The organism is Actinoplanes sp. 13, from assembly GCF_056134165.1.
On the sequence record NZ_JBVYOQ010000014.1, the window covers coordinates 57,239 to 112,126 of the forward strand.

A 54,888-nucleotide genomic window follows, 5' to 3' on the forward strand; every position below is an offset into this window, starting at 1 on the left:
CGTCGATGGGCCCCAACGGCAACCTGAACGGCACCGGCGGCCTGGGCGCCGCTCCCGTCCGCAACGGCTCGACACCGCTGCCGGCGGACGGCTACACCGCCCGCCCGCCCCGCGCCACCGCAACCCCGGCCACGTCCGCGCCGGTCACGGTCATACCCGCCGGAACCGTGACGACGACCGTGACGGTGGTCGCCACGGTCACCCCACCGACGCCGACCACCACGACGACGTCACCGCCGCTGCTGACGAACCCGCCGGTGCCGACGCCCACCCAGATCGTCGACCCCCCACCGATCCCGACCGCGACGTCCACCTCACCGAGCGAGTCACCGGACCCCTCCACCGACCCGTCCGCACCCGCAGCATCCATGTCGTAGCCGCCAGCCGCGCCCGATCGGCTGCGCCCAGGGCTGTTCCGCCGTCGCCGAACCCGCGCCGGCCGCTGGCCGCGCCCGATCGGCTGCGTCCAGGGCTGGCCCGCCGTCGCCGAACCCGCGCCGGCCGCCAGCCGCGGGAGGCGGGCCGGCTCCCAGATTTGACCGCACCAGCCGTCAGCTACCCGGGACGGGCTGGTCGGTAGCGCTGTTCTGAATGCGTCAGACAGCGCCGGGCGCCGGCCGAAGGCGGACCCTGAATGCGGCGGAAGTGGCGGTCAGGCTCTAAGCTCCCGGAGCGTGAGCGAAGATCAGCGTGGGTCGGTGGCGGTCGCGGCACGGCAGTTCGCCACCGGGGTCGGGCTGCTCGCGCGTGGCCTCGGCCTGGTTCTGCGCCGGCCCCGGCTGCTCCTTCTGGGACTGATTCCCGCGCTGCTCGCCGGCATCGTCTACACAGTCGCCCTCGTCATGCTGCTGCGGTTCCTGCCAGAGATCTCTTCACAGGTCACCTGGTTCGCCGACGGCTGGACCGGCTGGCTGCGCGAGACGACACGTTTCCTCGCCGGCGCCGGCGTGCTCGGGCTCTCGGTACTCCTCGGCGTGCTGACGTTCACCGCCGTGACGTTGCTGATCGGCGACCCGTTCTACGAGAAGATCTCGGAACTGGTCGAGGACCGGTTCGGCGGAGTGCCGGACGAGGTCGAGGTCGGCCTGGTGCGATCGCTGCGGCGCAGCCTGGCGGATTCCCTCCGGTTGATCGGCATCTCCATCCTGATCGCCGTCCCGCTCTTCATGCTCGGCTTCCTGCCGTTCGTCGGGCAGACCGTGATCCCGGTCCTGGGCGGCGCGCTCGGCGGCTATGTGCTGGCCCTCGAACTCACCGGCGTCCCGTTCCAGCGCCGCGGCCAGCGGCTGCGGCATCGCCGGGCCGTCCTCGGCGGGCAGCGCCCGCTGGCGCTCGGCTTCGGCGTGGCGGTCTTCGCCACGTTCCTGATCCCGCTCGGCGCGATCCTGATGATGCCGGCCGCGATCGCCGGCGGGACACTGCTCGCCCGCAAGGCGCTGGGCAAGCCGATCGACGTGGTCGTTACCCCTTCGCTCTGACCCGCCAGAACGCCCGGCAACTCACGGCCCCAGGGTCGCCCCAACCATGCGTGGGGATTTTCGGTGCGGATCGCACCCGAAGTTCACACACTTGTCGGTCGGCTGGTGTGTGGCGCGGGCACGCCGGTGTGGGGATTTTCGGTGCGGATCGCACCCGAAGTTCACACAGTGAATTGCCGTGGCCGAGTTGCAGCGGGCGGCGCTGTCTTCCACGGAGACCTGGTGGGGTCGGCGACGCGGTGGCCTCGGCCGGGGCGGGGAGGCTTTGTGCGTACCGCAGGAGGGGTGAAAGCGGTTGCGGGCGGGGGAGCGTCAGGCGGAGGCGCGGACGACCAGCTCCGTGGGGAGGACCACGGAGGGCGGGACGTCGGGATCGCCGGCGATCAGGCGGAGCATCTGGCGGGCCATGGTACGACCGGACTCGGCGATCGGCTGCCGGACCGTGGTCAGCGGCGGATCGCTGTAGCGGCTGATCTCGAAGTCGTCGAAGCCGATGACGGCCACGTCCTCAGGGACCCGGCGCCCGGAGTCGCGCAGGGCCTGCAACGCGCCGTGCGCCATCAGGTCGGAGGCGGCGAAGACCGCGTCCAGGCCGGGGTCGTGCCGGAGCAGGTCGTGCATCGCGGCGATGCCGGATTCGCGGGTGAAGTCGCCGGAGGCGACCAGGACCGGCAGGCCCGCGTCGGCGAGGGTGGCGTTGTACCCGGCGAGCCGTTCGATGCCGGCGACCATGTCCTGCGGGCCGGCTATCGTCGCGATCCGCCGGCGGCCGGCGGCGACCAGGTGGCGTACCGCGGCGGCGACCCCGCCGGCGTGGTCGACGTCGACGTAGGGGACGGGCGGTTCGGCGGTCATCGGGCGGCCGCTGCACACCACCGGGATGCCGCGCCGGACGAGCAGGCCGGGCAGCGGGTCGGCGCCGTGGATGGAGGCAAACATGACGCCGTCCACGTGGCCGGCGACCGCGTAGCGCTCGACCCGGTGATGACCGGCCTCCGAGCCGGTCATCATCAGGACGAGTTGTTTGTCGGCGGCTTCGAGTTCCATCCCGACGCCGCGGATGATCGCCGGGAAGAACAGGTCGTCGGAGAAGACCCGGTTGGCGGTCTCCGGCAGGATCAGCGCGATCGAGTCGGTGCGCTGGGTGACCAGGCTGCGGGCGGCTTGGTTCGGGACGTAACCGAGCTCTTCGACGGCGCGGTTCACCGCGTCGCGGATGTCGGCCGCGACCGTGGTGGAGCCGTTGACGACGCGGGAGACGGTGGCACGGGAGACCCCGGCCCGCCGGGCAACCGCTTCGAGGGTGGGGCGTTCCCGCGTCGTCACAAGCCGCTCCTCACCCCCGGTGGCTCAGATGACCTGCGCGGAGGCGAACTCGAGGAGAGGCTCACTCCAAGCCGTTACGCCGAATCACCTCTCGGTACCACTTCGCGCTGTCCTTGAGCACACGCTGCTGCGTCGTGTAGTCGACGTGCACGATACCGAAGCGCTTGCGGTACCCCTCAGCCCATTCGAAGTTGTCCATCAGGGACCACGCGAAGTAGCCCCGGAGGTCGACTCCCTGGGCCAGCGCGTCGTGGCAGGCGCGCAGGTGCCCGTCGATGTATTCGATGCGGCGCAGGTCGTGCACCTCGCCCTGGTCGTTGGGGCCCTCCGGGTAGGCCGCGCCGTTCTCGGTGATCAGCAGCGGGGTGCCCGGGTAGTCCCGGTGCAGGCGGGTGAGCAGCCGGGTCAGGGCGGCCGGCTCGATCGGCCAGTTCATGTCGGTGACCGGGCCGGCCGGCGGGCGGAACGCGATGCCGTCGCTGCCCGGGTAGTCCAGGGCGCCGGGGTGGCCGGGCTTGGCCGACACGTACGACGGGTTGTAGAAGTTGATCCCGAGCACGTCGATCGGGGCGTTGATGATCGCCTCGTCGCCGTCGCGGAGGTAAGCCAGGTCGGTGAGCCGGGCGATGTGCGCCAGCACGTCGGCGGGGTAGTGGCCGCGCAGCAGCGGGTCCAGGAAGATCCGGTTGGCCAGGCCGTCGATCAGCCGGGCGGCGTCACGGTCGGCGGCGCTGTCCGGATCGAGCGGGGAGACCTCGCACGGGTTCAGCGTGATGCTGATGTTCTGGGCGCCGGCCGAGCGCAGTGCCCGGGCGGCCAGGCCGTGGCCGAGCAGCAGGTGGTGCACGGCGGACAGGGCGGCGGCCGGGTTCTTGACGCCGGGCGCGTGGATGCCGGAGCCGTACCCCAGGTAGGCCGAGCACCACGGCTCGTTCAGCGTGGTCCAGGTGTTGACCCGGTCGCCGAGACGGGCGTGCACGATCTGGGCGTACTCGGCGAACGCCTCGGCGGTCTCCCGGTTGGTCCAGCCGCCGCGGTCCTCGAGGGTCTGCGGCAGGTCCCAGTGGTAGAGGGTGACGACCGGGTCGATGCCCTTGCCGAGCAGTTCGTCGGTGAGCCGGTCGTAGAAGTCCAGGCCGCGGATGTTGACCGGGCCGGTGCCGTCGGGCTGGATCCGCGGCCAGGCGACCGAGAACCGGTACGAGGCCAGGCCGAGATCCGCCATGATCGCCACGTCGTCCACGTACCGGTGGTAGTGGTCGCAGGCGATGTCACCGGTGTGCCCGGCGTAGACCTTGCCCGGCGTCCGGCTGAACGTGTCCCAGATGGACGGGCCGCGACCGTCCTCCCGCGCCGCGCCCTCGATCTGGTACGAGGCTGTGGCCGCGCCCCAGACGAATCCTTCGGGGAAGGTGATCCCCGCTGGGGCCGGCTGCGCCGACGTGGACGTGACGGTTGCCGTCATGCTGCACCGCTTCCTGCTCTGATCAGGCTCGTTGATCGAGGTCACTTAACCGGTTCATCTTACGGGCTCGGAGACGCGAGACAATCTCACCCATCGTAAGAGTCAGCCGGCACGCAGCGCCTGGACGAGTCGCGGATCACCGGTGAGCGCGAGCTGGTCCGGCCGTTTTCGGCCCATCAGGGCCAGTTGCAGGTCACTTGCCGTGCCGGTGGCCTTCGCCCGGGCATGGTGATCGTCGCTGTCCAGGATCGTGCCGATGTCCAGCAGGGCGATGCCGGCGCCGCGCAGTCTGACGAACCACTCGTGCGCGTCCGTGGCGACCAGGTGCACCACACCGTGCAGGTCGGTCGGGCCCTGCCGGCGGCCGGCCGGCAGCCAGGTGTCCAGCACCTCGCTGATCCCGTCGGCGGCGAGTTTCGTCTCGATCGGGGTGGCCCGCCCGGCGGCGGACTCGGCGTCCCAGCGGCGCACCGAGATCTCGTGGGCCAGCCTGCGGTGCCAGAAACCGGCCCGTTTCGGCTGGGGCGCCCAGTTCCACGCCGGGAAGTCCGGGTCGAGGGCCTCCAGGGTCTCGATCGTGCCGGTGAGCTCCCGGCGCAGATGATCGAGCGTCTCGGACCACTCCGGGCGGTCCGCCGGGGCGATCTCCTGGTGGCTCGGAGGCCGGTCGGTCACACCACGGGTCACCGTGGCCCGGACCCAGTGCAGCAGGCCGGTCACGTCGTGCGCGAGGTCCGCCACGGTCCACCCGTCGACGCCCGGCACCGCGGCGTCCGGGCCGGTCTCGGCGACGGCCTCCCACAGCGCCGGACCGTCGGCCCGCAGCGCAGCAAGCCAGAAGTCCTTTGTCGCGTGCAACCTGTTCATCGCAGTCGCCTCCTGCTCGGCCGGACCGCCGGTGAAGTGTTTCCCCCTTGGAGCTTAGGGTGAACGTCGTGCCCGACGCATACGCCGATCATTCGACTGACACACCTCCGGCTCCGCAGGACTCCCTGGCGGCGTACACGACGCTACGCCTCGGCGGCCCGGCCGGCACGGTGACCACGGCGGTACACGCGGACGAAGCGGTCGCTTCCGTCCGCGAATCCGCCTCGCAGGGGCGCCCGGTGCTCATCCTGGCCGGTGGCAGCAATGTGGTGATCGGGGACGCCGGCTTCCCCGGCGAGGTGCTGCTGTTGCGTACCCGGGGGGTCGAGGTCGTCGCCGAGGACGCCGCGAGCGTGCTGGTCCGGGTCGAGGCCGGCGAGTCGTGGGACGGCTTCGTCGAGCTGGCAGTGTCCAACGGCTGGTCCGGCGTCGAGTGCCTGTCCGGCATCCCGGGCTCGGCCGGCGCCACCCCGATCCAGAACGTCGGGGCGTACGGCCAGGAGGTCGCACACACCATCGAGGCGGTCCGGGCGTACGACCGGTTGGCCGACGAGATCCGGACGATGACCCCGGCGGAGTGCGGCTTCGGGTACAGGTCGAGCGTCTTCAAGCACAGCGACCGGCACCTGGTGCTCTCGGTCGACTTCCGGCTGGCCAGGTCCGGCGAGTCCGCCCCGATCCGGTACGCGGAGCTGGCCCGCGACCTGGGCGCCTCGGCCGGCGACCGGGTGCCGCTGGGCCAGGCCCGGGACACCGTGCTCAAACTGCGCGCGGGCAAGGGCATGGTGCTCGACCCGGAGGACCGGGACACCTGGTCGGTCGGCTCGTTCTTCACCAACCCGGTGGTTCCCGCCGAGTTCCTGGCGACGCTGGACGCGGACGTGCCGAACTGGCCGGGTGCCGACGGCACGGTGAAGCTGCCGGCCGCCTGGCTGATCGAGCGGTCCGGTTTCCCGAAGGGCTTCGCCGGTGACGGCGTGGCGATCTCCAGCAAGCACACCCTGGCGCTGACCAACCGGGGCGACGGAACGTCCGAGGCGCTGCTGGACCTGGCCCGCACCATCCGGGCGGGGGTGCGGGAGCGGTTCGGTGTCGAGCTGCACCCGGAGCCGGTGCTGATCAACTGCGCCATCTGACGCGGCTCCGCGGAAACGCCCACCCCGGCCGTTGACGCGGCTCCGCGGGAACGCCCGCACGCCGGCGAACTGCCCACCGTGATGACTTCAGGTTCGCTGCGCACCCGAAGTCCCCACACCCAGGCTCACCCCGGGTGCGGGTGCGCGGCGCGGCCCGTGGGATCCGGGCTCAGCGCCAGCCGAAGACCTGGGTGTAGTAGGGCGTGCCGTCGGCCGCCCAGGCCACCCCGGTGCCGATCGACTTGGCGCCGCAGTTGAGGATGTTGGCCCGGTGCCCCGGGCTGTCCATCCACGCGTCCATCACGTCGGCGGCGCTGCGGTATCCCCAGGCGATGTTCTCCCCGGCCGGCTGGCGGTAACCGGCCGCCCGGGTCCGGCTGACGAACGTCGAGCCGTTCCGCCAGGTGTGGCTGAACAGCCGGGTCCGCGCCATGTACCCGCTCTGCCGCAGGGAGGCGAGGATCAGGCCGCGGTTCACCGAGAGCGGCGGGCAGCCGGCCTTCGCGCGACGCTGGTTGGTCAGCCGGACGACCTGGGACATCAGCGTGCGCGACCGCAGACGTGCGGTTGCTGTGGGTGCGGACGCCGTCGGGGTGGGCTTGACTCGCGGTGCTCGGGAGGTGGCGTCCGCCCGGTCCGGGGCCGGCATCGGCACGACGGCAGGCGGCGGCACACGCATCGGCCGCGGCGGGACGATCGGACCGTGAGCCACCGCCGGAGCGGACAGGACGAGCAGAACTGGCGTCGCCGCGAGGATGGCGACACGTCGTACCACCAGGTCGAACACGGGGCCTCCCGGATCGGAGAACGGACGCGGATCGTCCATCACGGCTATCGCACCCCGTTGTACGCGGCGTGTCACATCTTTCGCGGAAAGGGCGAAAAGCCGTATCTGAAATGTCAGTCTGAGGGGATTGCCGCGCCGGGGCCGAAGCGGAGTGCTTCCACGCCTTGCTGAAGCGGATCCTCGCGGACCGGCTCTGGTGAGAGGCCTCGGACGCTAAGCTGTCGCTATCCGTAAATAGGCGGTGACATCACGCTATGGTGTTTTTGCGCCTTTGAATTTCTCCCGTCCCACAGTCGTGTGGGCGGTGCCAGGCAGGACGCCGATATCCGGAGCACTTGCGTGCGACCGGGATTCGGCCGTGCCCGAACGGGTGCGAGCGCGGGTAAGGGGCAGGGTGAGCAAACGATGAGTCGCCTTCTCGTGGTCGAGGACGACCCGGACATCGCACTCGCGCTCCGGTTGCTGTTCAGCCGGGCCGGATACGAGGTGGCACACGCCGCCGACGGCCGGTCCGGGCTGAAGGAGGCGTACGCCGAACATCCCGATCTGGTGGTGCTCGACGTCGGCCTGCCGGAGATGGACGGCTGGCAGGTGCTGGAGCGGCTGCGGGACGTCTCGGACGTGCCGGTGCTGGTCCTCACCGCACACGGCCAGGAGGCGGAGAAGGTCCGCGGTCTGCGCGGTGGCGCCGACGACTACCTGACCAAGCCGTTCGCGAACAACGAGTTGCTGGCCCGGGTCGAGGCGCTGCTGCGCCGTTCCTCCAGCGGGCAGAACAGCTGGGCCAGCCAGATCTACGACGACGGCCTCGTCCACCTCGACCCGACCAAGCGCCGGGTCTATGTGAAGAGCGAGGAGAAGCGGCTGACTCCGACCGAGTTCCGCCTGCTCAACGCGCTGGTCCGGCACGCCGGCGCGGTGCTCAGCCCGAACCAGCTGCTGACCCAGGCCTGGGACGATCCGACCGGCATCGGCCAGGAGCGGGTCAAGTTCGCGGTGCTGCGGCTGCGCCGCAAGCTCGGATGGTCCGATCCGGACGAGTCACCGATCGAGTCGGTCCGTGGCTTCGGATACCGCTACCGGCGGCCGGGCGGAGAATCCTGATCTTCTCAGTTGACGCCCGCACTCGTCGATCAGGGCTGTGAAGCCGAGCAGGAGGTAGCAAGTCGTGGAAGACCTTGGCGAGATCGTCGGCGAATTCCTGATGGAGAGCCACGAGAACCTGGACCAGATCGACCGGGACCTCGTGAGCCTCGAGCAGGAACCGGACTCGCGTGACCTGATCTCCCGTATCTTCCGGGCGATCCACACCATCAAGGGAACCAGTGGTTTCCTCGCCTTCTCCCGGTTGGAGAAGCTTGCGCACGCCGGTGAGTCACTGCTCTCCCGGTTGCGCGACGGCGTCCAGCCGGTCACCCCGGAGACCATCACCGTCCTGCTGGTCTGCATCGACGGTGTCCGCTCGCTGCTGGCCTCGATCGAGGAGAAGGGCAGCGAGGACGAGGTCGACATCGACAGCATGATCGTCAAGATCAATGCACAGATGAACGCGCCGGCCGCGGCCGCGCCGGCTGCCGCTCCGGCCGCAGAGCCGGCCGCAGCGCCGGTGGCCGAGGCCGAGACGCCGGTGCCGCTCGCCGAGTCGCCGGCCCGCCCGTCGCCCGACCCGATCGACGAGCAGCGCCAGCCGCTGGGCCAGATCCTGGTGGACAACGGGGCGGCCCAGCCCGCTGACGTGAGTTCCGCGCTGCAGCAGCAGCTCGAGGGCGACGAGCGCAAGCTCGGCACGATCCTGCTGGAGGAGGGGAAGACTCAGCCGGCCGCGGTCAACGAGGCGCTGCAGTCGCAGGCGCCGAAGCGCAGCATCGCGGACAGCGCGATCCGCGTCGACGTCGACCTGCTGGACACCCTGCTCAACATGGTCGGCGAGCTCGTGCTGGCTCGCAACCAGCTGGTCCGCGGTGTGATGGAGATCGGGGACTCCACTCTCGTCCGCAGCGCCCAGCGGCTCGGCATGATCACCAGCGAGCTGCAAGAGGGCATCATGAAGACCCGGATGCAGCCGATCGAGCACATCTGGTCGAAACTTCCCCGCGTCGTCCGGGACCTCAGCAACTCCATGGGCAAGCAGGTCCAGCTCGTCATGCAGGGCAAGGAGACCGAACTCGACCGCAGCCTGTTGGAAGCGGTCAAGGACCCGCTGACCCACCTGGTCCGCAACGCGGTCGACCACGGCATCGAGGACCCGGACCGGCGGATCGCCGCGGGCAAGAGCGCGGAGGGCACGCTCACGCTTCGCGCGTACCACGAGGGTGGTCACGTCGCTGTCGAGGTGGCGGACGACGGCGCCGGCCTGAACGTGGAACGCATCGCGCAGAAGGCGGTCGAGAACGGGCTGCTCCGCCCGGAGCAGATCCCGAACATGGACAAGCGCGACATCATGGCGATGGTCTTCCAGCCCGGCTTCTCCACCGCCGCGAAGGTCACCAACGTCTCCGGCCGTGGCGTCGGCATGGACGTGGTCAAGACCAACATCGAGAACATCGGCGGCGCGGTCAGCGTCGACTCGACACCCGGCGAGGGTACGGTCTGGCGGCTCACCATCCCGCTGACCCTGGCGATCATCCAGGCGCTCACCGTCGACTGCGGCGACCAGCGTTACGTGGTGCCCCAGGTCGCGGTCCTCGAGCTGGTCTTCATCGACGGCACCACCACCAAGGTCGAGTACGCCTCCGGCGCGCCGGTCTACCGGCTGCGCGGCAAGCTGCTCCCGCTGGTCCGCCTGGACCGCGCGCTCGGCCTGGAGGTCGGCGGCGACCAGGGCGTCTACATCATGGTGCTGCAGGCCGACGGCCGGCGGTTCGGCCTGGTCGTGGACCGGGTGCTGAACACCGAAGAGGTCGTGGTGAAGGCCCTGAACACCAGGTTCAAGGACATCGGCCTGTACGCCGGCGCCACCATCCTCGGCGACGGCAAGGTCGGCCTGATCCTGGACGTCTCGTCGCTGGCCCGCCGTTCGCACCTCGCCGTCGACTCGGAACGTGAGAACGTCGTCGAGAAGCGCGGTCAGGGCGGTGGCGGCACCGAGCGCCTGCTGGTCACCGCGGTCGGCGAGCGCCGGGTGGCGATCCCGCTGGACACGGTGACCCGGCTCGAGGAGTTCCCGCGCGACCGGATCGAGCACGCCGGGTCCCGCGAGGTGGTCCAGTACCGCGGTCAGATCCTCCCGCTGGTGCGCCTGTCGCACCTGCTCGGGGCGTACGGCGAGGAGCTCGAGGGCGACACCGTCTCGGTGGTGGTCTACAGCGAGGGCGGCCGCAGCGTCGCGCTGGTGGTGGACCGGATCGTGGACATCGCGGAGAACTCCACGACTGCCCGCCGCGACGCGGAGGAGGACGGCCTGGTCGGTACCGCGGTGATCCAGCAGCGGGTGACCGAGCTGCTCGACGTGCGCCGGGCCATCCTGGCTGCCGACCCGAACTTCTACAGCGACGCGGGCGACGAGATGCTGGTGGAGGCCTGAGAATGGCGAGTCGACAGTTCGCCACCTTCGAGGTGGACGGACAGCTCTTCGGGGTCGAGGTGCACACCGTTCAGGAGGTGCTCTCGTACAACGAGTACACGCCGGTGCCGCTCGCGCCGCCGGCCGTGGGCGGGCTGTTCAACCTTCGTGGCCAGGTGATCGCCGCGGTCGACCTGCGGGTGCAGCTGGGCCTGGCCCGGCAGGCCCTGCAGGGACCGGTGATGAACGTGATCCTGCGCGGCGACGGGGAGCCGGTGAGCCTGCTGGTCGACAAGATCGGTGAGGTGGTCGACCTCGACGACGAGACCTTCGAGCCGCCGCCGGACACGCTGAGCGGGCCGACCAGGGAACTCGTGGTCGGCACGTTCAAGCTGGACGGGCGTCTGATGCTGGCTCTCGACGTCAACCAGGCCGTCGACACGTACCGCGCCACCAACTGATGTACAGCCTGGTCAGCGCCCCGGTCCTGGGCTTCGACCTGACCCGCCTGGAAGGCGGGCCGGCCGCCGCCGAGGTGCTGCTGCGCGCCCTGCGGCTGCAGAAGGGCGACCTGCCGCTCCTGGCCGAGCGGCTGCCGGACGAGGGCGCCCGGGCGCTGCTCTGGGTCGAGGTGGAGAGCGCCGCGCGACGGATGCCGTCGCTCAAGGCGATGTCGAAGGACGATCCGGCCGGGAACCTCGCGCTCGTCGAACGCGCGCCGATCGGCACGGTCGACGCGCTGCTCACCTGCATCCGCTACGACGTGATGTCGTGGACGTGGGAGGGCACCGGGCGTGACGCCCGGCAGAGCGACGACGCGGCCTCGGCGACGGCGCTGCTCTGTGACGCCGCGGTAGCGAGTTATCTGCGCGAGGTGCTGGACGCCGAGACCCGCCGCCGGCTCGGCGCGGGATGGGTGGGTGCGGTCCGCAAATTGCCGGCCACCGCACCGATCGACATGGGCCCGCACCACTACACGGTGTCTGCCCTGCTGGACCGGCTGCGCACGCTCCGGCCGGAGGACCGCCAGCGGGTGGCCTCCGCCGCGGACGACGCACGCCGCAACACCGCGGGATGGTCACCGGCCGTCCACTCGGCTTCCTGGGCCGCCTATCTCTCCGACCGGGTGCGCACCGCGGCTGCAGCGCAGATGCTGCTGGTGCAGGCGGTGGACACGGCGGGAATCCCGCTGGCCGATCGGGCCGGCGGCGTCTGGAACATGCTCAGCGGCGCCGTTCAGGCGCTGGTGGTGCGCGATCTGCTGGACACTGCCACGGCTCATCGGCTGCTCGCACCGGTGGTCGCGGCACTCGGCCCGGCCTGGCTCGGTTGAAGGGAGTGGTCGAATGATCTCGGTACTCGTCGTCGACGATTCCGTGGTGGTGCGTCGGTTGATCGTCGACGCTCTCGGCGAGGCGCCCGGCATTCAGGTCGTCGGCACCGCGGCGAACGGACTGCTCGCGCAGGCGAAGATCGATCAGCTCAAGCCCGACGTGATCACCATGGACATCGAGATGCCGCAGATGGACGGCATCGAGGCAGTTCGCGAGCTGCGCAAGCGGCACGCGAGCACTCCGGTGATCATGTTCAGCACGCTCTCCGCCGCCGGCGCGACCGCCACCCTGGAGGCGCTGGCGGCGGGCGCCACGGACTATGTGACCAAGCCCAGCAACGTGGGTTCGGTGCAGGAGTCCATCGCGGCGGTGCGTGAGCAGCTCGTACCGAAGATTCAGGCGCTCGGTGGACGGCGCCGCCCAGCCGGGCCGCCCGCCCGCCCGGCGTCGCCGGCCGGTGCCCGGCCCGGCGCCGCGCCGCTGCGCCCCGGCCAGCCGCCCGCCACGCCCGGCCGGCCGGGCGCCGCCGGTCCGGCGCCGGTGCGCCCGGCCACCGCCCGCAAGGGTCCGCAGGGCCGGATCGACATCCTCGCCATCGGCTCCTCCACCGGTGGACCGGACGCGCTGACCAAGGTCCTGCTCGGGCTGCCGGCCGATCTGCCGGTGCCGGTCGTGATCACGCAGCACATGCCACCGGTGTTCACCAAGATGTTCGCCGAGCGGCTGGATCGCAGCACGCCGCTGCGGGTGGTGGAGGCCGGCGAGGGCATGGAGCTCGCCGCAGGCACCGTCTACATCGCGCCGGGAGACCGTCACCTGGTCTTCCACCGGCGCGGAACGTCAACGCTGACCCAGCTCAGCACCGCTCCGCAGGAGAACTCGTGCCGGCCGGCCGTGGACGTGATGTTCCGCTCGGTGGCGGCGCTGTACGGCGGTTCGGCTTTCGCGGCCGTACTCACTGGAATGGGACAAGACGGACGGGGTGGTGCGAAGGTGCTACGGGACTCGGGCGCCGAGGTGCTGGCACAGGACGAGGCGACCTCAGTGGTCTGGGGCATGCCCGGCGCGGTGGTCGGCGCGGGACTCGCGGACGAGGTGCTGCCCCTGGACCGGATCGCCGGGGCGCTGCTGAACCGGGTCCGGGTGGGCCGGTCGCCGGTGGTGGCCCGATGACCCTGTCCCAGGCGGAGTTCACCTTCGTCGCCAACCTGGTGCGCCGGGAGGCGTCGATCGTGCTGGCGCCCGGCAAGGAATACCTGGTCGAGGCACGCCTGATCCCGGTGGCGCGTGCGGTCGGCGCGGCCAACGTCAACGAGTTCATCACCGACCTGCAGAAGCGCCCCAACCCGCAGAACCAGCGCAAGATCATCGACGCGCTCACCACCAACGAGACGTCGTTCTTCCGGGACCGCGAGCCGTTCTCCGCGCTCACCGACGTGGTGCTGCCGGAGCTGATCAAGTCCCGCTCGGCGGTGCGCAAGATCCGGATCTGGTCGGCGGCCAGCTCCAGCGGTCAGGAGGCGTACAGCCTGGCCATCACGTTGCAGGAGACGCTGCCGCCCGGCTGGTCGTACGAGATCGTCGGCACCGACATCTCCACAGCGATGGTCGAGCGCGCGCAGAAGGCCGAGTACAGCCAGGTCGAGGTCAACCGCGGTCTGGCCGCCACCCAGCTGGTCCAGTACTTCGAACGGGCCGGCGCGCACTGGCGCGTCATCCCGGCGCTGCGCAGGAACGTCGAGTTCAAGCACATGAGCCTGACCGCGCCGTTCCCGCCGATGCAGCCGTTCGACGTGATCTTCCTGCGCAACGTGCTCATCTACTTCGACGTCGCCACCAAACGGCAGGTGCTCCAGAACGCCGCCCGGATCCTGCGGCCGGACGGGTTGCTGTTCCTCGGTGCCGCCGAGACCACGATCGGGATCGACGACAACTACGAGCGGGTGGCCGCCGGCCGCACCTCCGCCTATCGGACTCGCAATGCGGTGCCTGCCGGTGCCGCGAGAAGGGGATGACGCCGATGCGCGCCATGGTGATCGACGACTCGCGCGCGATGCGCATGATCCTCAAGCGCATCGTCACGAAGCTCAACTTCGAGGCGGTGGAGGCCGGCGACGGCAAGGAGGCCATGGATCTCCTGGCCGACATGACGGAGGTGCCGGAGCTGGCTCTCATCGACTGGAACATGCCCAACATGAACGGGCTCGAGTTCGTCACCAAGGTCCGGGCTGATCCGCGGCTGCGGGAGATGACTCTGGTCATGGTCACGACCGAGAGCGAACAGAGCCAGATCGTCCGGGCGCTCGCCGCGGGCGCGCACGAATACGTCATCAAGCCCTTCACCGAGGGCGCCATGATCGAAAAGCTGGCCCTACTGGGCCTCGTCCCGACCGGAGCGAACTCATGAGTGTCGAAGTCGAGGTCGACGAGAGCGACCTCGCCGAGATGGTGGAACAGGTGTGGGAGGCGTACCTGGATCCGGAGGGCATCAGCCCGCTGATCCCGACGTACGACGAGCACCAGCCGTCCGAGGTGCACTCCTCGGTCTCCATCACCGGCTCCTGGACCGGCTACATCGTCTACGCGTCCTCCCGTGCCGCCGCCCAGCGTGCCGCGGCCGCCTTCCTCGCCATGGAGCTGGACGAGGTGGGCGAGGAGGACATCTCCGACACGCTCGGAGAACTGGCCAACATCGTCGGCGGCAACGTGAAGGCGATGCTGCCGCCGGGGGCGCAGTTGTCGCTCCCGCAGGTGGTCCTGGCGCCGGAGGCCTCGGCCCGGTACCCGAACACCGAGCGCATCAGCGGCGTGTACGGGATCTGGGAGGGAGAACCGGTGTCCATTTCGATGTGGCAGAGCAGCAGCACCGACACCAAGGAGGAGGGTTCATGAAGATCCTCGTTGCCGACGACAGCCGAGTGATGCGGCAGATCGTCGTCCGGACCCTACGGCAGGCCGGCTTCGGCGATCACGAGCTGGTCGAGGCCGCGGACGGCAAGGAAGCATTCGAGATGGCGGCCGCGGAGAAGCCGGATCTGATCATCTCGGACTGGAACATGCCGCACATGACCGGCATCGAGGTGCTTCAGAAGCTCCGTGCGGCCGGTAACAACGTCAAGTTCGGCTTCGTCACCTCGGAGTCGACCCCGGAGATGAAGTCGGCTGCCGAAGCCTCGGGTGCGGACTTCTTCATCATCAAGCCCTTCACCGCTGAGCGATTCGATGAGGTTTTCGCTCCTATTTTGGGATGATTAGGACATGTCAGACGTCTCAGTTCTTCCCGGCTCACTAGCCGTACGCAACCTGTTCGAGGACCTTCTCGGTCGTGAGGTGGTCGTCAGTCCTGGTGACCCGATCGCCGCTCCCGCGGTGCCCACCTCGACGGTCGCCATCTTCACCGACGCCGGTCAGAAGATCTACGCCGTGATGGGCATGGAGCTCAGCCTGGCAGCCAACGCGGGTGCCGCCCTCGGTCTGCTGCCCGCCGGCGCCGCCGAGGACAGCATCGACGAGAAGCAGCTCTTCCCCAACCTGGCGGAGAACGTCTTCGAGCTCTGCAACATCTTCACCAGCCTCCTCAACAAGGAGGGCGCGCCGCACGTCAAGCTCTATCAGGTGATCTACCCGGGCATGGAGCTGCCCGGCGACGCGCGTGCCATCCTGCTCGCCCTGGGCCGGCGGCTCGACCTGACGGTCGAGGTCAGCCGGTACGGAAAGGGCAAGCTCAGCCTGTCGCTCGCTCCCTGACCGAAGGCGCCAAAAATTGAACGAAACCCGTTGCGGGCCCGCCGATCCGGCGGGCCCGCAAATTTGTGGCTAAGCAATCCGGGGCCCGGGCCGAAGCTTAGGTTGAGCTTGTTACGGGACAGGAGAAGTCAATGACCTCGCCGATTTCCGGACCCACCGGTGGCGCCGACGCCGCGAAGGCTGTGGCGGCAGCGAAATCCGCCGAAGCCAAGAGCAAGTCGCTCGGTGACAAGGACACGTTCATGAAGCTCCTGGTCGCCCAGCTCAAGTATCAGGACCCCACCAAACCGGCCGACTCGACCGCGTTCCTGGCACAGACCGCCCAGTTCACCCAGGTCGAGAAGCTCGAAGACATGATCGACATGTTGCAGTCGCAGCGCATGATCGGCGCTAGTTCGCTGGTCGGCAAGACGGTCACGTACATGGACGACACCGGCGCGGCGCAGACCGGCGTGATCACTGCGGCGAAGCTCAACGGAGACAGCGAACCGACGCTCAGGGTCGGGAACACGGATGTGCAGCTGTCCAAGGTCACTGAGATTCAGCAGACCGCCTAGCCATATTCGTCTCCCAACGCCAAAGGAACTTCGTCAATGCTGCGTTCTCTCTACTCCGGCATCAGTGGTCTCAACGCCCACCAGCGAATGATCGACGTCACGGGTAACAACATCGCGAACGTCAACACCACCGGTTACAAGTCGTCGCAGGTGCAGTTCAACGACACGCTGAGCCAGATGATGGGCGCGGGTGGATCCCCGCAGGACGGCATGGCCGGCACCAACCCGGCGCAGATCGGTCTCGGTGTCCGGGTGGCCGGCATCACCGCGAACTTCAGCCAGGGCTCGGCGCAGACCACCGGCAAGTCCGGCGACATGATGATCCAGGGTGACGGTTTCTTCATCACCCGCAGCGGTGGCGAGCAGCTCTACACCCGGGCCGGATCGTTCTTCTTCGACGCGAACGGCGTCCTGGCGACCGCGACCGGTGAACCGGTGCAGGGCTGGACCGCGGTGGACGGCAAGGTGAACTCGGCGGCCAAGCCGGGCGACATCCGGATGCCGCTGGGCGCGACGATCCCACCGAAGGTCACCGAGAACGTGACGCTCAAGGGGAATCTGAGCAGCGATACGACCCCGGACCTCAACGATCCCACCAACACCGGTGACGGCCCCTCGGGCTACAAGACCACGATCCCGGTCAAGGTGTACGACGCGCAGGGCGGCACGCACACGGTGACGGCCACGTTCAACCGGACGATCCATGACAACAGCGCGGACCCGACGACCTCGACGTGGGCGGTCAGCATCGTGGACGAGGACGGCAACCCGATGCCGACCGACCCGACCGCCACCCTGAGCTTCTCCGGCGGCAAGGCGACCGGCGCCGATCCGGTGACCGGGAAAGCAATCATGGACCTCGGCGGCTACAAGGTCGATGTCACCGACCTGACCTCGTACTCCGGCGTCACCGACGCCCGGGTGTTCGACACGGACGGCCAGACGGCGGGCGCGCTCACCTCGCTCTCCTACACGGTGTCCGACAGCGGTGAGATCGTCGGCGTCTACAGCAACGGCCTCAAGCAGACGCTCGGCCAGGTGGCGATGGCGACCTTCAAGAACGTCGCGGGCCTGGAGAAGGTCGGCAACTCGCAGTACCGGACCACTGTCAACTCCGGGTACGCCCAGGTCGGCGAACCAGGCTCAGCCGGCATGGGTCAGGTCATCTCGGGTGCTCTGGAGATGTCGAACGTCGACCTCGCGCAGGAGTTCACCAACCTGGTCGTGGCACAACGCGGGTTCCAGGCGAACTCCCGCATCATCACCACCTCCGACGAGATCCTCCAGGAGCTCGTCAGCATGAAGCGCTGACCCGCGGCACCGTAGTACCGGCGACGGCCGGGATGGGCACACCTGCCCGTCCCGGCCGTTCGCTGTGAGCGCCCGATCGCGGAAGCTCGCACCCGGATAGCCACCACTCGGATCTCATCGGCAACCGGCACTGCGCCGAAGTACCTAGTGAAGGGCCACGGAGGGCCTTCCACCAGCCAAGACAGACGCCCCAAGGACGGAAGTCGTGATACTCGTAACCCGCATCAACGGTGCCGTGTTCGCACTGAACCCGGATCTCGTCGAGCGTGTCGACTGCACGCCCGACACGGTCGTGACCCTGGTGGATGGCACCAAATACATCATCGCCGAGTCCGTGCCCGAATTCATCGACTCGGTGCGCCACTACCGCGCCTCGCTGATCGCCCAGGCGAGCCGGATGGACGCCGGCACAACGGCCCACTCTTCGTCTTCTTCCGATGACGACTTTGACGCTGACAACCTCGACGCCAAGGTGCTCCCGCTGCACCGGAAGGAACGCTGATGGACCTCGCAACCATTATCGGTGTCGCCGCTGGCCTGGCCATCGTCTTCCTCGTCCAGATCGTGGAGGGCGGTTCGCCCGCCTCCATCATGTTGTGGCCGTCGATGCTGCTGGTCTTCGGCGGTGGCTTCGCCGCCGCCATGGCCGGCGGCATCATGAAGGACACCAAGGGCTTCGGAGCGCAGCTCAAGAAGGGCTTCACCAACAAGGTCACGCCGGCGGCCGAGCTGCTCGACAGCGTCGTGAAGCTGGCTGAGCGCGCCCGCCGCGAGGGCCTGCTGGCTCTCGAGGACGCGGTCAAGACCGTCGAGCACCCCTTCCTCAAGCGGGGTCTGCAGCTGGCCATCGACGGCACCGACCCGGACGAGCTGCACGACATCCTGCACGCCGAGGTCGCCGCCAAGAAGAAGGCCGACAAGGCCGGCGTGAAGTTCTTCGAGTCCTGGGGTGGTTACGCCCCGACCATCGGCATCATCGGCACGGTCATGGGCCTGGTGCTCGTGATGGAGAACCTGGACAAGCCCGAGACGCTCGGCCACTCGATCGCCGCGGCCTTCTGCGCCACCCTCTGGGGCGTGCTCAGCGCCAACATGATCCTGCTTCCGATGGGTGCCCGGCTGGCCCGGCTGAGCGCGGTCGAGGCCGAGGAGATGGAGCTCGTGATCGACGGTGTCCTGGCCATCCAGGCCGGCTCGAACCCGCGTCTGGTCGCCCAGAAGCTGCGCAGTCTGCTTCCGCCGGACGAGATGAAGAAGGCCGAGATGGCAGCATCGACGAAGAAGGCGGCCTGATCAGATGAGTTCCGGCGGCGGGGGCGCCAAGCGTAAGCAGAAGCACGAGGAACACGAGGAGCACGTCAACCACGAGCGCTGGCTCGTGTCGTACGCGGACATGATGACCCTGCTGTTCGTCCTGTTCGTGGTGCTCTTCTCGATGAGCGACGTCAACAACAAGAAGTTCGCCCAGCTGGCACAGGGTCTTTCGGCCGGGTTCGGCGCTCCGAGCGCCGCCTTCCAGGGGAACACCGCGCCGCTCGACGGTGCGGCCAACAACGCACAGGTGGTGCAGATCGACCCGGGCTCCAACCCCGGCGACGGCTCCTCCGGCACCGAGGGCCTGAACCAGAAGCAGAAGGACGCGGTCAAGGCGGCGATCCAGGCCGAGGACCGCAAGAAGGCTTCCGCCAACGCCCTGAAGGCGGCGGCGGAGGCCGAGGACCTCAAGGCGATCGAGCGGAAGCTCGCTGACGCGCTCGCCGCGCAGAAGATGCTCAACAGCGCGAAGTTCACCATCGACCAGCGCGGTCTGGTGGTCACCATCGTGACCAACGAGGTGGTCTTCGCCGGCAACCGGGCGGAGCTGCGCGAGGGCGGCAGGAAGATCCTGAACGCGATCTCGCCGACGCTGGCGAAGCTGCCCAACAACATCGAGGTCGACGGGCACACCAACCAGCTCAACGCGAGGACCACGTACTACCCGAGCGGCTGGGAGCTGTCGGCGGCACGGGCGTCGACCACGGTCCGGTTCTTCACCGACCACGACATCCCGAAGAAGCGGCTCAGCGCGGTCGGTTTCTCCGACACCAAGCCGCTGATCGACCCGAAGGACCCGCGGTCGATCAGCATGAACCGCCGCGTCGACGTCGTCATCCTGACCCAGCTCACGGCCGAGCAGGCGGCGCTGCTGCCGTCCGCGGCCGGCTCCGACGGCAAGCTGCACACCGGCCAGACCACGGCCGCTCACCAGGCGGAGATCGCCGCTGAGACGGCCAAGACGGCCGAATCCACCACCAAGACGCACGACTGAACTGAGGGGAGTTCCGATGGCGGACGAGAAGGACACGGCAGCTGAGGCGCCGAAGAAGTCGAAGAAGATGCTGATGATCGTCATCGCCCTCGCAGTGGTGCTGCTGGGCGGTGGCGGGGCCGGGGCGTTCTTCATGCTGAAGGGCGACTCCGCGGAGGCCGCGGCGGAGCCGGTCAAGGGCGACGTGGTGGCGGTCGAGAACACGCTGACGGTGAACCTGGCCGACGGGCACTACCTGAAGTTCGGGTTCGCCCTGCAGCTGACCGAGGACGCCGGCCACGAGGGCGTCGACACCAGCCAGGCGCTCAACCTGGCGATCGAGACCTACACCGGCCGGACCGTCGCCGAGCTCTCGACCGACAAGGGCCGCGACGAGATCAAGGCGGAGCTGCTCGAGAAGATCGAGAAGGCGTACGAGAAGGAGGAGACGCAGATGATTATGGACATCTACTACACCTCCTTCGTCACCCAGTAAGGCATCGCAGCGGGCGGGTCTCCTCACGGAGACCCGCCCATCGCGCTAAGAAGCGCGAAGCAGGACGAAAAAGTGGATGAAAACGGCGCGACGCCTCAGCGGCTCGGTAACTGAGCCGATGAGGACGACGTGACCACCGCTTCGCGTACCCCCGGCCGGATGTCACGTCGCGGCCAGGGCACCGGGCCGGCGCTGTACGACTTCCGCCGTCCCATCAAGCTCTCCCGTGAGCACGTCCGCACTCTGCAGATCGCTTTCGAGACGTACGCGCGCAGCTGCGGCACCCTGCTGACCACCCGGCTCCGGGCGGTCAGCAATGTTTCGTTGATCTCCATCGAGCAGCTCAACTACGACGAGTACGTCGCCTCCCTCGCGAACCCCACGATCATCGGCGTGGTCGTCCTCGACCCGCTGCCCGGCACGGTCCTGATCGAGATAGCGCAGTCGGCCGTGATGACCGCGATCGACCACATGCTCGGCGGGCCCGGCGGCCCCCAGCCGGAACGGCCGCTGACCGAGGTCGAGATGCCGCTGCTGCGGGGATTGCTGGAGCGGATGCTGGGCGAGCTGCGGTACGGGTTCGAGACGCTGGTCGACATCAAGCCGGTGCTCAAGGAAGTCGAGTACAACGCGCAGTTCCTGCGTGCGCACGCCCCCGGCGACGCCGTCGTGGTGGCCTCCCTGGAGACGAAGATCGGCGCCGAGGAGTGCGTGGCCAGCATCTGCCTGCCGTTCAACACGATCCTGCCGGTGCTGTCGAAGACCGAGACGATCGTGCTGAGCGCGGCCGAACGGCAGACGCGCGACCGGGCACTGCGCAACCTCACCGCCGGACTTTCCGCGGCCCCGATCGACGTAGCAGTGCGATTCCACCCCATTCGGATGCGTACCGATGACATCGTGGATCTACGTCCGGGTGACGTCGTGCCGCTGGGACATCCGACCAGCCGGCCGCTCGAGGTGACCGTCAACGACACCGTCTTCGGCCATGCCGTCCCCGGCAACCAAGGCGCCCGCCTCGCCTGTCTCGTCGTGCCGTCACCCCACGAGAACTCGTCCAAGGAGTCTGGCCGCTCATGACCGCCCCCACCATCTCCGCGCCGCAGACGGCGCTCGCCCGGAACGCCGCCGAAGCGGCGCTGGCCGTCCTGCCCACCAGCCGCGCGCTGGTCGCCGCCGAGCCGGTGGCGCCCGACGCCGGCACGGTCATCGTGGGGCAGGCGGTCACCGCCCGGTTCACCGGCGCCGCCTCGGGCGAGGTGGTCGTGGTGGTCGGACAAGACCTGGCGGACGCGCTGCGGGAGAGCCCGCTCGGCGAGCTGGACCTGACCGCGGCCGTCCGGCCGGCGCTCGAGGCGGCCGCCCGGACCTTCGGGCCGGTGGTGCTCGACCCGGGCCAGATGATGGAGCCGGAGGTCGCGCTCAGCGCGCTGGCCACCAAGGACGGCGCGGTGGCCGTTCCGCTGCGTGACGACGAGGGCATCCACGCGGTCGTCGCGATGGCCCTCAGCCAGTGGCCGGGCGACGCGCCCGGCGGCGACCTCACACCGCAGCCCGCCCGCACCGCCGGTGGCGGTCGCCCGCAGCTCGGTGGCCTCGACATGCTGCACGACGTGGAGATGGAGGTCTCCGCCGAACTGGGCCGGACCCGGATGAGTGTCCGGGAACTGCTCTCGCTGACCCCGGGCGCGATCGTCGAGCTCGACCGCGCCGCCGGCAGCCCCGCGGACCTGCTGGTGAACGGCCGGCTGATCGCCCGCGGCGAAGTCGTCGTGGTCGACGAGAACTTCGGCATCCGGATCACCGAGATCGTCTCGCCCGGCGCCGAGTAGGAGTAGTCATCTTGATCGGGCTCGTGGCGCAGGTCATCTTCTCGCTGCTGGTGGTCCTGTTCCTGATGTGGGGGCTGGCCCGGGTGGTGCGCCGGCCGCTGGGCCGGCACGGTCACGGTCCGCTCACCGTGCTCAACAGTCAGCAGCTGACCCGGAGCTCCTCGGTCGCAGTGGTCAAGGTGGCCGACCGGGCACTCGTGCTCGGCGTCACCGACCAGCAGGTCAGCCTGCTCGGCGAGACCGACCTCGACGCGTTCGAGGAGGAACCGCCCGAGCACCGTGACCACCTCCAGGTGGACGCCGTGACGCTGCCGGACTGGCATCCGGTGGAACCGGGCGGCCGGGCGGACGACTCGCTGCTCTCCCCGCGCGCCTGGGCCTCCACCCTGGACGTGCTCCGGGACAGGACGTCACGGCGATGATGCGACGCGTGATCCTGCTGCTCGTGCTGGGGGCCGGACTGGCTCTGGCCGTGCTGCCGGCGGCCGCCTCGGCGCTGCCGGGCGCTCCGGTGGGAAGTGTTCAGGACCACGCGCGTGCTTTGGTCGTACCCCAGGCTGTGCCGCCGGAGGCGCCGATCCGGCAGGCGCCGGACCCGCTGGCGCAACCGGCCCGGGCCCCGGCGCCGCCGACCCCGCCGAGCATCAACATCGACATCAACGGTACGAACCCGGACGGCAGTCGCCCGGCCGCCTCCCTGGTCATCGTGCTCGGCCTGACACTGCTCTCGGTGGCGCCGGCGTTGCTGCTGCTCTGCACGTGTTTCACCAAGGTCTTCATGGTCCTCGGCATCACCCGTAACGCGCTGGGCCTGACCAGCATGCCGCCCAACCAGGTGCTCGCCGGGCTGGCGCTGTTCCTGAGCCTGTTCATCATGGGCCCGACCATCTCCCAGGTGAACGACCAGGGCGTGCAGCCTTACCTGGCCGGCGACAAGACGCAGTCGCAGGCGTTCCAGGACGGTGTGGAGCCGCTGCGCGAGTTCATGGCCGGCGCGACCCGCGAGGACGAGCTGGCCCTGATGATCAGGGTGTCCGGTGCCGAGCGGCCGGCGAACATCGACGCCGTCCCGCTCACCACGCTGGTGCCCGCCTTCATCCTGTCCGAGCTGCGGGCGGCCTTCATCATCGGCTTCGTCATCTTCATCCCGTTCCTGATCATCGACCTGGTGGTGTCCGCGTCGCTGATGTCGCTGGGCATGATGATGCTGCCGCCGGTCACGGTCGCCATGCCGTTCAAACTGCTGTTGTTCGTGCTGGTCAACGGCTGGGGTCTGATCATCACGGCGCTGGTGGGCTCGTACTAGCCATGGACTACGACCTGCCCATCGCGCAGCTGCTGGCGATCATGCTGGGGGCGGTGCGCACCGGCGCCTGGATGATGCTCTGCCCGCCGTTCAACTCGCGGCTCATCCCGGGACCGGTGAAGGCGCTGCTCTCGGTCGGGTTCACCCTGCCGATGGCGCCCTATCTGCAGGCCACCGTGCCGTCGCTGGAGACCGGCGCGCTGATCGCCAGTGCGGCGCTGCAGGTGTTCGTCGGCGCGTCGCTCGGCTTCATCACCGCGATGCTCTTCGCCGCCCTCCAAGCGGCGGGTGACCTGCTCGACCTCTTCGGCGGCTTCACGCTGGCGACGGCGTACGACCCGATGTCGATGGCCCAGAGCTCGGTGTTCGGCCGGTTCTACAACCTGCTCGCGATGACGATGCTGTTCGTCAGCGAGGGGCACCAGCTGATCCTGCGTGGCTTCCTGCAGAGCTTCCAGACGCTGCCGCTGGACACCTCGTTCTCGATGGAGACCCTCAGCCGGCTGCTGCTGCGCGGGATCGGCGAGATGTTCGTGGCCGCGGTGCAGATCGCCGGCCCGCTGATCGCCGTGCTGTTCCTCGCCGACGTGGCGCTCGGCCTGCTGAACCGGGTGGCGCCCGCGCTCAACGCGTTCCAGCTGGGCTTCCCGGTGAAGATCTTCCTGGTGGTGACGCTCTCCGCCATCGCCATCGGGCTGCTCCCGGGGGTGCTGGACACGCTGGTCGACAAGGCGGTCACCGCGGTGGTGCGGCTCAGCGGCGGCTGACCCGGGTCCGGGGAAGGGGGGTGACGGCCGATGTCCGGTGAGAAGACCGAGGAACCGACTCAACAGAAACTCAAGAAGGCCCGCCAGGAGGGCCAGATCGGGCGCAGCCAGGACCTCGGCGCCTGGGTCGGCATGCTGGCCGCCAGCATCATGCTGCCGCGCACGCTGAGCAAGGCCATGGACCACGCCCGCGAGCTGATGGTCAAGGTGCCCGAGACGATCGTCGAGCCGGATCCCGGCAAGACCCTCGCCATCCTCCGGGACGCCCTGATGAGCGCCGCCTGGGCGGTGCTGCCGCTGGCGCTCACCATGATGGCGGTCGGTGTCTTCGCCGCCGGGGCGCAGGGCGGCATCCGGGTGGCGACCAAGCTGTTCATCCCCAAGTTCAACCGGCTGAACCCGTTCTCCGGCCTCAAGCGCATGTTCGGCCCGCAGGCGCTCTGGGAGGGCACCAAGGCGCTGGTCAAGACCGTCGTGCTGGCCACGGTGCTCTACCTGACGATGAAGGACATCGTGCCGGTGCTGATGACGGCCGGGCAGCTGCCCCTCGGCACGCTGCTCGCCACCGTCAAGGACGCCGCCATCCAGCTGATCCGGGCCGCCGCTGTGGCCGGCATCGTGATGGCCGGCGCCGACTACTTCGTGGTCCGCCGCCGCACCCAGAAACAGCTGCGGATGAGCAAGGAGGAGGTCAAGCAGGAGAACAAGAACACCGAGGGCGACCCGCTGATCAAGGCGCAGATCCGGGCCCGGCAGATGGCCATGTCCCGGAACCGGCAGATGGCCGACGTGCCGACCGCCGACGTGGTGGTGGTCAACCCGGTGCACGTCGCGGTCGCTCTGCGGTACGAGCCGGAGAAGGGCGCGCCACGGGTGGTGGCCAAGGGGAAGGGCCCGCTGGCCGCCAAGATCCGCGAGCTGGCCACCGAGAACCGGGTGCCGATGGTGCAGGACGTGCCGCTTGCCCGGGCGCTCAACCAGAACTGTGAGATCGGCCAGGAGATCCCGGCCGAGTTCTTCGGCGCGGTGGCGAAGGTGCTGGCGTTCGTGATGAGCCTGAAGGCGCGCGGGGCGGCCGCCGGTTTCCACCGGAACCCGAACCCCGACCCCGCACTCGCGTGAGCGGACCGGGCCGCCCGCGCGCCGCCATCCGCCACGCCGTGGCATAACCGAATTTTCAGGAGATTTCCTCACATCAGGATGCAAGAGCAGGGAAGATCGGTGCGTGGCGGTGCCACAGCGGCCTCAGTGACGCCCCAGCTCGGAAGGTCCCGTGAAGAAGCAGAGCCTCAGCAGGTTTGCCGTACCCGTCGGGGTCATCGGCATCATCATCATGATGGTCGTCCCGTTGCCGACCTTCCTGCTGGACCTGCTGATCGCCATGAACATCACGGTTGCTCTCCTGGTCCTACTGGTCAGCATGTTCGTGCAGAAGCCGCTCGACTTCGCGGTCTTCCCCGCACTGCTGCTGGTCCTCACGCTCTTCCGGCTCGCCCTCAACATCAGCGCGACCCGGCTGGTGCTGCGCGACGGCGACGCCGGCAAGGTGATCCACGCGTTCGGCAGCTTCGTCATCGGTGGCAGCCTGGTCATCGGCCTGGTGGTCTTCGCGATCCTGGTGATCGTCCAGATGATCGTGGTGACCAAGGGCGCCGAGCGGGTCGCCGAGGTCGGCGCCCGGTTCACCCTCGACGCGATGCCCGGTAAGCAGATGGCGATCGACGCCGACCTCAACGCCGGCCTGATCGACGATGCCGAGGCCAAGAAGCGCCGGGCCGAGGTGGCCGCCGAGGCCGACTTCTACGGCGCCATGGACGGTGGATCGAAGTTCGTCAAGGGCGACGCCATCGCGGCCATCATCATCACGCTGATCAACCTGCTCGGCGGCCTGGCGGTCGGCATCCTCCAGCAGGGCATGGCGCCGGTCGACGCGATGAACCACTTCAGCGTGCTGACCATCGGCGACGGTCTGGTCTCGCAGATTCCCGCCCTGCTGCTCTCGGTCGCCACCGGTCTGATCGTGACCCGCTCGGCCACCTCCGGCGACATGGGCACGAGCGTCACCACCCAGCTGAGCCAGAACAAGCTGGCGCTGCGCATCGGCGGCGGCGCGGCCCTGGCCCTCTGCGTCATCCCGGGCCTGCCGAAGATCCCGTTCCTCCTGGTCGGCGTGGCGGTCCTGGCGATCGCGCAGCGGGTCAAGGACCCGGTACCGGAGTCGATCGAGACGGCCGCCGCGGAAGCCGTCGAGATGCCGGCCCCCGACTCGCCCGAACAGCTCCTCGGCGAGATGCGGATCGACCCGCTGGAACTGGCCCTCGCGCCGGACCTGGTGGACCTGGTCGACGCCAGCAGCGGGGACCTGCTCGACCGGGTGCGTGCCCTGCGCCGCAAGATGGCCATGGAACTCGGCGTGATCATGCCGCCGGTCCGCACCCGGGACGACCTCGACCTGCCGCTCTCGTCGTACGCGATCCGGATCTCCGGTGTCGACGCCGGCGCCGGGCAGGCGCCGCCGGGCACCGTCCTGGCGATCGGCGAAGGGCTCCAGGCGCTGCCCGGCCGGGCCGGCGTCGAGCCGGTGTTCGGGCTCTCCGGCAAGTGGGTCCCGGCCGAGCTGCACTATCAGGCCGAGCTCTCCGGCGCGACGGTGGTCGACCGCGCCTCGGTGATCATCACGCACCTGGCCGAGATCGTCCGGACCAACGCCAGCCGCCTGCTCGGCCGCGAGGACGTGCGTTCGCTGACCGAGATGGTCAAGCGCACCCACCCGGTCGTGGTGGAGGAACTGACCCCGGCCCTGCTCTCGCTCGGCCAGGTGCAGAAGGTGCTGCAGGCCCTGCTCGACGAGGGAGTGCCGATCCGGGACCTGGTGCGGATCTTCGAGGCGCTCTCGTTGCGGGCGAAGCTCTCGACGGACCACGACAGCCTGGTCGAGGCGGCCCGTGCCGCGCTGGGCCCGGCCATCGCCGCGCAGTACACGACGGCCGGCCGGCTCACCGTGATCACTCTCGACCCGATGCTCGAGCAGGGGCTGCTCGAATCTCTGCGACCCAGCGAGACGGGCGCCTTCATGGCGATCGACGGCATGCGCGCCGAAGCGATCGTCAGCGAGGCCAGCCGGCTCGCCGAGGTCGCCGAGCAGCAGGGACTCAACCCGGTCCTGGCCTGCTCACCACAGCTGCGGCTGCCGCTGATGCGACTGCTGCGAGCCGGCTCCCGCCGGGTGCAGGTGCTGTCGTACAGCGAAATCTCTGGTTCCACCGCACAGATCGAGACGATAGGGGTGGTGAACGGTGCCTACGCGGGTGCTGCTTGAGGGACCGGCCATCGAGCCGCTTCTGGAGCAAGTACGTGACGAGTACGGATCGAGCGTGCGGATCGTGTCCGCCGACAAGGTACGAAGCGGTGGTATCGGGGGCTTCTTCGCGAAGCAACACTACGAGCTCTCCGTCGAGGTACCGGATTCAACCGAGGAGAGTGATGACATGGCGCAACAGACCGTGGCCAAGAACGGCAGCAACAGCTTCGAGCGCCTGCTCGAGCAGGCGGAAGCCGCCGACGGGCCGCCACCGGGCGCCGAACGGCGTCCCGCCCGGCCGGACAGCAGGGAAGCCGGCATGGGCGACACCGGCGCAGCATTCGCCGAGCTGATGGCCGGCCTCGACGTCGCCACCCACCTGGGCGAGGGCGGGCAGCACCACCAGCGCTCGGCCGCCCGGACGCGCCCGGCGGAGTCCCGTGAGGAGTCGCCCACCGTGAAGCCGTTCCGGCCCGCCGCTGCCGGCGGAACAGCAGTCAACACCGGACATCGGCCGCTGCCGGCGGCACTGCCCACCGCGCCGGCGTTCCCCGTCCGGGCCACCACGGCGCCGGACCGCGAGCAGCTCGCGGTCGCCCCGCTCCGCGCGACCGGGTCCCCGGTCTCCCGGGCCGCGGCCCCGCTGCGGACGTCCGAGCCGACACCCGCCCCACCGCGTACGCCCACCGCGTTCAGCCCCGCGCCGGCCCGGTCCGCCGCCGACGTCTACGGCCTGGAGGAGGCCGCGCCGCTCTCGCCGGCCGCGCCGATGGCCGTGACAACGGTCCGTGCCGTGACCGCGCCCGGCGACATGGACCCGGTGCAGCGCAACCTCATCTCGGTGGGCATGCCGGAGCCGATGGCGCGCAAGATCACCGGTGGCGACACGTACGCCGGGGTGCTCAGCGTGCTCGCCGCCCGCCCGGCCGCGCCCGGCATCCCGGACGGCCCCGGCGAGATCCTCGTCCTGGCCGGCGAGGTGCACACCGCGGTGCCGATCGCCAAGCAGCTGCTCGAGCAGGTCCACGTGGACCAGACCCACCTGCTGCTCGCCGCGCCCTCGACGGCCGGCACCGGTCTGCACTCGTCCCGGCTCATCTCCAGCCGGGGCGCGGCCGAGTCCCGGGCCGAGAAGATGCAGGGCTCGGAGCACCCGTGGATCGTCGTGATCGACGCGCCGGTCGGCGGCACCGACCCGTTCTGGGTCAACGACATGGCCGACGCGCTCGGCGCCACCGCGCTCTGGGCGGTCGTCGACGCCACTCGCAAGACCGCGGACACGGCCCGCCACCTGCGGCATCTCGGAGAGGTGGAGGCGCTGGTCGTACACAGCGTGGAGCTCACCGCCGACCCGGCCTCGGTGCTCGGGCTGGACGTGCCGATCTTCTCGTTGGACGGCAAGCCGGCCACCCCGCACGCCTGGGCCGCGATGCTCTGCGCCCGGATCGCGGCCGAGGTGATGCCGTCCGCGGCCATGCCGCGCCGGGCCGCCCGCGCCGCCCGGCGATGATCAGACCGTCGGTTCTGCTGTTCGCGCTCCTGATGAGCGCGCCGGCGTGGTACCGGCTGGTGCTCGATCAGGTCGACATCATGCAGGTGCTGATCCGGTTCCTCATCGCGGTGCCGATCGCGGCGGTGCTGCTGGCCGGCCTGCGCTTCATCGTCGGTGGCTATCGCACCACCACGGAGGCCGCGCCGCAGGTGACGCCGGAACGGTACGACTCCGACAACAAGGCCTGACAGCGATCGGCGCCGGCCCGCAGGGCCGGCGCCGATCTCGTGTCTCAGGCGTGGATGTCCAGCCGGCCGTCCGGGACTGCTCGGCGGGTGGCACCGGGCGCCGGCTCGGCCGGGACGTCCCCACCGCCACCGGAGCGTGCGTCGCCACGCCGCCCCAGCGCGCCCGCCTCGGCGAACTGCTGCCGCGCCTGCTGCTGGGCGCCGCCCTGCCGCAGATCCAGGTTGCAGTTGCCGAACCCGGACTCCTCCAGCTCGCGGCGCAGCTCGTCGAGGGACGAGCGCAGCGCCTCGGTGCCCGCCTCGGTGCCGCCGGTGAGCTGCACGGTGATGTCGCCGTTGCGAATCTCCGCGACCACCTGCACCGGGCCGAGGTCGACCGGGTGCAGCTGCACGGTGAGCCGGTGCACGCCGTCGGCGTCCAGCCGCAGCGGAGCGATCCGCATCGCGATCTGGGCCGCCGGCGGGCCGGGTACGGCCGGTGCGGGCGGCGGTGCGGCCTCGCCGGTCGCGGTGGTGGGCGCGGTGGCCTGCGGACCGGACACACCCATCGTGCCCATCGCGGCGGGTGCCCCCGGCGTGACAGGTGCGGCGGTCTCGACCGCGACGGCGCCGGGGAACGCGGCGGGCGCGCCGGCCGGTCCGGTCGCGGTGGTCGTCGGGTCCTCGGCTGTACGGGTCGTGTCCCCGGGCGTAGCGGTGGTTTCCCCGGTCGGGGGTGTGCCGGAGGACCCGGCGCCGTCCTGAGCGGATCCGTCCGGTGAACCACCGGTGCCGGCGCCCGTCCCGGTGCCCGGTGCCGTGCTGCCGGCGGCTACCCCGGCCGGGGCAGCGTCGGCGGTGGCACTTGTCGTGCCGGTCTCGGTGGGCGGCACCGGCGCGGCGGGGTCGGCCGGCGCGGCGTTCGCTACGGCTGCCTCGCCGGTCATGGCGGTGGTCGTCCCGGTCACCGTGGCCGGAGCGATCGCCGCCGGCGTGGTGGGGCCCGCGGCCGGAGCCGGCGTTGCTGAAGTGCCGTCGGCGGTGGTGCCGCCGGCGCCGGTCGCCTGGCCGGTGGCGGCCGGGTCGATGCCGAACGTGGTGGTGCCGGCCTGGCCGGTGGCCGGCTGGGGCCCGCCCGTGGTGGCCCCGGCGGCCGGTGGCACGGCTTCGGCCGGGGCGGCCGTCGGTGTGACGGTCAGCGCTGACGCCGCGCTGTCCTGGGTGCCGGCCGCCTCGGCGGTCTCCTGCACGGCCTGGAATGCGACGGTAGCCGTAGCAGCCACGGCCGCCTCCGCTGCGGTGGTGCTGACCTGCTCCTCCTTCGGCTGCGTCGCCGGCTGAGTCTCGTCGGCTGTCGCGGTCGCTTCCTTCGCGGGGGCTGCCTTCGTGTCGGCCTGCGGCGTCTCGGTGGGGCGGTCCGCCCGGGGGCGGTGCTGCTCCGCGGCCTGCTCGGTCCGTGGGCGCTCCGCGTTCCCGGCATCCTCCGCCCGGTCGCCGGCGATCCGGCTCGCGGTGACCCGGTCAGTCGCGGCTCGGTCGATGGCGGCCCGGTGGTCCGGGCCGCGGCCCGTCGCAGGACGCTCCGCCTGCCGGTCGGCCGCCTTCCGCTCGGCCACCTTCCGGTCGGGCGCCGGCCGCTCGATCGGGCGCCGCTCCGGGGTCCGCTCGGTGGTCGTCCTGCCGATGGCGGCCCGGTCGGCCGCGGCCCGCGCGGCGGCGGACCGGGCCACCGCGGCCCGGTCAGCGGCAGCCCGCTCGGCCGCCGCCTTGCTGACGGCGTTCCGCTCGGCTGCGTGTTCCGCGCGGCCGTCGCCGGGACGGGTCTCCCGGTCACCGCCGGACCGGGTCTCCTCCCGGCCCGGTTTGCCCAGCTCGGCGGAGAGCGCCGAGTTGAAGTCGGAGGAGCCGTCATCACGTCGCGCGGCCGGACGGCGGCTGGTCTCGGCCGGGTGCCGGCGGTCGGGGCCCGACACAGGGCTCGGAGTGGTCATGCGGTCTCCCTCGTCCGGTGGGTTGGGAACAGCGATGGAGCTCCGGGCTCAGCCGCCGAGCGCGGCGAGGGCCTTCTGCACCTTCGGGACGTACGCCTGGGTCTCGGCGAACGGCGGGATGCCGTCGTACTTGTGCACCGCCCCGCCGCCCGCGTTGTAGGCGGCGAGCGCCAGCGGCAGCGACTTGAACTCCTTCAGATGCTGCGAGAGCAGTTTCGCGGCGCCGTTCACGGCCTGCGCCGGGTCGAAGGCGTCGGAGACACCGAGACCGCGGGCGGTGGCCGGCATCAGCTGCATGAGGCCCTGGGCGCCGGCCTTGCTGACCGCCTTCGGGTTGTAGCCCGACTCGACCTTGGCGACCGCCGCCAGCAGCTTCGGGTCCACGCCGTGACGACGACCGGCCTGCACGAACAGGTCCGCGTACGGCACGCCGCTCAGCCCGCCGCCGTCGGGGCGCAGCCCGGCCGGGCGCAGCGACGACATGTCCTGCACCACGGAGGCGGGCATGTCGTCGAGGACGCGGCGGATGGCGGTCGGCTTCTCGTACACCGTCTGGATCTTGACGCGGTCGCCCGGCTTGGGCGCCGCGATCATCTTGTTGTCACCCATGTAGATGGCGACGTGGTCGACCGGCGAGTTGAACGCCAGGATGTCGCCCGGCTTCGCCTCGGCCAGGCTCGACACCGGCCGGCCGGCGCGGGCCTGCTGCCACGAGTTGCGCGGCAGCTCGACACCGTGCTCCTGGTAGGCGCGCTGCACCAGCGCCGAGCAGTCCAGGCCCTTGCCGGGATCGGAGCCGCCGAACACGTACGGGGTGCCGAGGTACTTCTTCGCGGCCGCCACCACGTCGTCGCCGCTGGGCCCGGCGGCGGTGGCGCCGAGCGATCCGCCGCGGGTCGCGTCGGCGAGCGCCGAGGCGAACTTCGTGCCCGACGCGGCGCCGGTCGCCGGGGCCGGGGCGGGGTTCAGGCCGAGCTTCTCCTGCAGCTCGGCGACACGGCCAAGAACTCCGGAGACACCCAGCGTCATGCCTCACTCCCGTTCGTCCGGGCCGGGCTGCCGGCGGCCTGCCGAGCCTTGGCGGTGACCGCGAGCTCATCGAGGTTGGCCTGGTCGACGCGCAGATCGTGGGCCCGGACGGTGGCGGCGTGCCGCTCGGACATCATCTCCACCGCACGCCTCCGCTTGGCCGCGTCGGTCAGCGCGGCGACCCGCTCACGCTCGACCGCCTCGGCGTCGGTCACCATGCGCTGCGCGCTGAACAGGCCGGCCGCCAGCGACTGCCGCGCCACCAGCGCCGCCACCATCGAACGGGCCGTGCCCTCGGTCGGCGCCTGGTTCCCCACGAGATCCAGCTTGCGGCGCCGCAGCAGGGCTTCGGCTTCCCGGATGTCAGCCCGTGACTGGATGACCGCGCCGCGGGCGGCGTCCTCCTGTGCTTTGCGGGCACGAAGCACGGGTCCGAGTCGGAACAGACGATTCACGTTGGCCTCCTTGCGGGCGGGTGAGCCCTCACATGACCGCTTCGGCCCGGCCCGCGCTCCGCTGAGGCCTGCACCCGCCTTGCTACCCGGCGATCCGGGAAACCGCTCAAGTGGCCCGGCTTCCTGCCGCGCCCCAGCCCGCCCGTCGGCTGTGTCCGGTTTGCCGCCATCTTCGCGGCGGCGCACCCTCGCTGCCGCGCCGTCCGCTTCGCCTTCCGACCCACCCCCCGGGCGTACGCGTGAACGCGCTCCCCATCGCCTGATGATCTGCAGCGCAGTGTGATGAGTTCGGGTGCGGAGCGGACCTCAATTCCCCACGCAACCTCTTGCAGTGTGGTGACTTGGGGTGCGGAGCGGACCTCAATTCCCCACGCAACCTCTTGCAGTGTGGTGACTTGGGGTGCGGAGCGGACCTCAACTCCCCACGCAACCTCTTGCAGTGTGGTGACTTGGGGTGCGGAGCGGACCTCAACTCCCCACGGAGGGGGTCAGGTGGTGGCCAGTAAGGCGCGCAGGGCGGCCCAGGCGTCGTCGGCCGTCACACGTTCGTCGAGGTCCTGGCGGAGGAAGGCGCTGATCTGAGGCCAGGCCGCGTTCGCCCGGTCGGCGTCCGGGTTGGTGCCGGGCACGTAAGCGCCGATCTCCACCAGCTCGCGCACCTCGCGGTGGGCGGCCATCAGACGGCGCAGCTCGGTCGCGTCGTCACGCTGCCGGCGGCTGGTGATCTTGTTGGCTACCCGGGAGATCGAGTCGAGGGCCTGGATGCTCGGGAAGTGGCCCGCGGTGGCCAGCTTGCGGTCCAGCACGATGTGGCCGTCGAGGATCGACCGGGCGGCGTCGGCGATCGGCTCGTTGTGGTCGTCGCCCTCGACCAGCACGGTGTAGAGGCCGGTGATGCTGCCACGGGCGCCCGGCCCGGCCCGCTCCAGCAGCGAGGCGAGCATGGCGAAGACGGAGGGTGGATAACCGCGGGTGGCGGGCGGCTCGCCGACGGAGAGGCCGACCTCGCGCTGTGCCATCGCCGCCCGGGTCACGCTGTCCATCATCAGCAGCACGTCGGCGCCCTGGTCGCGGTAGTACTCGGCGATCCGGGTGGCGACCGCGCCGGCGCGGAGGCGGACCAGTGGCGGGGTGTCCGAGGTGGCGATCACCACCACCGAGCGGGCCAGGCCCTCCTCGCCGAGGTCGTGCTCGATGAACTCGCGCACCTCGCGGCCGCGTTCGCCGACCAGGGCGACCACGTTCAGCTCCGCCGACGTGCCGCGGGTGATCATGCTCATCAGCGTGGACTTGCCGACACCGGAGCCGGCGAAGATGCCGATGCGCTGGCCACGGCCGCAGGGGACCAGCGTGTCGAGGACCCGTACGCCCAGGGACATCGGTTTGTCGACCAGCTGGCGCTCCATCGCCGAGGGTGGCGCCGCGTCGATGCCGACCAGTTCGCCGCGCAGGGGCGGGCCGCCGTCCATCGGACGGCCCAGGCCGTCCAGGATGCGCCCGCGCAGGTCCGGGCCGACCGCGATGCGCAGCGGACCGCCGGTGCTGACCGCCGGGGTGCCGGCGCCGAACCCGGTGATCGGGCCCAGCGGAAGGCAGGAGAGCCGTTCCCCGTCCAGGGCCACCACCTCGGCGAAGACCGGGTCCGGGCCGGTGCCGAGGCGCAGCAGGTCGCCGATCTGGGCTTCCAGGCCGCTGACCGTCACCCGCAGGCCGACAGCGCCGGTCACCCGGCCGCTGACCATCGGGCGCGCCGCGGTGAGGGCGCTCTGCAGGCGTTGCTGAAAGACGTCGGTCATACGCGCAGCGCCTCCCGCGCCCGGCTCAGCGCCGCCGCGATGGTCGCGTCCACGGTTGCGGTGCCGGTCTCGGCGACCGCGTCACCGGGCCGCAGGCTGGGATCGGGACGCAGCGTGATCCGGCGGCCCTGATAGTCGAAATCGCCGCCGGCGTCCGCGCCGGTCAGCGTCTGGTGGTCGTCCGGATGCAGCCGCACCACCATCTCGCCCTGTTCGGGTGCGGCGCTCATCGCGCGGCGCAGCGCGTCGGCGCCACGCTCGGGATGGTCGTGCAGGGCGCTCCCGACGATCGCCTCGGCGAGTTCGAAGGCGGTCGCCAGCACGACCTCCTGCAGCTCGGTGAAGGTCGGCATGAGCTGGTTCTCCAGCTCGGTGACGGCTCGCCCCAGCGCGTTCACCGCCTGGGCGAGAGCGGTCATCCGGCGGTGCTCGTACGCCTCCTCGGAGGCCAGTGCGCGTGCCTTGGCGACCTCGGCGGCCTCCGCGGCGTCGCGTTTGCCCTGCGCCCAGCCTTCCGCGTAACCGGTCGTGCGGGCCTGCTGCTTGAGGCGTTCGAGGGCCTCGCTGTCGAGGGTGTCCGGGTTGCGCAGGTCGACGGCGAACCGCGCGGCGGTGGCATTGTCCGCCACCGCCCCGCGGATCACCTGCCGGTCAGGCGATGAGCTCATCGGCTTCGCCACCGCGCTGGATCTCGATCTGGCCGGAGTCCTCGAGGGTCCGGATGACACCGACGATCTTCGCCTGCGCCTCCTCGACCATCTTGACCTTGGTCGGGCCGAGCAGATCGATCTCTTCGAGCAGGTTCTCCCGGCCGCGTTCGGAGAGGTTCCGGGTGACCTTGTCGCGGACCGGCTCCGGCACGCCCTTGAGCGCGGTGGCCAGGTCGGCCGGTTCCACCTGGCGCAGCACCAGCTGCACCGCCCGGTCCTCCAGGTTGACGATGTCCTCGAACATGAACATCCGGCGCCGGATCTCCTCGGCCAGCTCCGGGCTGCGCGCGTCGAGAGCCTCCAGGATGAGCCGCTCGGTGGTGCGGTCGGCACGGTTGATGATGTCGACGAGGGGGCCGAGACCACCGACCGTGGAGAGCTCGTCCGGCTGGAGCACGCTGGAGAGTTTGCGCTGCAACGCGCTCTCCACCTGGCGGATGATGTCCGGCGAGGTACGGTCCATGATCGCGATCCGGTGCGCGACCTCGGTCTGCACCTCGATCGGCAGGCCGGCCAGGATCGAGGAGGCCAGCGCCGACGGGATGTGCGCCAGCACCAGCGCGATCGTCTGCGGGTGCTCGTACTGGACGTACGAAAGCAGTTGCCGTGGATCCGCGTGGCTGAGGAAGTTGAACGGTATGTCGTTCATCGACGCCTCGAGCCGGTCCAGGATCAGCGCCGCCCGCTCCTTGCCGAGCGACGCCTCCAGCAGCTCCCTGGCGTAATCCATGCCGCCCGACCCGGCGTACCGGGTGGTGGCCATGGCGTAGAACTCGTCCATCACGTCGTCGACCTGGACCGGATCGAGCTTGCCCAGCCGAGCCACCTCGGCGGACAGCATCTCGACCTCTTTCTCGGTCATGTTGGCCAGCACCTGCGCGGATTGCTCCTTGCCGAGCTGGACCAGCATTATCGCGGCCTTGCGCACGCCCGTCATCGACAGTGTCGTGAGCCCAGGTGTGGTCAACGGGTACTCCTCGTCCTACTCTTCGGTGGTTCAGCGCGTGGAGTCCGCGGACATCCAGCTGCGGATCAGGGCGGCGGTCTCGTCGGGCTTGTCCCGGACCAGGTCCTCGATCTCGCGGTGCCGCTCCACGCGCGCCTCGTCGTTGCGCGTGACCGCCTCCGGGCTCTCCAGCATGTTCATCGCTCCGGCCGCAGTCACGTCCAGCTCCGCCTGACGCTGCGCCTCCAGCGCGGCCTGCATCTCCTCGAGGTGACGACGCTCCTCCTCGGTGAGCTGCTGGCGCTTCTTGGCGCGCTTGTTCGCCCGCCAGGCCAGGAAGATCAGCGCGAGCACCACGAACAGCAGAGCGGCCGTCTTGATCAGCGTGAGCTGCTTGGCCTCCTTCTCCTGATCGGCCGCGGCGGCGAGCTCCTTCGCGGCGGCATCGGCAGCGCCGGTGTCGAACGGCATGGCCGCGACCGCGATGGTGTCGCCGCGGGTGGCGTCGATGCCGGCCGCGGCGCTGATCAGCTGCTGGACCTGGGCGGGGTCGACGCCGGCGGCCGTGGTGCTGTTCAGCAGGACCGAGACGTTGAGCCGGTCGATGCCGCCCGGCGCGTTCCGGCGGACCTCCTGCACCTCGTTCAGCTGCCGGTTGCGGACCTCGTTCTTGCTGGAGTACTGACCGTTGCCGGCGCCGTTCGGCACCTGGATGTTGTCCGGGCCGAGTACCCCGCCGCTGCCGCTGCCGCTGCCGGTGTAGGTCTCGGTGTTGACGCTCTCCGACTCCGCCGGCACGGCCGGGTCGGCGCTGTAGGTCTTGCTGCGCGTCTCGGTCTGGTCGAAGTCCAGCTCCGCGGTGGTGGTGACCACCGCGTTGCCCGGGCCGACCAGGTTGTCGAGCATCCGCTGCAGCGAGGAGTTCAGCCGGTTCTGGAAGGAGACGGTCTGCTGCTCGGCGCCGTCACCGCCTCCGGACGCGATTGACGCGCCACCGCCGGCGGAGAGCATCCGGCCGTCCGAGCCCGCAACCGTGACCTGGGTCGGGTCGAGGCCCTCGACGCTGGAGGCGACCAGGTGCACGATCGACTGCACCTGCTGCTCCTCGAGCTGGTTGTTCGCCTTCGAGGCGACCAGCACCGACGCGGTCGGCTTGGCCTGGTCCTCGGTGAAGACGTCCTCCTTCGGCATGACGAGGTGCACGGTGGCCGCCTCGACGCCGTCGATCGACTTGATCGTCTTGGCCAGCTCGCCCTCCAGCGCGCGCTGGTAGTTCGCGTGCTGCATGAAGTCGCTGGTGGTGATGCCCTGCTGGTCGAGCAGCGAGTAACCGGTGCCCTCGTCGCCGGGCAGGCCCTCGCCGGACAGCTGGAGCCGGAGGTCGTTCACCTGGTCCCGGGGAACCATGATGGTCTGGCCGTCGTTCGCCAGCTCGTACGAGGTGCCCGACTTCTGCAGCGACTCGACGATCGCGCTGGCGTCCTTGCTCGAGAGGTTGTTGAACAGGATCTGGTAGGACGGCTTGGCCGCCCAGGTGGCGAAGAAGTAGCCGCCGACCATGATGGCGACGACGGCGAAGATGGTGACAGCCTTCTGTCCCGGTGTGAAGGACTTGAAGGCGTCCGTGATACGGCGTACCGGAGCGGGAAGGCGGTCAGTCATGTCAGGCCTGCATCCTCATGATCTCCTGGAAGGCCTCCACGGCCTTGTTGCGAATAGCCATGGTCAGCTGCAGTCCGAGGCCTGCCTCGGTGGCAGCCATCGTGTACTGGGCCGGGTCCTTCAACGTGCCGTCGGCGACCTGGACCGCCAGGTCGCTGGCCTTGGCCTGGGCCTGCTGCACGTTCTCGATGCCCTTGGCGAGCATCCCGGCGAAGTCGGCGTTCGGGCCTGCCGGAGCAGCGGCACCGGTGGTCTCGGCGGTGTCCGAGAACCAGTTGGTGCCGCCGACCCCGGCGATGCCGGAGAAGCCGCCGATCGGGTTGATGGGCGAGGTCAACTGGATCACTTCCCGAGGTTGATGGCTGCGCTGTAGGCGTCTCGGGCCCGGTCCACCACGGCGAGATTGGCCTGGTAGGAACGCTGGGCCATCATCATCTGGGCCATCTGGCTGCCCATGTCGATGTCCGGCCGGCGGACGTATCCCTCGGCGTCGGCGAGCGGGTTGTCCGGCTCGTAGGCCAGGACTCCCTCGGCGTTGCCGAACTGCACGCCGGCCACCTCGGCGCCGTTGCCGTCCTGCGCCGCGCGGGCCTGGACGTAACGCGCCTGGAAGGCGTTCTCCGAGGTACGGGTGGTGGTGTTGACGTTGGCGATGTTGTCGGCCACGGCGTCCAGCCACTTGCGGTAGACGGTGACGCCGGTGCCGGCGGTGCCGATCGCGTTGAAGATGCTCATCAGGCCCCCTTGATGGCTTCGCGCAGCGAGTTGTACTTGCCGTCCAGAGCTCGAATGGTGAGCTGGTAGCGCATCGTGGTGTCGATGTGCTGCAGCGTCTCGTGGTCGAGGTTGACGTTGCTGCCGTTGAGGCGGGTCGGCTCCAGCGAGGTCAGCACGCTCGGGGACACCCCGGCCGGCGATTCGCCGCGGGCGACGGCGCTGTTCAGCGCCTCCTCGAACTTGACCTTACGCGCCCGGTAGCCGGGGGTTTCGATGTTCGCGATGTTGTTGGCGATGGCGTTCTGCCGGGCCGCGAGGCCGGCGACAGCAACGCGCAATGCGGACGACGAGCGGTCGTCGAACAAGGTGATCTCCCTTAGTCGATCCGTCTGGTCGCCATTCCTTTGGCTGCTTCTGCGGAGCAATCCGTTGCTCGTACCCTGCATTTCGGCCTGCCCGCCGATCCGCTGAGTCCCAAGCGGTTGCTGCGAGGTTGCACACGAGAACGTCCCGGCCCTCGAAGTCGAGGGTCGGGACGTTTTGTCTGCTTTTAAAGGACCTACATTGCACAATCCAGATAAACGGGACGTTTCACCGCTTCGCCGGTCTCGATCCGGGACGTCATCGCCGACTGCTGCCGGTTGGCGGTGAGGCGGCGGGCCAGCTCCTCCGCGGCGGCGAGTTGGCGGGTGAGGATCGCGTCCGCCCGCGGCCGCAGCTCCAGCGGCAGGGCGCCCAGCTCGGTCGGCGGTCGCCACAGGTCCGACGGCGGCGTCTCGGCGACGCGGCGCTCGTCGGCCAGCATGGCCTCGACCGTCTCGACGTCCATCTCCAGCTCGTCGAGCGCTGCGGTCCAGGCCTCGCGCCAGTCCACGGTGTTGGTGCTCATCTCCGGTCCTCCCGCCGGGTCACCGCCGGCGTCGGGGTAGTCATGTCCCGGCCGATGCTGCCTCGCGCCACGCGTCACGCAGTGGCTCCATGAGCCGGCGGCACGACGCGACCCGGTCGGGCTCACGCTTGATGTTGGCGCCGATCAGCTCCATCAGCACGAAGCCGTAGAGGTTGGCCAGCCCCGGCGCCCCGTCCCAGGCCTCCATGTCGAGGCTGCAGCGCAGCTCGATCACGATCTCCTGAGCGTGGTTGAGCTTGTCGTTGGCCGCCTCGCGGTTCTCGCTGCGGAGCGCCTCCTCACCCTGCATCAGGTCCAGGATCAGGCGGTCGTAGAGCATGGTCAGCAGCTTCGCCGGCGAGGCGGTATTGATCGAGTCCTGCAGGTAGCGATCACGAAGATTCGGTGCGGTCATCGGTCTCCCTCGTCAGTGCGTCCGGATGGCTGGCGGTTCGGGCTCAGCCGAGGCTGCCCAGCTGCCCGGCGAGCCAGTTGGACTGGTTCTTCAGCTTGCCGAGGGACGATTCCAGGTTGGTGTACTGCCTCTGCAGCGTGAGCTGGCGAGCCTCGAGACGGGTGTCCCAGTTGCTGATCTGCGACTTGAAGTTGTCGATCTCCTGCCGCCGCCCGGTGATGACGTTGGTGACGGAGAGGGACTGCTTGCTCGTCTGGACCTCGAAGTTGTCCGCGAGCCCGATCACCGCCTCCTGGATCTTCACAGGGTCGGCGTTGTAGGCCGCGGTGAACGTGGCCGCGTCGAAGGTCAACTGGCCGCCGCGGTCCAGCTGGATGCCGACCTGCGAGAGGCTGCCGAACGCGATCTTCTTCATGTTGCCCGGCGACTCTTCCGGGAGCCCTGAGCCGTCCGCCGGCTTGACGTACTTCGGGTTGTCGTACGACAGGCCACCGCTGATCGAGCCCAGAATGGTCTGGCTCAGCTGGCGCACCATGAAGTCGCCGGTGAGGGGCGAGCCCTTGTTCGTGGAGGGGTCGAACGCGGTCTGCGTCTTCACCTCGGTCAGCGTGGCGTTGGCCGCGTCGACGAACGCCTGCAACTTCTCCGCGATGCCGGCCACGTCGGTCTGAGCGTTGACGGTCACCCCGGTTTCGGGCTTGGTGACCGTCACCGAGACGCCGTTCAGCAGTCCGGTGAAGGTGTTGCTGCTGCTCTTCACCTCGTAGCTGCCTGGCGTGAGCGTGGGGTTCAACGGGTCGGTCGTGTCCAGCGAGCCCACCCGGATCAGCGCGTCCGCCGCCGGAGCGACGGTGACCGGCGAGGTGGAGAGCCCAGTGACCGTGAAGGCGTTCTCGGTCCCGGTCTTGGTGCTGCTGAGCTGCAGAATCACGTCGCCGGTGCTGGTCGTGACCACGCCGGCGCGGATGGGGAGGCCCTTGGTGCTGTTGATCGCGGCGGCGACGGCGGCCGGTGACTTGTCGGTGCCGAGCTCGACCTTCATCGGCGTTCCCGCGGGCGGGGTGCCGAAGGAGAAGGACAGCTCGGTCGAACCGTCCGTGGCGTCGGTCGTACCGCTCGCAAACTTGGCGGTGCCGACCTGCGCGGAAGCCACCGAGACGACGTCGAAGGTCGTCATCCCCGAGGAGGAGTTCGCGCCACCGGTGGCGGTCGCGGTCACTCCGGTGGAGCTGGAGGTCGCTTTCAGCGACCGCCAGGTGCTCAGCTGGCCGAGCGTGTCGGCCGCGCCCTTCAGCGCGGAGAGCTTGGTGTTCACGGTCTGGTACGACGCCACCGTGTTCTCGGCGGTCTTGACCTTGACCTTGAGGCGGGTCTGGGGAGCAGCCTCCACCTGCATCATCTGAGTGATGATGCTGGAGGTGCTGAGACCGCTGACGAGGCCGTCGACAGAGCTGCTGGACACGGTTGCTCGCTTTCGCTGCGGGAAAAGGTCAGGGGTAGCGGGAGTCTGACTTCCCGCTACCCCTACCTATTCGGTCGTTCGCCGTACGAATTCAGTGGTGCTCGGTGGCAGTTCGGTTAGCTCTGTCGCCCGGATCAGCGGAGCAGCGAGAGCACGTTCTGCGCGGACTGGTTCGCCTGCGACAGCATCGAGGTGCCGGCCTGGGTCAGGATCTGGTTACGGGTGAACGACACCATCTCCTGAGCCATGTCGGTGTCGCGGATCCGAGACTCGGACGCGGAGAGGTTCTCCACCGCGACGTTCAGGTTGTTGATCGTGTGCTCGAAACGGTTCTGGTACGCACCGAGCTGGGCACGCGAGTCGGACACGTTGCGGATCGCCGAGTCGATGGCGGTGATCGCCGCGCTCGGGTCGGTCTTCAGGTTCAGGCCCGCGGTGCCGAGGGTGTTGGAGTTCACCGCACCGATGGAGATGCCGATTCGCTCGTTGGCGTTGGAACCGACCTGGAAGCGACCGGTGTTGCCGCCCTTGACCGCGTTCGTCGTGGTGTCACCGGTCGCGGTGGCACCGCCGGTCAGCGAGTTCAGTGCGCCGCCGGTGCCGTCGGTGATCGAGAAGTTGCCGACACCGGAGGTGCTGAACTTCACCGAGCCGTCCGAGGCGGTGCTCGCCGACATCGAGATCTCGTTGCCCTGGAACTTCGTGCCGGTGTTGGGGTTGGTCTGCTCCTTCAGCGAGCTGGAGATGGCCGAGTTGATCTTCTTGGCCACGTCCTGCGCGCTGTCCGAGGCCGTGAAGGTGCCCTGCGGGATGGTGACGGTGATAGGCGTGGCGGAGACGTCGGCGCCGTCCACCGTGTTGATCGTCAGAGTGGTGGCCGCGCCGGCGTTGGCGGTGACGACGTCACTCAGAGCCTGCTTCGCGGTGCCCGCCCCGCTCCCGGCGTTCAGCTTCGCGCCGTCGACCTTGGCGTTGGCGCCGAACGAGCCGTCCAGCAGCTTCGACTTGCCGAACGCCGTGGTCTCACCGATCCGGTCCAGCTCCGCGTTGAGCTGCAGCATCTCCTTGTTGGCGGCGTCCTTGGCGTCGACGTCCATCGCGCCGCTGTTGGACGTCTGGACCGACAGGTCACGCATGCGCTGCAGGATCGAGGTGACCTCGTTGAGCGCGCCCTCAGCGGTCTGCGCGACGCTCACACCGTCCTGGGTGTTGCGGACGGCGGTCTTGAGACCACCGATCTGGGCCCGCAGGCCCTCGGAGATCGAGAGGCCGGCCGCGTCGTCCGCCGCCCGGTTGATCCGGAAACCGCTGGACAGCTTCTCGAGCGACTTCGACATCTGGTTGTCGGTCACCGAGAGGTTCCGGTAGGCGTTCTGGGCGGCGATGTTCTGGTTGATACGAAGACCCATGGGTGATTCCTCCTTGAGTGGGGTCTTTGTCGGCCCATCCGTGAGCCGTGGTGCTACGCACGTCCCATCGGCGGTTAGCCGAGAGGCCATGAGGATTCTCTGAGATTTCTTCGGGCTTTTAGGGCGAATCCGGAGATGTGCCGATCGGGAGAAACCGCTCAGTGGCACGGCGGATGTGCCGACCTGTCCGAATGAGCGGGTCCGCCGAGGGGGTAGGCCCGACCAGCGATACGACGGAGGACCGGGTGAGCCTGACCGACCTGGCCAGCGTCCTGTGGCGTTCACGTGAGCTGCTCGAGATGCTGCTGTTCAAGCTTGAGGAGGAGCAGTTGCTCCTCGCGCAAAACCGGTCACGCTGGCTCAGCCACGCCACCCGCGAGGTGGAGCTCGTGCTGGACCAGATCCGGCAGACCGAGGTCATCCGGGCGGCGTACGCCCAGGAGGTCGCGGCCGAGCTCGGCCTGTCCCCGGACGCCTCTCTCGGCGAGCTCGCCGACGCGGCGCCGGAACCCTGGTCGGACCTGTTGCACCAGCACCGCAAGGCCTTCCTCATGTTGACGTCGGAGATCCGGGCCCTGGCCGACGTCAACCGCGAGCTGCTCACCGCCGGCCAGCGCGCGGCTCGCGAAACCATGCTCGCGTTCGCCGAGACTGTGGAAACGTACGGACCGCAGGGCCAGACCGTCAGCGGCGCCGTGCGGCGCCCCACCCTGGTTGATGAGGCGATCTGATGGGCAGCACATTCGGTGGACTCAACACGGCGCTCACCTCGCTCTATGCGCAGCGCCGGGGCCTGGACATCACGGGCCAGAACATTGCCAACGCCAGCACCGAGGGGTACACCCGCCAGCGTGTGGTGATGCAGTCGCAGAACGCCAACCTGGTGCCGGGTGTCTACGCCACCACGTCCGCGGTGGGCAACGGTGTGACGGTGTCCTCCGTGGACCGGTTGCGGAATACGGCGCTGGACCAGCGCAGCTACACCGAGCATGCGAACTCGGCGTACCACAACCAGCGGGCCGGCGCGTACAACCTGATCGAGGACGCTTTCGCCGAGCCGAGCGACACCGCGCTCCAGGCCCGCCTGCAGGACATGTGGGACGGCTTCAACACGGTTGCGGCCAACCCGGACAAGGCGCCGCCGAAGGCAGCCTTGATGGAGCAGGCGGTCACGGTGGCCGCGTCGCTCAACGACGCGTCCGGCGCGCTGAACAGCCAGTACGAGTCGACCCGCGCGGGTCTCGACACCTACGTCAACGACGTGAACAACGCGGCGTCCACGATCGCCCGCCTGAACAAGGAGATCGTGGTGGCCACGGGCGCCGGCCTGCAGGCGAACGAGTTGATGGACCAGCGTGGCCAGGCGATGCTCAAGCTGGCCGAGCTGACCGGCGCCACCGCGACCGATCTGCCGAACGGCGCGATGAACGTGTTCGTCGGGAGTGGACCGCTGGTCAGCGAGTTCACCACGCGGCAGATCGAGATCGAGCCGGGCAGCGCACTGCGCCTGGAAGACCTGGCAACGACCGACGTCAACCTGCGGTGGTCGGACACGAAGAGCCCGGTCGCCGCCGGCGGGAGCATGGGCGCCCAGATGGAGCTGCTCGCCAAGGGCGGCACCCTGGACGCCCTGTCCGCCCGCTTGGACACGGTAGCCACCAAGCTCGCCGAGACGGTGAACGACAAGCACCGGCTCGGGTTCAGCATCGACGGGACCACCGGACAGGACTTCTTCGTCTCGAAGAACGCCTTCCCGCTGTCGGCGTCGAACATCTCGGTGAGCATCACCGACCCCGCCAAACTGGCGGTCTCCTCGGGCGACCCCACCGGCACGCCCAAGGTGCTCAACGGCGAGGTGGCCGATGACCTGTCGGAGCTCGCCACGTCCCGGAGCGGTGCCGATGCCGAGTACCAGTCGCTGATCGGCGACCTCGGTGTCTCCGCGCAGTCCTCGATCCGCCGCCGGGACATCCAGAACGCCGTCACCGACCAGGTCGACGCGGCTCGCGACGCGGAGTCCGGGGTGAACCTCGACGAGGAGATGACCAACCTCCTCACGTACCAGCGCGGGTACGAGGCGGCGTCCCGGGTCCTGACCACGATCGACTCGATGCTCGATCAATTGATCAACCGAACCGGTCTGGTCGGTAGGTAAGGAAGGCTCTCATGAGTAGCCCACGAGTGACCGAAAGCAGCGTCCGCACGCGGACGATGGCGAGTCTGCAGCGCAACCTCGCTCGCACCCAGGCCTCGCACGACCAGATCTCCAGTGGCAAGCAGCTGAACCGGCCTTCGGACTCACCGACCGGCACGGTCACGGCACTGCAGCTGCGCGGTGAGATCCGGGCGAACAAGAAGTACTCCGCCAACGCCGACGACGCGATGGGCCGGCTCGGCGCTGTGCAGGACAACCTGCAGAGTTCGGTCGTTCTGATGGCGAAGGTCCGGGACCTGACTCTGGCCGCCTCCAGCATGAGCGGCGGCAGCACCCCGGAGGCGAACAAGGCGCGTGCCGCCGAGATCGAGCAGATCAAGGGCACGCTGGTCCAGTACGCGAACACGAAGTACCTGGACCGGCCGGTGTTCGGTGGGTTCACGCCGGACGCCGAGGCGTACGACGCGACCGGCGGGTACATCGGCGAACAGAGCGGCGAGACGTTACGGGCGATCGGGCCGAACGCCCGGGTTCGTGTGGACGTCCGGGGGCCGGAGGCGTTCGGCACCGATTATCTCGTCGACGACGCCGGTCAGTTCGTCGACGCCGACGGGAACCTGATCCCGCCCGGGGGAACACCCGTACAGAATCCGGCCCAGGTGTTCCGGGTTCTGGACGACCTCGTCAGGGCTATGCGAAACGGTGACGACGCCGCTGTCCAGACAGGTCTCGCGAATATTGATAAAGCCTCTGAAAAGATGAAATCTACTCTTTCGGAGGTTGGCGCCCGATACAATCGGGTTACCCAGATGAAGCAGTCCGCTGAGGATCGCTTGATGTCCGTGTCGTCGCAGCTCTCCGATATCGAGGATGTCGACCTGCCGAAGGCGATCATGGAATTGCAGCTCCAGCAGACCTCGTATCAGGCCGCCCTGGCCGCCACGGCCAAGGTGATCCAGCCCTCGCTCATCGATTTCCTGAGGTGACCATGACTACTCGCACCGCGTCCCGTCCGATCGAGGCCACGATGACCGACCCGTCGCTGGGTTTGCCGACCATCACGATGGCGGTGCCCATGCCCGGTTTCCCGGCACACCGGGAGTTCGTTCTCGTGCGTCTGAACGAGGAGGGTCTGCTCTACGCCTTCACGTCAGTCGACAACCCGGAGCTGCGCTTCCTGGTCGCGCCGCCGGAGCCGTTCTTCCCGGAGTACGCGCCGGAGATCGAGAACGACGTCTTCGCGGCGCTGAACACGAGGGACCCGGACCGTCTGCTGCTGCTCACGGTGATCACCGCCGGCACGGACGAGACCACCGCGAACCTGCTCGCGCCGATCGTGGTGGACCGCGACACCATGCGGGCCGCCCAGGTCGTCCTGAGTGGATCCGGCTACCCGGTCCGGGCGATCATGAACCGGAACTTCTGATCCTCCGCCTAAGGCGCGGCCGTGTTTCTTCGCGGTCGCGCCTTTGCCATGCTGTCCGTTCCATGGATGGAGGAGGGCATCGATGCTGGTGTTGACCCGCCGGGCCGGCGAGAGCGTGATGATCGGCGACGACGTCGTCATCACGGTGCTGGAGGCCCGTGGTGACGTCATCCGACTGGGCATTCAGGCCCCTCGAGACGTCCAGGTGCACCGCGAGGAGGTGTACCGCGAGCTGCAGGAGGCCAACCGGGCGGCCGCCTCGCCCACCGAGGACGAGGTGGATGCGGTGACCAGGATGCTGGGGAAGCCCGAGCCGAGGAGCTGAGACACGGGGAGCGCCCGCGACGGGCGCTCCCCGTTCTCAGGTGAGACTCACTCCTCGCGAGCGCAGGAAGGCGATCGGGTCGACCGCGTTGTCGTGGTTGGCGGGCGCGGCGTTCACGTGCACCTCGAAGTGCAGGTGCGGCCCGGACGAGGAGCCGGAGGTGCCGACGTGCCCGAGGAGCTGTCCCTTCGTGACGGCCTGGCCGACGGTGACGACCGGGCGGCGCACCAGGTGGCAGTACCGGGTGACGATGTCGCCCGCGTGCTGGACCTCCACGTACCACCCGCAGCCGGAGAGTGTGCGGTTGCCGTCGACGTCGCAGGTGCCCGCCGAGACGTTGCACACCACCCGGATCACCGTGCCCGCGGAGGCGGCCAGAATCGGGGTGCCCCGGACGGCGGACAGGTCGATGCCGTCGTGTGCCGGGCGGGCGATCGTCCGGAAACCGCTCACCAGCCCGGCGGCCACCGGAAGCCCCCAGCTCTCGCCCTGGCGGGGCACCGGGACGGCCGGGGTCGTGGGCGCGCAGGCCGGGATCGCGGTGGCCGGGCGCACCACGTACGCGTCCGAGGCGTAGGCGCCGTTGGCCAGCCGGTTCCAGAGGTCCGTGGTCCGCACCGTGCCGGTGATCTGCTGCGCGCGCACCTGGCAGACGATCCACACCGTCGCCCCGTTCGCCACCGAGCCGAACCGCTCGCCGGCGGCCGAGGGGGTGCGGCGCAGGTTGAGGCGCATGCCGTCGGTCTTGGCGGCGCCGGTCACCGTCGGCACCTTGGGGGCGGCCGAGACGGGCACGGGTGCCGGCACCGCGACGCCCACCAGGCTCGCCGCGGCGACGGCGGCTACTTTCTTGATCGCGCGCATGAGGAAAGGCTGACCGCCGCCGGATGCCGGCCCGGTGCTCGCGGAGTGCTGCTCGGTTGCTGCCGGACGCACCTCACCTGCACCGCCGGTTGACCCCGCGGACAACGTCCCGGCCGCACTCTCATCGTCAGGCGGGAGAATCCCGTCTCTTCTCCTCGGGGGTGCGGGCGTGGGCGCAGAGCTCGAATCGGTCATCGTGAGCGGCGCGGTCGGCACCGCGTGCGCGCTGGATCTCAGGGTGGACGCCCATGTGCACACCGGCTTCTCGGCCGGCCGGGACGCGGTCGGCGTGGTGGTCTCGGCCGCCGACCGGGCCGGCCTCACCGCGCTGACGTTCGCGGACCAGGCCGGTCCGGACACCACCTGGCTGAGCGCGTACGCCGACGCGGTGCGCCGGGCCCGGCACCGCACCGAGCTGAAGCTGCGGGTCGCCGCCGAGGTCGAGGTGGTCCGGCCGGACGGCTGGCTGGCGCTCCCGGGGGACCTGGCGCAACTGGACGCGCTCTCCGTCGCGGTCTCCGCCCTGCCGTACGGCGACGAGCTGCTCGACTCCCGTGAGCTGCGGCGCCGTCTCGACGCCGGGGCGCTCACCGCCGGCCAGGCCGCCGAGGCGCTGGTGTCGGCGACCGCGAAGGGTCTCGAGCGGGCTTCCCGTTACGTGCCCGCGCAGCTGGCCCGGCCGCTGGCGCTGCTCGCGCAGGCCGGTGTCGACGAGGCCGTGGTGGGTTCCGGCCTACTCGGTGAGCTGGCCGCCGCGTGCCGGGCCACGGGCACCGTCGTGGAGATCAGCGAGGCCTGGCGCAGCCCGTCGCCGCGCCTGGTGACGATGCTGCGGGACGCCGGCGTGACCGTGCTCCCGGCGAGCGACGCCCGGTACGCCGCCGAGGTGGGCCGCTGGCAATACCTGCGCCGCGTGTGAGCGAAACCGAACACGATCTGTTCTCGCCTCCGTACTCTCTGTGATGCCAGCACTTCAGCATGGGAGAGTTGCGATGAGTATGGTTCAGCAGGCTATCGAGGTCAGCGCGCCCGTCCACACGGTGTACGAGCAGCTCGCGGCGTTCGAGAACTATCCGCGCTTCATGACCGGGGTCCGTCAGGTGACGTCCACCGGCGCCGATCAGACGCACTGGATCATGGACGTCGACGGGAAGCGGCGGGAGTTCGACGCGCAGATCATCGAGCGCTCGCCGGACGAACGGGTCTCCTGGTCGACCATGGAGGGCCCGCTGCTGGCCGAGACCCTCACCCTGCGGCCGATGGGTGAGACCAAGACCCAGATCGTCGCGCAGCTCGAGGCCGACATCGCCTTCCTGATGCCCAGCGACCGGCACGGCCAGGAGTCGCTGAACCGGCGGCTCAAGGCCGACCTGACCACGTTCAAGGGCCTGGTGGAGAGCGGCGTGCTGGGCGGTCGGCCGATCCCGCACGGCGCCAGCAGCAAGCCCCGGTCGGTGCTGTCCGAGATGATCGCCCGCGACCCGGCGTCGCCGGCCGCGGTCGCCGCGCGCATCCGCAACCGCCCCGCCGGCGCGTCGCCGAGCCCCGGCGCGGGCTGGGACACCGGCGCCGCCCAGATGGGCGGTCGCACCGGTGCCCGCGACGAATGGGGCAGCGGAATGATCAACGAGGAGGAGCGCGGCAGCTGAGCCGCGATCTGCTCAGGGGCCGGCCGCGAGGCCGGCCTTTTTCTGTGGTGTGACCAGGTCAGGCCGGCGCGCTCTCCAGCGTCACCACGAGCCGGGCCCCCCGGGGTACGGCCTGCTCGTACCGCACCGAGCCACCGTTCGCCTCGACCAGGTGCCGCACGATGAACAAGCCCAGCCCGGCACCCCGGATGAACCGGCCGAACAAGTTGGGCACCAGGTCCTCGGGGATCCCGGCGCCGCCGTCCTGCACGACCAGCACCACCAGGCCGCCGTCCTCCCGCCGGGCACGGATGTGGATCGGCGGCGCCCCGTGTCCGAGGGCGTTCTTCAGCAGGTTCTCCACCACGACCGTCAGGTGCCCACGGTCGGCCAGCGCGGTCAGCTCCTCGTCGATGGCGACCTCCACGTCGCCCCGGCCGGTGTGCGCCTCGCTGACCGCCTCGACCACCTCCAGCAGCGGCACCGGTGTGCGCCGCGCGGTGACCGCGCCGGTGTCCAGCCGGAACAGCAGCTGCAGATCGTTCATCATCTTGATCAGCCGGCGGGTGTTCTTGTCGATCTTCGTGGCCAGTTCGAGCCGGATGTCGTCGGGCAGGTCCGCCCAGTCCGCGCAGAGCAGTTCGGCGAGGCTGGCGATCGAGCTGATCGGCTGCGCCACGTCGTGGGTCAGCATCGAGGTCAGATCGTTCTTGAAGGCCAGCGCCGCGGCGAGCTGGGCGTTGCCGCGTTCGAGGTCGGCGGCGTGCTCGGTGAGGGCGTCCTCGGCCTGTTTGCGCTCGGCGATGTCGACGCAGGTGGCCACGTAGCCGCGAGGCGCCCCGGCAGCGTCCGGGATGGCCGCCATGGTGGCCAGCACCGGGACCTGCGTGCCGTCGGCGCGGGGGATGCTCCAGTCCTGCCCGGTTCCGGGCGGCGGCAGCGGAACCGAATCGGCGTGCCCGGTCAGCTCGCGCCACCGCCGGTTGACGTCTATCACCCGGTAGTTGGCGTCCAGCACCATGACTGCTTCGTTCATCGACTGCAGCAGGGTCTGCGCGAAGTCCTGCCGTTCCCGTAGCTCGGCGACGAGCTGCCGCTGCCGCAGGTCGGCACGGTCCAGCGTGCGCACCAGATAGGCGAGCAGCGCGAGCAGGGAGAGCGCGGCGAGGATCACCCCGGTGCTGACCGCGGCGGCGGGCCGGCTGATTCCGGTACCCACGGCGAACGCGCTCACCAGTGCGGCGATGATCGGGGTCGCGATCAGGGCGGGAGCCAGTCGCCGGACGGCAGCGCGCGGACCGGGGTCGTCGAGCGTGCGCAGTGGTCCCGCCTCGGGCCGGGCGAGGATGGCGCCCGCGGTGAGCAGCAGCAGCGTGCCGGCCAGGTGCAGCGACATCACGCTGTCCGGGCCGCGGCCGGGCGGGTACGGGTCGAACAGCCGGGGCACCAGGGCCACCAGCGCGATCATGGCGGCGCCGAGCAGCAGCGGGTCGGCGATCCGGAAGGAGACCTCGCCCGCCCGATGTGGCAGACGCAGGTCGAGGCCCGCAAGGGCCAGCCCGGTCAGCACCGCGGCGACCGCTCCGGCGGGGTGGTCGCGCAGGGCCGCGGCGGCGAGAGCGGCCGCGGTGAGGGCCAGCAGCGCGGCGGTGCCCGCACGGACCCGGGCGGCCCGCGCGCCGGCCACCGGCACGACCTGCACCAGCAGGGCGATCCCGGCCGGGACCAGCGCGGCCGCCGGGCCGGGGACTACCCCGCCCGACGGTACGCCGTCGTCAAGCGTGCGTGTGTCCAGGGCGCCGAGGACGGTGACTGTGACACCGGCGCACCCGGCGATCAGCCGGGACAGCCTGCCCACGCCATGCGCCGCGATATGCACATATACCCCCAAGACGTGAGGGAAAGAGCATAACGCCTGAGTAGGCGGTTACTTGCCGGCCCAGGTGAAGCCGTCCTCGAGGCGGACCTTGCTCGCGACGCGCGTGATGTCGGCGTGCAGCCGGTTGGCGTGGTGGCCGCAGAACGCCAGCTCGCCACCGCTGGTCAAGGTGACCTCCAGCTTGGCGGCCGCGCCGCAGCGATCGCAGCGTTCGGTCAGCTCGCCGACGATGTCGATCTCGGGCGACAGCAGGGCGGTCATAGCGCTCTCCTTGCTCGGTGGCGGTGCAGCGGTCCTGACAGCGAGAAATTCGGCCCGCCGCACGGTCGGTTTAGTAGTTCCGGTTGTGATCCGCCCGATCCGGATCGGTTGGCAACGTGACTGCTCCTCTGCTTTCCCGCCGACGGTCCCGGCATGCCCCGCAGTCGGGGCGAGATCGCCGAGAGGGGCCTGAACCGCCAACTGCCCAACGAGAGCCCTCGGCGACGGTTAGCGTGAGAGCGACCCCTGCCCGAGGAGGACCCATGTCCGAGGCGCCGGCTGCCGAGAGGCCGACAGTCCTGGTCGTCGACGACGAAGAGGACCTTCGCGACATCATGCGCCGCATGCTGGAACGGCGCGGGTACGCGACGCTGGCGGCCGGTGAACCCGGCGAGGCGATCCCGATCTGCCGGGACCACCCGGGCGAGATCAATGCGCTCATCACCGATCTGACGCTACCCGGGGTTTCCGGCGGCGACCTGGCGAAGACGGTTCGGGACATGCGCCCCGGCATCGGCGTCGTGTTCGTCTCCGGCCTGCCCAAGGACATCGCGGTCAGCAACGGCCAGATCGGCGAGGACGACGTCCTGGTGAAGAAGCCGTTCACCGCCGACGCGCTGCTCCAGGCACTCAAAGCCGCACTGGCCCCGAACGATTAGGCGACGGGCCAAGGCACGGTCAGCTCGCCGAGCCGCCAGCGGGCCGGGCCGTCGAGCACCACCCGGCCCTCGGCGCGCAGCCGGCGGACGGTGGCCAGCCATCGCTGCCGCGGGCCGAACGGGGTCGCCTCGGTCTCCCAGGCCCGGCCGAGCGCCCGCAGCAGCTCGTGCACCGGGTGGCCGGGCACGTTGTGATGGATCAGCGCCTTCGGCAGCCGCTCCGCGAAGATCGACGGATGCTCCAGCACGGGCAGCCGGGCCGACAAGGTCAGGGTCAGTGGCACACCGTTCTCGACGACCGCCCAGGCGGCGATCCGGCCCAGCTCGTCACAGGTGCCCTCGATCAGGGTCGCGCCGGTGGCGGTCATCGCCTGCCAGGCGGCCGCCACTTCCTCCTCGGGGTACTGGCGCAGCACGTTGAAGGCGCGCACCACCACGGGCGAGAGGCCGGCCAGCTCGAAACCGCCACGCCGGAACTCCAGCCACGGCGGGTCGGCGAACGGCTGGGCCTCGCTCACCCGTACCGGATCGATCTCCAGGCCGACCACCGCGATGTCCGGCCGGACCGTGGCCGCCAGACGGCCGCGAAGCTCGATCGCGGTGATCGGCGTCGCGCCGTAGCCCAGGTCGACGACCATCGGCTGCGCCGCCTTTTTAAGATCAATTTCGCATCTGTACGCGAGGAAGCGGTCGACCCGTCGCAGCCGGTTGGGGTTCGTCGTCCCCCGGGTGATCGCGCCGACCGGCTTCATCATGTCCCTACTTCTCCCGGTGCACCTTGTGCTGCGCGGCCTGCGCGATCGGCCGGATCACCAGCCGGTCGATGTTCACGTGGTGCGGCCGGGTCGCGGCGAACGCGATGACGTCCGCGATGTCGTCGGCGACCAGCGGCTCCTTGACCCCGTCGTAGATCGCGTCGGCCCGCTCCCGGTCGCCGCCGAAGCGGTTGAGCGAGAACTCGTCGGTGCGCACCATCCCCGGGTCGATCTCGATCACCCGGACCGGCTTGCCGGACAACTCCAGCCGCAGTGTCCCGACCAGGGCGGTCTGGGCGTGCTTGGCCGCCGTGTACCCGCCGCCGCCCTCGTAGACGGTGAACGCCGCAGTCGAGCCGACCGTCACGATCGTGCCGTTCCCACTGGCCTCCAACGCCGGCAGCAGGGCCTTGGTGACCCGGAGCGTGCCGAGCACGTTCACGTCGTACATCCACTGCCAGTCGTCGACCGGCGCGGTGGCGACCGGGTCCAGGCCGCGGGCGCCGCCCGCGTTGTTCACCAGCAGGGTGACCGGGCCACCCAGACCGGTCACCAGCTCGGCGAGACCGGCCACCGCGTCGTCCGAGGTCACGTCGCACTCGGCCGCGGTGGCCGCCGGGCCGATCTCCTTGACCAGCTCCGCCAGCCGGTCGGCGCGCCGGGCCACGGCGACCACGTGGAATCCTTCGGCTGCCAGTCTCCGTGCGGTCGCGGCGCCGATCCCGCTGGAGGCGCCGGTGACCACTGCGATGTTCTGCATGACCCGATCCTCTCGCATCGGCGCGGCAACGCCGGTGATGACCTGGATCACCCTCGGGCCGCTGCATGGTGGTTCGAGGCACGCCGATGGGGAAGATGAACGTTGGCGCAACAAGTTTTCATCGGTGACGCCTCATCGGTGACGTCGAATTCGAGGGGGTACACGTGACTCCGCGGCGCATCGCCACCCTCTCGGTGCACACGTCTCCGCTGGAGCAGCCGGGCACCGGCGACGCGGGCGGCATGAACGTCTACATCGTCGAGGTCGCCAAGCGGCTCGCCGCCCGCGGGGTCGAGGTGGAGATCTTCACCCGGGCCACTGCCAGCGGGTTGCCACCGTTCGCCGAGATGCACCCCGGTGTGTACGTCCGGCACGTCACTGCGGGCCCGTTCGAAGGCCTGGCGAAGGAGGAGCTGCCCTCGCAGCTGTGCGCCTTCGCCAACGGCGTGCTGCGGGCCGAGGCAGCGCACCCGCCCGGCCACTACGACCTGATCCACTCGCACTACTGGCTCTCCGGGCAGGTCGGCTGGCTGGCCCGGGAGCGCTGGGGCGTCCCGCACGTGCACACCGCGCACACCCTCGCCAAGGTCAAGAACCGGTTCATCGCGGCCGGCGACCGGCCCGAACCGAAGGCCCGGCTGATCGGCGAGGAACAGGTGTTCGCGGAGTCCGACCGGCTGGTCGCCAACACCCGCTTCGAGGCGCAGGACCTGATCACCCACTACGACGCCGACCCGGCCAAGGTCAGCGTGGTGCTGCCCGGCGTCGACCTGGAACGGTTCCGGCCGGGTGCCGCCGACCGGGCCCGGTTCGGCCTGCCCGAGCGCGGCAAGGTGGTGGCCTTCGTCGGCCGCATCCAGCCGCTCAAGGCGCCGGACGTGCTGATCTCCGCGGTCGCCGAGATGCGTGCCCGGGGCGATTCCGACGTCACCCTGGTGATCTGCGGCGGCCCCAGCGGCAGCGGACTGGACCGGCCCACCGCGCTCATCGAACTGGCGGCCTCGCTCGGCGTCAGCGACTCGGTGGTGTTCCTGTCGCCGCAGACCGGGGCCGGCCTGGCCGCCCTGTACCGCGCCGCGGACCTGGTCGCGGTGCCGTCCTACAACGAGTCGTTCGGGTTGGTCGCCCTGGAGGCGCAGGCCTGCGGCACCCCGGTGGTGGCGGCCGCCGTCGGTGGCCTGGTCACCGCGGTCCGCGACGGCATCAGCGGCGTCCTGGTCGACGGCCACGACCCGGCCGAGTGGGCGCGGGTGCTGGAACGGCTCCTCGACGCGCCCCGATACCGCCGCCGGCTGGCCGCCGGCGCGGTGGCGCACGCCTCGCAGTTCTCCTGGGACCGCACTGCGGACGGGCTGCTGGAGGTCTACCGTGACGCGGTGGACGAACACCGGGCGCTGATCAGGGCGCGGCTCGAAGGGGCGACGTTCGCATGGTGACCGAGTTGATCGAGCGGGTGCTGACCGAGCGCGAGCTGGAG

General features: G+C 69.9%; 61 protein-coding genes (2 of these 61 only partly in view). 38 read left to right on the top strand and 23 right to left on the bottom strand.

Annotation, left to right across the window (positions count from 1 at the left end; all coding sequences use genetic code 11):
* On the top strand, positions 1–377 hold the 3' portion of the coding sequence (locus AC0NH5_RS25140) for a hypothetical protein (protein ID WP_474408177.1). 103 nt of this gene lie to the left of the window's left edge; only the last 377 of its 480 coding nucleotides appear in the window; its start codon lies off the left edge, out of view; its stop codon occupies positions 375–377.
* Between the two features lie 297 nt (positions 378–674).
* Positions 675–1,478, top strand: coding sequence for an EI24 domain-containing protein (locus AC0NH5_RS25145; RefSeq protein WP_474408180.1), 804 nt, complete (start codon positions 675–677; stop codon positions 1,476–1,478).
* A gap of 312 nt (positions 1,479–1,790) precedes the next feature.
* Here the strand turns inward: AC0NH5_RS25145 and AC0NH5_RS25150 are convergent, their stop codons facing one another.
* From AC0NH5_RS25150 to AC0NH5_RS25160, 3 genes are all read right to left on the bottom strand, one after another.
* Positions 1,791–2,804, bottom strand: a complete 1,014-nt coding sequence (locus AC0NH5_RS25150; RefSeq protein ID WP_474408183.1) for a LacI family DNA-binding transcriptional regulator — start codon at positions 2,802–2,804, stop codon at positions 1,791–1,793.
* Positions 2,805–2,865: 61 nt separating this feature from the next.
* A complete protein-coding gene (locus AC0NH5_RS25155; protein ID WP_474408185.1) occupies positions 2,866–4,269 on the bottom strand; it encodes a GH1 family beta-glucosidase in 1,404 nt (467 codons plus the stop codon).
* A gap of 102 nt (positions 4,270–4,371) precedes the next feature.
* Positions 4,372–5,136 carry a maleylpyruvate isomerase family mycothiol-dependent enzyme gene (locus AC0NH5_RS25160; RefSeq protein ID WP_474408188.1) on the bottom strand — a complete coding sequence of 255 codons (765 nt, stop codon included), beginning with the start codon at positions 5,134–5,136 and terminating at the stop codon, positions 4,372–4,374.
* 68 nt (positions 5,137–5,204) lie between these two features.
* Here AC0NH5_RS25160 and AC0NH5_RS25165 point away from each other — a divergent pair, with 68 nt between their 5' ends.
* Complete coding sequence (locus AC0NH5_RS25165) at positions 5,205–6,272, top strand: UDP-N-acetylmuramate dehydrogenase (RefSeq protein WP_474408190.1); 1,068 nt, start codon at positions 5,205–5,207, stop codon at positions 6,270–6,272.
* A 169-nt stretch (positions 6,273–6,441) separates the two neighbouring features.
* Here AC0NH5_RS25165 and AC0NH5_RS25170 read toward each other — a convergent pair whose 3' ends face one another.
* Positions 6,442–7,098: a CAP domain-containing protein gene (locus AC0NH5_RS25170; RefSeq protein ID WP_474408193.1), complete on the bottom strand. Its 657-nt coding sequence runs from the start codon at positions 7,096–7,098 to the stop codon at positions 6,442–6,444.
* A 366-nt stretch (positions 7,099–7,464) separates the two neighbouring features.
* On the opposite strand from AC0NH5_RS25170, the gene AC0NH5_RS25175 reads away from it, so the two are divergent.
* From AC0NH5_RS25175 to AC0NH5_RS25295, 25 genes are all read left to right on the top strand, one after another.
* A complete protein-coding gene (locus AC0NH5_RS25175) occupies positions 7,465–8,163 on the top strand; it encodes a response regulator transcription factor (protein WP_474408196.1) in 699 nt (232 codons plus the stop codon).
* Between the two features lie 64 nt (positions 8,164–8,227).
* Positions 8,228–10,582, top strand: coding sequence for a chemotaxis protein CheA (locus AC0NH5_RS25180; RefSeq protein ID WP_474408199.1), 2,355 nt, complete (start codon positions 8,228–8,230; stop codon positions 10,580–10,582).
* Positions 10,583–10,584: 2 nt separating this feature from the next.
* Positions 10,585–11,022: a chemotaxis protein CheW gene (locus AC0NH5_RS25185; protein WP_093619555.1), complete on the top strand. Its 438-nt coding sequence runs from the start codon at positions 10,585–10,587 to the stop codon at positions 11,020–11,022.
* Positions 11,022–11,894: a hypothetical protein gene (locus AC0NH5_RS25190; protein WP_474408204.1), complete on the top strand. Its 873-nt coding sequence runs from the start codon at positions 11,022–11,024 to the stop codon at positions 11,892–11,894. The genes AC0NH5_RS25185 and AC0NH5_RS25190 overlap by 1 nt, the downstream gene beginning before the upstream one ends.
* Before the next feature lie 13 nt (positions 11,895–11,907).
* On the top strand, positions 11,908–13,068 hold the full coding sequence (locus AC0NH5_RS25195) for a protein-glutamate methylesterase/protein-glutamine glutaminase (protein ID WP_474408207.1): 1,161 nt from the start codon (positions 11,908–11,910) through the stop codon (positions 13,066–13,068).
* A complete protein-coding gene (locus AC0NH5_RS25200) occupies positions 13,065–13,910 on the top strand; it encodes a CheR family methyltransferase (RefSeq protein ID WP_474408210.1) in 846 nt (281 codons plus the stop codon). The genes AC0NH5_RS25195 and AC0NH5_RS25200 overlap by 4 nt, the downstream gene beginning before the upstream one ends.
* A 5-nt stretch (positions 13,911–13,915) precedes the next feature.
* The gene (locus AC0NH5_RS25205; RefSeq protein WP_173476755.1) at positions 13,916–14,302 is read left to right on the top strand and encodes a response regulator; all 387 of its coding nucleotides are present in this window, start codon (positions 13,916–13,918) and stop codon (positions 14,300–14,302) included.
* Complete coding sequence (locus AC0NH5_RS25210; RefSeq protein ID WP_474408212.1) at positions 14,299–14,787, top strand: chemotaxis protein CheX; 489 nt, start codon at positions 14,299–14,301, stop codon at positions 14,785–14,787. Before AC0NH5_RS25205 ends, AC0NH5_RS25210 begins: the two co-directional genes overlap by 4 nt.
* The gene (locus AC0NH5_RS25215) at positions 14,784–15,146 is read left to right on the top strand and encodes a response regulator (RefSeq protein ID WP_474408215.1); all 363 of its coding nucleotides are present in this window, start codon (positions 14,784–14,786) and stop codon (positions 15,144–15,146) included. Before AC0NH5_RS25210 ends, AC0NH5_RS25215 begins: the two co-directional genes overlap by 4 nt.
* A 7-nt stretch (positions 15,147–15,153) precedes the next feature.
* Positions 15,154–15,642, top strand: a complete 489-nt coding sequence (locus AC0NH5_RS25220) for a hypothetical protein (RefSeq protein WP_474408218.1) — start codon at positions 15,154–15,156, stop codon at positions 15,640–15,642.
* 131 nt (positions 15,643–15,773) lie between these two features.
* A complete protein-coding gene (locus AC0NH5_RS25225; RefSeq protein ID WP_474408221.1) occupies positions 15,774–16,199 on the top strand; it encodes a flagellar hook assembly protein FlgD in 426 nt (141 codons plus the stop codon).
* 36 nt (positions 16,200–16,235) lie between these two features.
* Positions 16,236–17,510, top strand: a complete 1,275-nt coding sequence (locus tag AC0NH5_RS25230) for a flagellar hook protein FlgE (protein WP_474408224.1) — start codon at positions 16,236–16,238, stop codon at positions 17,508–17,510.
* Positions 17,511–17,715: 205 nt separating this feature from the next.
* The gene (locus AC0NH5_RS25235; protein WP_474408226.1) at positions 17,716–18,012 is read left to right on the top strand and encodes a flagellar FlbD family protein; all 297 of its coding nucleotides are present in this window, start codon (positions 17,716–17,718) and stop codon (positions 18,010–18,012) included.
* A complete protein-coding gene (locus AC0NH5_RS25240) occupies positions 18,012–18,803 on the top strand; it encodes a motility protein A (RefSeq protein ID WP_474408229.1) in 792 nt (263 codons plus the stop codon). The genes AC0NH5_RS25235 and AC0NH5_RS25240 overlap by 1 nt, the downstream gene beginning before the upstream one ends.
* Positions 18,804–18,807: 4 nt before the next feature.
* Positions 18,808–19,818, top strand: a complete 1,011-nt coding sequence (locus tag AC0NH5_RS25245; protein ID WP_474408232.1) for a flagellar motor protein MotB — start codon at positions 18,808–18,810, stop codon at positions 19,816–19,818.
* Positions 19,819–19,834: 16 nt separating this feature from the next.
* Positions 19,835–20,293, top strand: a complete 459-nt coding sequence (locus AC0NH5_RS25250) for a flagellar basal body-associated FliL family protein (RefSeq protein WP_474408235.1) — start codon at positions 19,835–19,837, stop codon at positions 20,291–20,293.
* A 129-nt stretch (positions 20,294–20,422) separates the two neighbouring features.
* Positions 20,423–21,373 carry a flagellar motor switch protein FliM gene (locus AC0NH5_RS25255; protein WP_474408236.1) on the top strand — a complete coding sequence of 317 codons (951 nt, stop codon included), beginning with the start codon at positions 20,423–20,425 and terminating at the stop codon, positions 21,371–21,373.
* Positions 21,370–22,125, top strand: a complete 756-nt coding sequence (gene fliN / locus AC0NH5_RS25260) for a flagellar motor switch protein FliN (protein WP_474408238.1) — start codon at positions 21,370–21,372, stop codon at positions 22,123–22,125. Before AC0NH5_RS25255 ends, fliN begins: the two co-directional genes overlap by 4 nt.
* An 11-nt stretch (positions 22,126–22,136) precedes the next feature.
* The gene (locus tag AC0NH5_RS25265; protein WP_474408240.1) at positions 22,137–22,547 is read left to right on the top strand and encodes a FliO/MopB family protein; all 411 of its coding nucleotides are present in this window, start codon (positions 22,137–22,139) and stop codon (positions 22,545–22,547) included.
* On the top strand, positions 22,547–23,431 hold the full coding sequence (gene fliP / locus AC0NH5_RS25270; RefSeq protein ID WP_474408474.1) for a flagellar type III secretion system pore protein FliP: 885 nt from the start codon (positions 22,547–22,549) through the stop codon (positions 23,429–23,431). The genes AC0NH5_RS25265 and fliP overlap by 1 nt, the downstream gene beginning before the upstream one ends.
* A 2-nt stretch (positions 23,432–23,433) precedes the next feature.
* Positions 23,434–24,198: a flagellar biosynthetic protein FliR gene (locus AC0NH5_RS25275; RefSeq protein ID WP_474408242.1), complete on the top strand. Its 765-nt coding sequence runs from the start codon at positions 23,434–23,436 to the stop codon at positions 24,196–24,198.
* A gap of 30 nt (positions 24,199–24,228) precedes the next feature.
* Positions 24,229–25,320, top strand: coding sequence for an EscU/YscU/HrcU family type III secretion system export apparatus switch protein (locus AC0NH5_RS25280; protein WP_474408244.1), 1,092 nt, complete (start codon positions 24,229–24,231; stop codon positions 25,318–25,320).
* 151 nt (positions 25,321–25,471) lie between these two features.
* The gene (locus AC0NH5_RS25285; RefSeq protein WP_474408246.1) at positions 25,472–27,517 is read left to right on the top strand and encodes a flagellar biosynthesis protein FlhA; all 2,046 of its coding nucleotides are present in this window, start codon (positions 25,472–25,474) and stop codon (positions 27,515–27,517) included.
* 169 nt (positions 27,518–27,686) lie between these two features.
* The gene (locus tag AC0NH5_RS25290) at positions 27,687–29,009 is read left to right on the top strand and encodes a hypothetical protein (protein WP_474408248.1); all 1,323 of its coding nucleotides are present in this window, start codon (positions 27,687–27,689) and stop codon (positions 29,007–29,009) included.
* Positions 29,006–29,239, top strand: a complete 234-nt coding sequence (locus AC0NH5_RS25295) for a hypothetical protein (RefSeq protein ID WP_474408250.1) — start codon at positions 29,006–29,008, stop codon at positions 29,237–29,239. The genes AC0NH5_RS25290 and AC0NH5_RS25295 overlap by 4 nt, the downstream gene beginning before the upstream one ends.
* Positions 29,240–29,283: 44 nt before the next feature.
* Here AC0NH5_RS25295 and AC0NH5_RS25300 read toward each other — a convergent pair whose 3' ends face one another.
* The 14 genes from AC0NH5_RS25300 to AC0NH5_RS25365 all read right to left on the bottom strand — a co-directional run bounded on the left by AC0NH5_RS25300 (position 29,284) and on the right by AC0NH5_RS25365 (position 42,699).
* Positions 29,284–31,209, bottom strand: a complete 1,926-nt coding sequence (locus AC0NH5_RS25300) for a flagellar hook-length control protein FliK (RefSeq protein WP_474408252.1) — start codon at positions 31,207–31,209, stop codon at positions 29,284–29,286.
* A 48-nt stretch (positions 31,210–31,257) separates the two neighbouring features.
* Positions 31,258–32,238, bottom strand: a complete 981-nt coding sequence (locus tag AC0NH5_RS25305) for a transglycosylase SLT domain-containing protein (protein WP_474408254.1) — start codon at positions 32,236–32,238, stop codon at positions 31,258–31,260.
* Positions 32,235–32,693 (bottom strand): flagellar export protein FliJ, encoded by a 459-nt coding sequence (locus AC0NH5_RS25310; protein ID WP_474408256.1) that lies wholly within the window; start codon positions 32,691–32,693, stop codon positions 32,235–32,237. Before AC0NH5_RS25310 ends, AC0NH5_RS25305 begins: the two co-directional genes overlap by 4 nt.
* Before the next feature lie 488 nt (positions 32,694–33,181).
* The gene (locus tag AC0NH5_RS25315; RefSeq protein ID WP_474408258.1) at positions 33,182–34,489 is read right to left on the bottom strand and encodes a FliI/YscN family ATPase; all 1,308 of its coding nucleotides are present in this window, start codon (positions 34,487–34,489) and stop codon (positions 33,182–33,184) included.
* Positions 34,486–35,157: a FliH/SctL family protein gene (locus AC0NH5_RS25320; protein ID WP_474408260.1), complete on the bottom strand. Its 672-nt coding sequence runs from the start codon at positions 35,155–35,157 to the stop codon at positions 34,486–34,488. Before AC0NH5_RS25320 ends, AC0NH5_RS25315 begins: the two co-directional genes overlap by 4 nt.
* Positions 35,141–36,166: a flagellar motor switch protein FliG gene (gene fliG / locus AC0NH5_RS25325; protein WP_474408262.1), complete on the bottom strand. Its 1,026-nt coding sequence runs from the start codon at positions 36,164–36,166 to the stop codon at positions 35,141–35,143. Before fliG ends, AC0NH5_RS25320 begins: the two co-directional genes overlap by 17 nt.
* Positions 36,167–36,196: 30 nt before the next feature.
* Positions 36,197–37,807, bottom strand: a complete 1,611-nt coding sequence (fliF, locus tag AC0NH5_RS25330) for a flagellar basal-body MS-ring/collar protein FliF (RefSeq protein WP_474408264.1) — start codon at positions 37,805–37,807, stop codon at positions 36,197–36,199.
* Position 37,808: 1 nt separating this feature from the next.
* Positions 37,809–38,153, bottom strand: coding sequence for a flagellar hook-basal body complex protein FliE (gene fliE, locus AC0NH5_RS25335; protein ID WP_474408266.1), 345 nt, complete (start codon positions 38,151–38,153; stop codon positions 37,809–37,811).
* Positions 38,150–38,542: a flagellar basal body rod protein FlgC gene (locus tag AC0NH5_RS25340; protein WP_474408268.1), complete on the bottom strand. Its 393-nt coding sequence runs from the start codon at positions 38,540–38,542 to the stop codon at positions 38,150–38,152. The genes fliE and AC0NH5_RS25340 overlap by 4 nt, the downstream gene beginning before the upstream one ends.
* Positions 38,542–38,889: a flagellar basal body rod protein FlgB gene (locus AC0NH5_RS25345; RefSeq protein WP_474408270.1), complete on the bottom strand. Its 348-nt coding sequence runs from the start codon at positions 38,887–38,889 to the stop codon at positions 38,542–38,544. Before AC0NH5_RS25345 ends, AC0NH5_RS25340 begins: the two co-directional genes overlap by 1 nt.
* A 194-nt stretch (positions 38,890–39,083) precedes the next feature.
* Positions 39,084–39,413: a hypothetical protein gene (locus tag AC0NH5_RS25350; RefSeq protein WP_474408272.1), complete on the bottom strand. Its 330-nt coding sequence runs from the start codon at positions 39,411–39,413 to the stop codon at positions 39,084–39,086.
* 40 nt (positions 39,414–39,453) lie between these two features.
* The gene (gene fliS / locus AC0NH5_RS25355; RefSeq protein ID WP_474408274.1) at positions 39,454–39,828 is read right to left on the bottom strand and encodes a flagellar export chaperone FliS; all 375 of its coding nucleotides are present in this window, start codon (positions 39,826–39,828) and stop codon (positions 39,454–39,456) included.
* Between the two features lie 43 nt (positions 39,829–39,871).
* On the bottom strand, positions 39,872–41,290 hold the full coding sequence (gene fliD / locus AC0NH5_RS25360) for a flagellar filament capping protein FliD (RefSeq protein ID WP_474408276.1): 1,419 nt from the start codon (positions 41,288–41,290) through the stop codon (positions 39,872–39,874).
* A 134-nt stretch (positions 41,291–41,424) separates the two neighbouring features.
* On the bottom strand, positions 41,425–42,699 hold the full coding sequence (locus tag AC0NH5_RS25365) for a flagellin N-terminal helical domain-containing protein (RefSeq protein ID WP_474408278.1): 1,275 nt from the start codon (positions 42,697–42,699) through the stop codon (positions 41,425–41,427).
* A gap of 245 nt (positions 42,700–42,944) precedes the next feature.
* On the opposite strand from AC0NH5_RS25365, the gene AC0NH5_RS25370 reads away from it, so the two are divergent.
* The 5 genes from AC0NH5_RS25370 (at position 42,945) to csrA (ending at position 46,605) form a co-directional block, all read left to right on the top strand.
* Positions 42,945–43,430, top strand: coding sequence for a flagellar protein FlgN (locus AC0NH5_RS25370; protein WP_474408280.1), 486 nt, complete (start codon positions 42,945–42,947; stop codon positions 43,428–43,430).
* Positions 43,430–44,854: a flagellar hook-associated protein FlgK gene (gene flgK / locus AC0NH5_RS25375; protein ID WP_474408282.1), complete on the top strand. Its 1,425-nt coding sequence runs from the start codon at positions 43,430–43,432 to the stop codon at positions 44,852–44,854. The genes AC0NH5_RS25370 and flgK overlap by 1 nt, the downstream gene beginning before the upstream one ends.
* An 11-nt stretch (positions 44,855–44,865) precedes the next feature.
* Complete coding sequence (locus tag AC0NH5_RS25380) at positions 44,866–45,840, top strand: flagellin N-terminal helical domain-containing protein (RefSeq protein WP_474408284.1); 975 nt, start codon at positions 44,866–44,868, stop codon at positions 45,838–45,840.
* A 2-nt stretch (positions 45,841–45,842) separates the two neighbouring features.
* The gene (locus AC0NH5_RS25385) at positions 45,843–46,280 is read left to right on the top strand and encodes a flagellar assembly protein FliW (protein WP_474408286.1); all 438 of its coding nucleotides are present in this window, start codon (positions 45,843–45,845) and stop codon (positions 46,278–46,280) included.
* An 82-nt stretch (positions 46,281–46,362) separates the two neighbouring features.
* Positions 46,363–46,605 (top strand): carbon storage regulator CsrA, encoded by a 243-nt coding sequence (gene csrA, locus AC0NH5_RS25390; protein WP_474408288.1) that lies wholly within the window; start codon positions 46,363–46,365, stop codon positions 46,603–46,605.
* Positions 46,606–46,641: 36 nt separating this feature from the next.
* On the opposite strand, the gene AC0NH5_RS25395 is transcribed toward csrA, so the two are convergent.
* Positions 46,642–47,469, bottom strand: a complete 828-nt coding sequence (locus tag AC0NH5_RS25395; protein WP_474408290.1) for a M23 family metallopeptidase — start codon at positions 47,467–47,469, stop codon at positions 46,642–46,644.
* A 169-nt stretch (positions 47,470–47,638) separates the two neighbouring features.
* Between AC0NH5_RS25395 and AC0NH5_RS25400 the strand changes: the two genes are divergently transcribed.
* Entirely contained in the window at positions 47,639–48,388 is a 750-nt protein-coding gene (locus AC0NH5_RS25400) for a hydrolase (RefSeq protein WP_474408292.1), read from the top strand.
* 73 nt (positions 48,389–48,461) lie between these two features.
* Entirely contained in the window at positions 48,462–49,118 is a 657-nt protein-coding gene (locus AC0NH5_RS25405) for an SRPBCC family protein (RefSeq protein ID WP_474408294.1), read from the top strand.
* 58 nt (positions 49,119–49,176) lie between these two features.
* On the opposite strand, the gene AC0NH5_RS25410 is transcribed toward AC0NH5_RS25405, so the two are convergent.
* Together AC0NH5_RS25410 and AC0NH5_RS25415 are read right to left on the bottom strand one after the other, a co-directional pair.
* Positions 49,177–50,955, bottom strand: coding sequence for a sensor histidine kinase (locus AC0NH5_RS25410; RefSeq protein ID WP_474408296.1), 1,779 nt, complete (start codon positions 50,953–50,955; stop codon positions 49,177–49,179).
* Between the two features lie 69 nt (positions 50,956–51,024).
* Positions 51,025–51,237: a DUF7455 domain-containing protein gene (locus AC0NH5_RS25415; RefSeq protein ID WP_474408298.1), complete on the bottom strand. Its 213-nt coding sequence runs from the start codon at positions 51,235–51,237 to the stop codon at positions 51,025–51,027.
* A 263-nt stretch (positions 51,238–51,500) separates the two neighbouring features.
* Between AC0NH5_RS25415 and AC0NH5_RS25420 the strand changes: the two genes are divergently transcribed.
* Complete coding sequence (locus AC0NH5_RS25420) at positions 51,501–51,896, top strand: response regulator (RefSeq protein WP_474408300.1); 396 nt, start codon at positions 51,501–51,503, stop codon at positions 51,894–51,896.
* Here the strand turns inward: AC0NH5_RS25420 and AC0NH5_RS25425 are convergent.
* Complete coding sequence (locus AC0NH5_RS25425; protein ID WP_474408476.1) at positions 51,893–52,648, bottom strand: class I SAM-dependent methyltransferase; 756 nt, start codon at positions 52,646–52,648, stop codon at positions 51,893–51,895. The two genes, AC0NH5_RS25420 and AC0NH5_RS25425, sit on opposite strands and share 4 nt — an antisense overlap.
* Positions 52,649–52,655: 7 nt before the next feature.
* Complete coding sequence (locus AC0NH5_RS25430; RefSeq protein ID WP_474408302.1) at positions 52,656–53,411, bottom strand: SDR family oxidoreductase; 756 nt, start codon at positions 53,409–53,411, stop codon at positions 52,656–52,658.
* A 164-nt stretch (positions 53,412–53,575) separates the two neighbouring features.
* On the opposite strand from AC0NH5_RS25430, the gene mshA reads away from it, so the two are divergent.
* Both mshA and AC0NH5_RS25440 read left to right on the top strand, forming a co-directional pair.
* Complete coding sequence (gene mshA, locus AC0NH5_RS25435; RefSeq protein ID WP_474408304.1) at positions 53,576–54,847, top strand: D-inositol-3-phosphate glycosyltransferase; 1,272 nt, start codon at positions 53,576–53,578, stop codon at positions 54,845–54,847.
* Positions 54,841–54,888 carry the beginning of a type III secretion system chaperone family protein gene (locus AC0NH5_RS25440; protein WP_474408306.1) on the top strand. 441 nt of this gene lie beyond the right edge of the window, so the window shows 48 of its 489 coding nt (coding positions 1–48); it begins with the start codon at positions 54,841–54,843; its stop codon lies beyond the right edge, outside the window. The genes mshA and AC0NH5_RS25440 overlap by 7 nt, the downstream gene beginning before the upstream one ends.

Excerpts from the sequence above, each read along its gene's own strand:
- AC0NH5_RS25155 (WP_474408185.1), bottom strand. The coding sequence starts at position 4,269 with ATGACGGCAACCGTCACGTCCACGTCGGCGCAGCCGGCCCCAGCGGGG.
- AC0NH5_RS25160 (WP_474408188.1), bottom strand. The coding sequence starts at position 5,136 with ATGAACAGGTTGCACGCGACAAAGGACTTCTGGCTTGCTGCGCTGCGG.
- AC0NH5_RS25170 (WP_474408193.1), bottom strand. The coding sequence starts at position 7,098 with ATGGACGATCCGCGTCCGTTCTCCGATCCGGGAGGCCCCGTGTTCGAC.
- AC0NH5_RS25175 (WP_474408196.1), top strand. The coding sequence starts at position 7,465 with ATGAGTCGCCTTCTCGTGGTCGAGGACGACCCGGACATCGCACTCGCG.
- AC0NH5_RS25185 (WP_093619555.1), top strand. The coding sequence starts at position 10,585 with ATGGCGAGTCGACAGTTCGCCACCTTCGAGGTGGACGGACAGCTCTTC.
- AC0NH5_RS25190 (WP_474408204.1), top strand. The coding sequence starts at position 11,022 with ATGTACAGCCTGGTCAGCGCCCCGGTCCTGGGCTTCGACCTGACCCGC.
- AC0NH5_RS25195 (WP_474408207.1), top strand. The coding sequence starts at position 11,908 with ATGATCTCGGTACTCGTCGTCGACGATTCCGTGGTGGTGCGTCGGTTG.
- AC0NH5_RS25200 (WP_474408210.1), top strand. The coding sequence starts at position 13,065 with ATGACCCTGTCCCAGGCGGAGTTCACCTTCGTCGCCAACCTGGTGCGC.
- AC0NH5_RS25205 (WP_173476755.1), top strand. The coding sequence starts at position 13,916 with ATGCGCGCCATGGTGATCGACGACTCGCGCGCGATGCGCATGATCCTC.
- AC0NH5_RS25210 (WP_474408212.1), top strand. The coding sequence starts at position 14,299 with ATGAGTGTCGAAGTCGAGGTCGACGAGAGCGACCTCGCCGAGATGGTG.
- AC0NH5_RS25215 (WP_474408215.1), top strand. The coding sequence starts at position 14,784 with ATGAAGATCCTCGTTGCCGACGACAGCCGAGTGATGCGGCAGATCGTC.
- AC0NH5_RS25220 (WP_474408218.1), top strand. The coding sequence starts at position 15,154 with ATGTCAGACGTCTCAGTTCTTCCCGGCTCACTAGCCGTACGCAACCTG.
- AC0NH5_RS25225 (WP_474408221.1), top strand. The coding sequence starts at position 15,774 with ATGACCTCGCCGATTTCCGGACCCACCGGTGGCGCCGACGCCGCGAAG.
- AC0NH5_RS25230 (WP_474408224.1), top strand. The coding sequence starts at position 16,236 with ATGCTGCGTTCTCTCTACTCCGGCATCAGTGGTCTCAACGCCCACCAG.
- AC0NH5_RS25240 (WP_474408229.1), top strand. The coding sequence starts at position 18,012 with ATGGACCTCGCAACCATTATCGGTGTCGCCGCTGGCCTGGCCATCGTC.
- AC0NH5_RS25245 (WP_474408232.1), top strand. The coding sequence starts at position 18,808 with ATGAGTTCCGGCGGCGGGGGCGCCAAGCGTAAGCAGAAGCACGAGGAA.
- AC0NH5_RS25250 (WP_474408235.1), top strand. The coding sequence starts at position 19,835 with ATGGCGGACGAGAAGGACACGGCAGCTGAGGCGCCGAAGAAGTCGAAG.
- fliN (WP_474408238.1), top strand. The coding sequence starts at position 21,370 with ATGACCGCCCCCACCATCTCCGCGCCGCAGACGGCGCTCGCCCGGAAC.
- fliP (WP_474408474.1), top strand. The coding sequence starts at position 22,547 with ATGCGACGCGTGATCCTGCTGCTCGTGCTGGGGGCCGGACTGGCTCTG.
- AC0NH5_RS25275 (WP_474408242.1), top strand. The coding sequence starts at position 23,434 with ATGGACTACGACCTGCCCATCGCGCAGCTGCTGGCGATCATGCTGGGG.
- AC0NH5_RS25280 (WP_474408244.1), top strand. The coding sequence starts at position 24,229 with ATGTCCGGTGAGAAGACCGAGGAACCGACTCAACAGAAACTCAAGAAG.
- AC0NH5_RS25290 (WP_474408248.1), top strand. The coding sequence starts at position 27,687 with ATGGCGCAACAGACCGTGGCCAAGAACGGCAGCAACAGCTTCGAGCGC.
- AC0NH5_RS25295 (WP_474408250.1), top strand. The coding sequence starts at position 29,006 with ATGATCAGACCGTCGGTTCTGCTGTTCGCGCTCCTGATGAGCGCGCCG.
- AC0NH5_RS25300 (WP_474408252.1), bottom strand. The coding sequence starts at position 31,209 with ATGACCACTCCGAGCCCTGTGTCGGGCCCCGACCGCCGGCACCCGGCC.
- AC0NH5_RS25305 (WP_474408254.1), bottom strand. The coding sequence starts at position 32,238 with ATGACGCTGGGTGTCTCCGGAGTTCTTGGCCGTGTCGCCGAGCTGCAG.
- AC0NH5_RS25315 (WP_474408258.1), bottom strand. The coding sequence starts at position 34,489 with ATGACCGACGTCTTTCAGCAACGCCTGCAGAGCGCCCTCACCGCGGCG.
- AC0NH5_RS25320 (WP_474408260.1), bottom strand. The coding sequence starts at position 35,157 with ATGAGCTCATCGCCTGACCGGCAGGTGATCCGCGGGGCGGTGGCGGAC.
- fliF (WP_474408264.1), bottom strand. The coding sequence starts at position 37,807 with ATGACTGACCGCCTTCCCGCTCCGGTACGCCGTATCACGGACGCCTTC.
- AC0NH5_RS25340 (WP_474408268.1), bottom strand. The coding sequence starts at position 38,542 with ATGAGCATCTTCAACGCGATCGGCACCGCCGGCACCGGCGTCACCGTC.
- AC0NH5_RS25350 (WP_474408272.1), bottom strand. The coding sequence starts at position 39,413 with ATGAGCACCAACACCGTGGACTGGCGCGAGGCCTGGACCGCAGCGCTC.
- fliS (WP_474408274.1), bottom strand. The coding sequence starts at position 39,828 with ATGACCGCACCGAATCTTCGTGATCGCTACCTGCAGGACTCGATCAAT.
- AC0NH5_RS25365 (WP_474408278.1), bottom strand. The coding sequence starts at position 42,699 with ATGGGTCTTCGTATCAACCAGAACATCGCCGCCCAGAACGCCTACCGG.
- flgK (WP_474408282.1), top strand. The coding sequence starts at position 43,430 with ATGGGCAGCACATTCGGTGGACTCAACACGGCGCTCACCTCGCTCTAT.
- AC0NH5_RS25380 (WP_474408284.1), top strand. The coding sequence starts at position 44,866 with ATGAGTAGCCCACGAGTGACCGAAAGCAGCGTCCGCACGCGGACGATG.
- AC0NH5_RS25385 (WP_474408286.1), top strand. The coding sequence starts at position 45,843 with ATGACTACTCGCACCGCGTCCCGTCCGATCGAGGCCACGATGACCGAC.
- csrA (WP_474408288.1), top strand. The coding sequence starts at position 46,363 with ATGCTGGTGTTGACCCGCCGGGCCGGCGAGAGCGTGATGATCGGCGAC.
- AC0NH5_RS25395 (WP_474408290.1), bottom strand. The coding sequence starts at position 47,469 with ATGCGCGCGATCAAGAAAGTAGCCGCCGTCGCCGCGGCGAGCCTGGTG.
- AC0NH5_RS25405 (WP_474408294.1), top strand. The coding sequence starts at position 48,462 with ATGAGTATGGTTCAGCAGGCTATCGAGGTCAGCGCGCCCGTCCACACG.
- AC0NH5_RS25415 (WP_474408298.1), bottom strand. The coding sequence starts at position 51,237 with ATGACCGCCCTGCTGTCGCCCGAGATCGACATCGTCGGCGAGCTGACC.
- AC0NH5_RS25420 (WP_474408300.1), top strand. The coding sequence starts at position 51,501 with ATGTCCGAGGCGCCGGCTGCCGAGAGGCCGACAGTCCTGGTCGTCGAC.
- AC0NH5_RS25425 (WP_474408476.1), bottom strand. The coding sequence starts at position 52,648 with ATGAAGCCGGTCGGCGCGATCACCCGGGGGACGACGAACCCCAACCGG.
- AC0NH5_RS25430 (WP_474408302.1), bottom strand. The coding sequence starts at position 53,411 with ATGCAGAACATCGCAGTGGTCACCGGCGCCTCCAGCGGGATCGGCGCC.